Consider the following 57,671-nt stretch of genomic DNA (forward strand, 5'->3'; position numbering starts at 1 on the left):
ATTATATCTTTCATTTTCAAAACCTCCAAAATTTTTTATATGAATATTATTCCAAATTTACCAATTTTGTATACCAAAAAGACTATAGGTAAATTTGTTTTTACACAAATCTACTTACAGCCCCTTCCAGACTCCATAAAGAAGATTTTTATTAACCTTGAAGCACAAATTATTTTACATTACCGACTAGATAATCACTGGCCTATTCCTGTATTATTTAATAACACCTTTTACAAGCTACGTAACCTTTTGACTCTGCTTCTTCTCTACTCATAGGAATTGCACCTTCCATATTATGCGCAGTAGGCGAAGAATGATATTTATTGGACTTAGAGCTTCCTCCGTTTGCATATACAGTTTCAGAAGTTTGTTGATTTTCTGAATATTTACTTGATTCCTCTATTTTAGGTTTTGGAGCTTCAACTTTTTCTTTTGCTTTCTCAACATATATTCCAAGTGCCTTATCAATTTTTTCTATATCAGAACTTGTATCTATTTTCCTAAGTCTATCTTTAGTTAAATTATACATTTGATATATAGCTTCCTGTTTTTGTTTATATTCTGGATAACTCTTTAATTTACTATCTAAATATCTAGTTATATATAAATAATCCTCTAATTTTTCTTTATTATCTAATTTAGAATTTTTATATTCTTTTATCATATATTCTAAAGTTTCTTTCATAATTTTTTGGCTCGTATTATGATGCAAGTCATCAACAGCAACTATTTGCATAGATAAATCAATTTTATCACTTACATTTTCAAGTTTGCCAAGAAGTTTTTTTGAATTGCTTGCATGATTTAAAACATTTTGCAATGTGATTTCTTTCCAATTTAAATCATCTCTTACTTTCTCTCTCTTAGTTATTTTTTCTTGATTTTTTTTATATAAATTTTTCACTTCATCAACTGTGTTAAATCTTATGCCATTTTTAGAATTCTCTTTTTCCACCCTTTCCTTTTCAGCTTTTTCTTTCTTAGCCAATTCTAAATCTTCTTGTTTTTTCTTTTCTTCTAACTCTTTTTTCTTTTGATTTTCTAATTCATCTTTTAATTCTTGTTTTTCTTTTGTTTCTTTATCTTTTAACTCCTCTTCTTTTCTTTCTCTTTCTTGTTGCTCATTTAATTCAGTACTATAATTAGGGTCTGTTACCATCTTAAACATTTCTCCCCACCATACCCAATTGAATATTGAAAGTATAAATATCAAAACCAAACTTATAGCAATTTTTAATATTTTTAACAATTTATTGCTCTTTTTACTTATGCTTTTTACTAAAAATAGAATAGAAAATAATAATAATGTTAATGGCAATAATAAAATTCCTATAATAATAATTAGTATTTTTTGCCATCTTTTTAATACATTGAACTTCTCAAACATAAATTCCCCTCCAAAACCTTAAATTTACTATTTTTTATTAATATCATACAATACTATTAATCAAATAAAACTTATGTATGATAAATACTTATATTGATTTTTAATAATTCTTTAACTTTCATGGTATATCCCCCTCTTTATACATTTTAATTAAATTATATAGCAAACAAATAAGAAATGTTGTCGAAAACAAAAATTATATATTTTTATCTGAATATAAGCACATAAAATAATTATTACTGGTTTTCTACCTAAAATGCTATTTACTTATACTTTAACTGTTATAAAATATAATTAAGACATATTTTTGAGAGGAGAAATTTTCATGAAAGGTGGAATAAGAAAACGCGGAGAAAAATGGTATTACTACTTTGACTTAGGGACTATTAATGGTAAAAGAAAAAAGATAGAAAGAGTTGGTGGCAAAACTAAAAAAGAAGCTTAAAAAGCTTTAAGAGATGCCCTAAGTGAGTTTGAAAATGAAGGTCAATCGTTTAATGAAATGAGCTTCTCTGGCTTCTTAGACTTTTGGTACAAAGAATATGTTTTATTAAATTGTAAATATGGTACACAAAAAAACTATGAAAAAATTATAAAAAATCATTTAAAACCAGATTTAGGCAAATACAAACTAGTATATAAACTCTAACTTTGTATGTACAAAAGAAATGGGTGAGCATGTAACAACGAATAGTTTAAAATATTTAAGTAGAGTTGTTAATTATGAACTTGGTATAGATTTTAATTTTCATAGTTTAAGACATACACATGCTACGATGTTATTAGAAAATGGCGCTAATATAAAAGATATACAACATAGATTAGGACATGCTAAAATATCAACAACTATGGATACATATTCACATGTAACTAACAACATGAGAAACCAAACAGTAAATATTTTTGAAAGCATTGTAGAGTAAATTTGCCACCGAAAAATAATTACGGTGGCAAATCGGTGGCAAATCTACCTTTATAACATCATACAAACAGCTATAACCCTGTTATTCTCTAATAAGTTTAACTACAGTCTCGCAATGTGGCGTATTAGGGAACATATCCATACACTTAACCATCTTAATCTCATAACCATACCCCTTAAAATCAACCAAATCAACAACCAAAGACTTAGGATTACAAGAAATATAAACAATCTCCTTAGCACCAAATCCACAAATATCCCTAATAGCATCCTTGTGAATGCCTGGTCTAGGAGGGTCAACAATAATCAAATCAGGCTTGTCCTTCAAATCCTTAACAACCTTAGCCACATCTCCAGCAATAAACTCACAATTAGTAAGTCCATTTAACTTAGCATTCTCATTAGCAGCAACAACAGCTTCCTCAACTATCTCAATACCATACACCTTCTTAGCAGCACCAGCCATAACCTGCCCAATAGACCCAGTTCCACTATACAAGTCAAACACAACCTTATCATTGTAATCTCCAATAAAATCCCTAGCAATACTATAAAGAACCTCAGCTCCCTTAGTATTAGTCTGGAAAAATGAGAATGGAGAAATCTTAAACTTAAGCCCTAAAATTTCTTCTTGTATATAATCTCTTCCATATAAAACTCTTAGCTCGTCACATTGAACTGCATCTGCTAAGCCATCATTAATAGTATGAAGTACCCCTACTAACTCAGCTTTTAAATCAATCCCTAAAAGCATATCTTTAAATTCATTCATATCAAAATCTTCTTGAGAAGAAGTTACTATATTAACCATAATCTCGTTAGTATGAATTCCTTTTCTAACTACAAGATGTCTCAAATATCCTTTGTGATTCATTGTTCTATAATAAGGAAGCTTTTTTTCATTAAAAAACTCCACACTAGAAACTAATATTTTTGAGAAGTCTTCATCAACTAACATACAATCCTCAACAGTTTGTATATCTATGTGCTTTCCTTTTTTATGAAGCCCTAATGTTAAAGGTCCATTTTTTACTTCATCTCCAAATGTATATTCCATCTTATTTCTATAATATTTATTTTCTGGACTTCCTTCTATCCCTAAAAACTGAAATCCAAATAGGTCCTGATTTAAAAATAAGTCTATAACTTGTTTTTCTTTTATTTCTAATTGTTTTTCATATGGTACTGACAATAGTGTACATCCTCCACACTCTCTAAAGTGCTTACAAGGCATTTCAGTTTCAAGCGGTGAGTACTCTAATAATTCTATCATCTTAACTTCTGCTTTCTTACTTCTGACCTTTTTAACTCCTGCTCTCACCTTTTGACCACTTATTCCATCCTTCATATGGATAACTCTATCTCCAACTTGGCTTAAAGATGTACCACCAAATTCCATTTTATCTACTTCAAATTCTATAATATCTTTTTTCTTCACAGACATTCCTCCAATTTACTATAGTATCTTTATTATCTTTCTTCAATCAATTTTACTTCTTCATCTGTTAACTCTCTATACTCGCCTAACTCTAAACTTTCATCCAATTTTAAATTACCCATAGACAATCTTTTTAAGTATACTACTTTTTTGCCTACGCTTTCAAACATTCTTTTTACTTGGTGAAATTTACCTTCATGTATTGTAAGCTCTATCTCTGATTCATCATCACTCTTTAATATATTTAGATGAGATGGCATAGTTTTATATCCATCATCAAGCACTACACCTTCTGCAAAAGCTTCTACATCTTCTTCAGTAACTACTCCGCCAATTTTGGCATAATAAGTCTTAGGCACATGCTTCTTAGGAGATAAAACCCTATGAGAAAGTTTCCCATCATTAGTTAAAACTAACAATCCCTCTGTGTCCTTATCTAACCTTCCAACAGGAAATGGCTCAAAAGCTAAGTATGATGAATCAATTAAATCTAATACCGTTGGGTCGTATTTATCTGTAGTTGCTGATATATATCCATCTGGTTTATTCATCATCAAATATATATATTCTCTATATATAACTTCTTCTCCATTAAATAATATCTCATCATTTTCAGTGTCTACTTGAGTTCCTGGATTTAAAACTTCACTTCCATTTACTACTATAGACCCTTGCTTACAATATTTCTTTATTTCACTCCTACTTCCATAACCTAAATTTGAAAGAATTTTATCTATACGTTGCTTTTTAGCCATTAAAAATGCTCTCCATTCTCATAATATTTTTCTTTTTCAAATACTGTAAATGCTAAATCCATACTTTCTACATCTAAATTATTTCTTATACTATCAGTTATTATTCTCGCTACTGTATCTTGCACTTCTTGTCCTCTGTCAAACCAAGCTATCTCAACAAAAGGATATACATCTGCTATTTTACCATCTCTTATTGCAACTGACTTTATACATTCTATTTCAAAGTAGTCTCTTGGACATTTTACAGCTTCAACTAAATCATCTATCATTTTTTCACTTATTTTACATATATCATCCTCATTAATTCCTCTTATTTTTATCTGTGGCATAGTCTATCTGCTACTCAAAATATGGTCAAATATATCCATATCGAGATTTTTCCTTTTTCATTGAACCTCGCCTTGCCTAAACTACTACGATTTAATATAGTTCTCCAAAGGCTTAAATTCCGAAGTTAACCCTCCGTACATATATAAGTGATTTTAAGCTATCTTATATTTTTTAGCATTTTTAAGATTAATACTTGCATTTAAATCTCTATCAATAGATAATCCACATTCACATTTGTACACTCTATCTTTAAGTTTTAAACCTTTATTAACCTCACCACATTGGCTACAAGTCTTTGATGATGGATACCATCTGTCAACTACTCTAAGTTCTATATTATTTTGCTTACACTTAGCAGTTAGTTAGTTCTAAATTCAAAAAACTTTTGACTTGATATTGCCTTTGATAAATGCTTATTTTTCATCATTCCATTAACATTTAAATCTTCAATGGTTATATAGCTTGGCTTTTGCTCTATTACCTGAAATACTGTCTTATTAATATAATCAGTTCTTATATTAGCTAATCTTTGATGAATTTTTTGTACTTTGACTATCTGTTTTTGGATATTTTGACGAGTAGCTACTCCTTCTTTTATATTTTTATTTCTTACTTTTAAACTCTCATATTTTCTTGAAAGTTTTCTTTGTTATCTTCTTAATTTCTTTTCAACTTTTTTGACAGTCGAAGTCTTATTTATATTTTTAAATTTACTTCCATTTGAGCATATTGCAAAATCTTTAATTCCTAAGTCAATACCTATTCCTTCATTAGTACATTTAGATACTTGAATATCATCTTCCTCAACTAATATAGATACATAGTATCTATCAGATTTTTGACTTACTGTACCACTTTTAACTATTGAATTTATTGGTATATATCCAAATTCTTTTAGTCTTATCCAACCAAGAGTAGGTATTTTGACCCTATGCCTTTCAATAGTCCAATCAGTTTTGTTATTCCTTGGAAAATATGCTTTAACATCCTGATTTTTCTTTCTGATTTTTCTTTTTCTTGAACTTAGGAAAACCTTTAGTTTTTTTTAAGAAATCTTTAAAAGCTTTATCTCCATTCATAATAGCTTGTTTTGTAGCTTTAGAAGATACATCTTTAATCCATTTCATATCTTGATTATTGGGAATATATTCATTATTTAACCATTTAGAAAAATCCATACCGCTTATAAATTTACCTTTACTCTCATAAACTTCTTTATTGTGAGCAATATAGAAGTTATATATAAATCTACTAATACCAATCGTTTGATGTATTTTAGATTTTTGTTCAGTAGTAGGATTAATTTCTATTCTGTATGCTCTTTTCAACTTCTTCATCCTCTCTAATCTTTTTCTTGTATTTTCTTAATCCATATATGCGACAACTAAAAGTATGAAGTATTGATATTATATCTTGAATTAATTCTTCTTTTGGTGAAAGACTTTCATTATTTACAACTATAATATCTACATTGAATTTACCTAAAAAACATTGAATTTACCTAAAAATCTCTCAAACCATTCATATCCAAATCTAACGAATCTATCTTTATGAGTTACAATAATCGTATTTACCTCATTAGTCATACAACTATCAATTAGTTTATTCCATTTTTTACGATTATAATTTAGTCCACTTCCATAATCCTAGGTAACTTCATCTACTATTATTTCTTTAGCATTTGCATATTGTCTAAGAAACTCCACTTGATTTTTCAAATCATCTTTTTGATTAGAAATTGAAACTCTTGTATAAATAACAGTTTTTCTATTTACTTGTTCTTTATGTATTCCTTTATATTCTAAATATTGTTCATAAGTGTAATATCTTCTATCTGTTGGAGTTCTAAAAGCCTTTAATTTCCCTTCAACATCCTAACGTTGCAGAGTTCTGACTGAAATATTAATTAACTCTGCAAACTCTTTTGGTTTATAGTTATTGTTTTTCATATAATCACCTCTTGACTATAAATAACTATATTTGTCTATGTTTTTATTAACTAAAGATAAGCCCCTTTATTTTAAATTTTCAGTGAATTATCATCCACTTAATTACCTTCGATAACGTTTGAAGTGGTAGCTTCTTGGTCAAGATAACTATTGTTATCAGTATCTCCAAACTAATAAGGTACTTCCTCCCCTTATAATTAGCATTTATAGCTAAGTTTCCTAAATTGTTTATATTCTTTATTATTTTACTTAATCCTATTGTCTTCTATTTAACATTATACTTGTAATTTATAGTTATTACAATTTACTATATACTTTTTTTAATTTAACGTTATAATATAAGTGATGGGTAAATTTTAAAAGTTAATAGGAGGAGTTTAAAATGGCATTAATTACTACAAAAGAAATGTTTAAAAAAGCTTACGAAGGTGGATTTGCTATAGGTGCATTCAACATAAGTGACTTAGAACAATTACAAGGTGTTTTAAAAGCTGCTAAAGCTAAAAATTCTTATGTTATGATACAAGCTTCTATGTCAGCTGTTAAATATGCTGGACCTCATACATTAGTTGAAATGGTTAAGGCTGCTTCTGATGAAATAGGTGTAGACGTAGCTCTTCACTTAGACCATGGTCCAAATATGGATGCTATTAAAACTTGTATTGATGCTGGTTTCTCTTCAGTTATGATAGATGGTTCTCATTTTGACTTTGAAGAAAATGTTAGAATAACTAAAGAAGCTGTTGAATATGCACATTCTAAAGGTGTTGTTGTTGAAGCAGAACTTGGTGTTCTAGCTGGAACAGAAGATGATGTTACTTCTGATGTTCATAAATACACTCAACCAGCTGAGGCAGTTGAATTTGTTGAAAGAACAGGAGTTGATTCATTAGCAATAGCTATAGGAACTTCTCATGGTGCTTTCAAATTCAAAGGAGAGGCTAAATTAAGATTCGACATACTAGAAGAAATCCAAAGCAAATTGCCAGGTTTCCCAATAGTTCTTCATGGTGCATCTGCTGTTGACCAAAATGCAGTTGCTACATGTAATGAATTTGGTGGAAATATAGCTGGTGCTAAAGGCGTACCTGTAGACATGTTAAGAAAAGCATCTTCTATGGCTGTTTGTAAAATAAACATGGATACTGACTTAAGACTAGCTATGACTGCTGCTATCAGAAAATTCTTAGCTGAAAATCCAAAAGAATTCGACCCAAGAAAATACATTGGTGCTGGTAGAGATGCTATACAAGCTGTAGTTGAAAGCAAAATAGATGATGTTTTAGGTTCTGCTAACTCTATAAACTAATATAACTTTTAAATATTTATAAAAGAAAAGAGATGACTTATAGTAATTAAATTTACTTCTAAGCCATCTCTTTTAAGTTGTATATATCTTTTTATATAAACAAATATATATTATTTTTCTACTTTATCTTTAATGATAGTACCCTCTTTAACACCTTTATCTATTTCGTCTGGACTTAATTTATTAGAAGCCTTATCATATGTTTTTTCATTATCTGGAGTGATTTCATGCTCACCAGCGCCTTTTTTTGTATTTGCATCTTCATTATCTTCAGTAGTTATTTCATACTCATTAGTATTTATTTCATACTTATCAGTACCCTCTTTTTTATCTCCATTTTTATTATCTCCTTTCACAGTATCCTTAATTATAGTACCATCTTTAAGTCCTTTAGCTATTTCTTCTACACTCATTTTTACCTTATTAGAAGTATCTGCAAATGATTTATTTGTAAGCAAACCAAATCCACCTAAACCAATCAGTCCTGTTAATCCTAAAGCCATAAATTGTTTTTTCATAATTATTATCTCCTTTTTTGTTATTTTCTAAATAATACCATAATAATGTTTATTGAGTGTTTATGTGCTAATACAAAAAATGCCTTTAGCAATAAGGATACTTACTATAATTGGTATAATTATAAATGTATTATTCAATCTAGTAGATTCTTACTTTTTTAGAAAACTGGAACAAGTCAGATGAGTACAAAACCTATAGTATTTCTACCAAAAAACAAAAAAATATTACTGGAATCAAAAATTCCAGCAATATCTAATAATAAAAAATATATTTACATAAATCTATGTACATTTTTCTAATAAAGTATATTTCATCAATTCTAATTACTTTACTAAACTAATAACTACACATGAATATGTCCACTCTTTATTTTTCTATGAATAGTAGAAGGATATATACCTATAACTTCAGCAGCTTTTGTTATTGAACCATACTTATTTATAGCCTTACTTATCATTATTTGGTCTACTATTTTATATGCATCATTAAGATTCATAATTCCATTTACCACTATTGGTGATAAATCATCTGTTTCATTAGCAATCATATCTAAATTTATAAGCATGTTAAATTCATCTTCTCCAATTACGTTTTTAGCTGATAATACTACGAATCTTTCAATGATGTTTTTTAATTCTCTTATGTTTCCTGGCCAAGAATATTCTTCCAATAACTCAATAACTTTAGGTGAAACTTCTACTTCTCTATTATACTTTTCATTGTAAAGTTTTAAGAAATAATTTACTAATGGTACTATATCCTCTTTTCTTTCTCTAAGTGGTGGTATTTTTACTGGAATAACACTCAATCTATAGTACAAATCTTGTCTAAATTTAAGGTTATTTCTAAGATCTTCATGAGAAATATTAGTAGCACTTATATATCTAACATCTATTTTTATAGGTTTACTGCCACCTATTCTAGTAATAGTATTTTCTTGTATAACTCTAAGTAATTTTTTTTGCATCTGCATTGGTAACTCGCCTATCTCATCCAAGAAAATGGTTCCACCATTCGCCTCTTCAAAAAGTCCCTTTTTACCTTTTTTCTTAGCACCAGTAAAAGAACCTTCTTCATATCCAAAAAACTCTGACTCTAATAATTCATTTGGTATAGCTCCACAATTTATAGCTATAAAAGGTTTGTCCCTTCTTGAACTATACTTATATATTGTTCTTGCTATTATTTCTTTTCCTACACCTGATTCTCCATTTATAAATATAGAAGAATCTGATGCTGCTGCTCTCTTAACAACTTTTTTTATATTATCCATAATCTTACTTTGACTTATATACTCTGTGTCTTCTGATATATCATTATATTTTATCTGAGATTCAAGCTTAATAACCCTTGAAATATCTCTTCCTGTAAGTACTCCCCCTGTAAGCTTTCCCTTAGAATCCCATCTTGGAACGGCTGTATATGCAATAAGCTTCCCATCTGGGTAAACGATATTTCTATAAATCTTTTTCTTCACTTTAAGCATATTTAATATTATTGGTTCTTCTACTAATCCTTGTCTCACAAGGTCTGTTATATTTCTACCAAGTACCTCAGTTCTTTTAAAAGGTAATATCTCATCACTAACAGTGTTCATCTTTTCAATTACTCCATCTTTATTAAACACAACAACAACTTCATCTATATGCTCTATTATATCCTCAATTACTTTATCAGATATTAGAGATTTCTCAAATAAATAAACTATATTATTTTCATTATCATTATCTTTCATATTGTATATATGTGCAGTCATCCTCAACTCTCTGAAAGCTATTTTCTTTTTAATATCTGTCAGTATTTCTGTTTTGTCAAAATTTGAATCTAATTCATTTATGTTTTTAGGCTTTTTTATATCTAGAAAGCTAAAAATACTATCTATTAGATGATTACAATATATTATTTCACCTGATTCTTTACATAAAATAGCTGGATTTTCTACATGTTCTATAAGCCCTATTAAATTATTATCCATCAATATTCTCACCTTTCATTAAGTAATTTATTGAACTACATACAAAACTTATTGTTTGCTTACAATAAATACCATTCGCACATATAACCAACTCCTTATAATATTTGTCTTTTTAGATATTTTACTTCATTAAAAAGTAACTGAGATATAATTTTAATGATTATAGTTTGTTAAAAATTTCATTTTGCTTTTAATTGTATTTTATCACATATTTAGTAATTATTTGTCTATTTAACACAATTTAATTAAATTTAAGATTTATTTCAAAAAAATAAAGATAATCCTTACAGAATACAACTCACAGTTTGTAAGCAATATACATATAAGGATTATCTAAATTATCTTGTATTATAAAATTTTATTCAAACAGACTTTTTAATAACTGACAAACACACACTAGCAATAACTTATCAAATGGTTAATAATTATGTTACTAACTAATAAGACTTATTCAACCAGTAATATTTATATAATTTGTGTCTATTAAGCTTTTATAGCTTCTAATAAATCATCAACGCTATCTAATTTTTCTATAAGCATTGGCACTATTTCATGTAAGTCTCCAACTACTCCATAATCAGCAATTTCCAAAATTGGGGCTGCTGGGTTTTTGTTTATAGCAATTATGAAATCTGATGATTGCATACCTGCTAAATGTTGTATTGCTCCTGATATACCACAAGCTATGTATAGGTTTGGTTTAACAGTAGTTCCTGTTTGACCTACTTGGTGAGAATGGTCTATCCATCCCGCATCTACAGCCGCACGAGAAGAACCAACTACTCCACCTAATTTGTAAGCTAATTTCTTAAGCATTTCAAATCCTTCTGGTCCACCTAATCCTAGACCACCTGATACTATAACATTTGCATCTGTAAGAGATACTAAATCTTTTTTAGTTTTAACTGTTTCTAAAACAGTAGTTCTTATATCATCTTGAGTTATTTTGTAGTCTAATGCTATAACTTCACCAGTTCTTGTTTCGTCTTTTTCAGCTTTATCCATAACACCAGGTCTAACTGTAGACATCTGAGGTCTATGGTTTGGACAAATGATTGTAGCCATTATGTTCCCACCAAATGCTGGACGAGTTTGTTTTATTTTCTTATCTTCTGGGTCTATTTCTAGTTTAGTACAGTCAGCTGTTAATCCAGTTCCAACTCTTGAAGCTATTCTAGGTGCTAAGTCTCTACCTATATGAGTTGCTCCGAAAAGCATTATTTCTGGTTTTATTTCATCTATTGCATCTTTTATTACTTTTGTATATGCATCAGTTGTATATTTTTCTAAAAGGTCGTCATCTGCAACATAAACTTTGTCAGCTCCAAAAGTGATTAATTCTTTAGCTAATCCATCAACATCTTTCCCTAGTAATATTGCACAAAGCTCTGCATCTACTTCTTTAGCTAATTTTCTTCCTTCTCCTAATAATTCGATAACTACTGGAGCTATTTTTCCTTCTCTTTGTTCTGCAAATATCCATACGTTTTTATAAGAACTTAAATCTTTTATATCATTCATAGTTTGTACTCCTCCAACTTATATAATGTGCTTTTGTTTTAGACCGATTATTATTTTACTAGCTATTTCATCAGCTTTACCTTCTAAGATTTCTCCTTTTCCTCTTGGCTCAGGAGTAAACGATCTAAATACTTTAGTTGGTGATGCTTTTAAACCAACTTCTTCTTTATTTACATCTAAATCATCAATTGTCCAAACTTTTACATCATGTTTATATGCTTTTACTATTTTATCAACAGACATATATCTAGGTGTATTTAACTCTTTCACTGCTGTTAAAAGTACAGGTGTACTTACTTTTATTAATTCGTATCCATCTTCTAATTGTCTTTGAACTATTATGTCTTTTCCTTCTATTTTGAAGTCTTGTACATATGTAACTTGAGGAATGTCTAATTTCTCTGCAATTTGTGGTCCAACTTGTGCAGTATCTCCATCTATCGCTTGTCTTCCTGCAAATATTATGTCATAGTCGCCTATTTTAGATATTCCTGCTGCAATAGTATTTGATGTAGCCCAAGTATCAGCTCCTCCAAATGCTCTATCGCTTAATAATACTGCATCATCAACCCCCATGGCTAAACACTCTCTTAGCATAAAGTCTGCTTGAGGAGGTCCCATTGTTATAACTGTTACAGTTACATCATCATACTTATCTTTAATTTTTAAAGCTTCCTCCAATGCATTTGCATCATCTGGGTTTAATATACTTGGAACTCCATCTCTTATAAGAGTACCTGTTTCTTTATTTATTCTTACTTCGTTAGTATCTGGAACTTGTTTTACGCAAACTAATATTTTCAAAGTCTATACCTCCAATTTCATTAGATTATTTATTATTTTAATACGTTTGATGAAATTACCATTTTCTGAACTTCTGATGTTCCTTCGTATATTGATACGATTCTAGCATCTCTGTACATTCTTTCGATTTCATAATCTTTTATAAATCCATATCCACCGTGAAGTTGTAATGCTTTATAAGCAACTTCATTTGCAATTTCTGATGCATAGTATTTAGCCATAGCAGATTCTTGAGCAACTCTCATTCCTGCATCTCTCTTTTGTGCTGCATCATAAACTAATCCTCTAGCTGCACAAACTTTTGTTTCCATGTCAGCTATAGTAAATTGAGTATTTTGGAATTTAGCTATAGGCTTACCAAATTGAACTCTTTGTTTTGTATATTTAACAGCTTCATCTAAAGCACCTTGAGCTATTCCTAGAGCTAAGGCAGCAACACCTATTCTACCTACTTCTAGAGTACCCATTGCTATCTTAAATCCTTGACCTTCTTTTCCAAGTAAGTTTTCTTTTGGAACTTTAACGTTTTCAAATATTAAGTCAGAAGTTTCAGTTCCTCTTATACCCATCTTATCTTCATGAGCTCCTGTTGAGAAACCATCCCATTTACTTTCTACTATAAATGCTGATGTTCCTCTAAGTCCTTTACTTCTATCTGTAACTGCTATTACTATAGCCACATCGCAGAATGGTCCATTAGTTATGAAAGTTTTTCTACCATTTAATATATAGTGGTCTCCAACCAACTCTGCTGTTGTTTGTTGTCCAGCCGCATCAGAACCAGCTCCTGGCTCAGTTAAACCAAATGCTCCTATTAATTCACCTGTTGCTATACCTTTTAAGTATTTTTGTTTTTGTTCTTCAGTACCATTGTAAAGTATTGGTAATGAAGCAAGAGAAGAACCTGCTGTAACAAAAGTAGCTGTTGAAGCACATCTTCTAGCTATTTCTTCCATTATTATAGCGTAAGAAACATATCCTGCTCCTCCACCGCCGTACTCTTCTGGGATATTACTACTTATAAATTTTGCATCAGCTAATTTTTTGATTAATTCCTTAGGCATTACACCTGTTTTATCCATTTCTGCTGGTAAAGTATCTAATTCTTTACTAACAAAATCTCTTACTGCTTTTCTTAAAAGTTCTTGTTCTTTGTTATATAACATAGCTTCCTCCAATTTTCACATTTTATAGTAAATTTATTTTAATGAACTTACGCTAAACTCATCATCTCAGCAAAAGTCTGAATACGAGTTCTGGCTTGTTCATTATTCTGAGTTTGTTGGTCGATTTCAACATATAAAGTAGGTATTCCACTGTCTTCTATATCTTTTCTAACTAAAGGATAATCGTACTCTTCTGGGTCACAGAATTTCATCATACAGAAGATAACACCATCTATATCTTTCTTTTTAACTTCATCTACTATAAGTGACCCACGTTTTTTCTTAGGGTCATAAGCTAATGAACATCCTTCTATATTTGACCATTGTCTTGCTAATCTCTCTAACGCATCATCACCTGCTGGTACATCTGTTCTGAATTGTCTTGTTTCTTGAGCTAAATCGTCAGCTACAACTGATATATTGTTATCTTCTAAAATATCTAATATATCTTTAGAATCGGCTAATATACCTGTTAATAAAACTTTCTTTCCAGAACAAACCTCTTCTGGCATAGCATTTAATTTTGCTATTAAATCTTTTACCAACTTAGTGTGTTCTTCTTTTCTCATAAAGAATCCACTCTTAATTACTAAGCTTCTTATTGATGGTTTTATAGTATTAGAATGTTTATAAGCTGCTTCAACAAAATCTCTCATAGTTTTTCTATGTTCATTGTAAACTTCTATACTTTCATGAATTTTTGCTTCTTCTATTTCATAGCCACATATTTCTTCAAGTTCTCTTTTTACACCTTTATACTCACTAATTAAGTATTTTACACCAGCTTCAAGTTTTCTATTTTGTGGGTGTACTAATGATATATATTTTATATGAGGTACTGCTGATTTCCAGTTTTGTCCTAAACAAATTAGTGTATCACACATACCTGGTATAATAACTCCAGATAATTCATCATAAGCACCTTTTAATCCATATTCTAAACATGATTGCATTATTGAACATGCAAATGCAGGGAAATATTGTTTAGCTAAATCTAATTCTGTTTGTCCTCCCCATATACCAACTGGAAGCATTCCAGCTGCATGTATAATCTCTTCTGGGCAATAAACTGGAAAACAACCTATAGCTTTTTTACCAGTTTCACTTTTATATTTTTTTACAGCCTCATTTGGATTTTCAACTACTTCTTTCATTTTAGATAAAATAGCTTCCATTATATCTCACCTCTATTAAGTTTTTTTCTTTCTTCCATTACTTCAACTAAACCTTGAATCCTTGTTTCAAACTGAGCATTAGTAAAAGCTCTAGGGTCTGCTTGGTCACCATCAAATCCAGCATATGGTAATCCAGTTTCTTCAGCTGCTCTTCTTTGCATTTCATATTGTATTAAACTCATAAGTTTACAGCTTCTGTTCATATGATAGAATGCTCCATCACATTTACCCTCTACTAAAGAATCAACTCTATATTTTGTCATACGGTCTAAGTTTACATTATTAAACATAGTACTGTATGCTACTGCCATTCCATCTAAATCATTAACTTCATATTGTAATGCCCAAGCATGTGGATAAACACTACCTGTCATATTAACTCCAAATTTAGCTAATGTTTTCATTTTATATCCTATATATGGCCAACAAGGTATACCTTCCATCATTATTCTGTATTTTTCTTCTCCTCTGAAAGAAGATTTACCAGTTTTCATATTGTCCTCTAATTCTTCTATAAGTAACTTAAATGCTTCTGTAGTTTCTTTCTTACCTCTAGCACAAACTATTACAGCCATGTAAGTAAATAAGTCAAATCCATTCATTGGAGAAGGAGAAGAATCTGCTGGTAAACTCATAGAATATTTCCATAGTCTTCCGTTTTCAGCTGATATTTTCATTACTTCTTCAAACTTCTTAGGGTCAAATTTTTTCCCTGATATAACTTCTAATTGCTTTATAGCCTCCTCAAATTGAGCTTTAATATAATCAATTCTTGATTGAGTAACTTCATCTTCATTATTGAAAGTTGTATCAATCATTATTAGAGGTATATCTAATTCTCTTGAAATATTTTCATACCATTTTATAACTTGGTTGCATATATTGTTACAGCAAAGTAGGAAATCTGGAGCTGGCATATCTAAAGCTTCACAGCCACCATTTTCTAAAAGACCAAAGTTTGTTCTTGCATATGCACATAGGTCGATAGAATATCCTTTAGATTCAGCCATTTCACATAATTCTAAAGAACCTTTTTTAGCCGCTACCCCAGCTGCTTGGTTTTCTGGATATAATACATTTAAGTCAAATACTTCTGCTAATTCTTGAGGAAATACTGATGTTGACCAACCTACAGGTCTTCCTTCTTCTTTAGCTTTAAATGCATTTGCATATTGTTCAGCTAATAAATCATTAATTACTACTCTAGCTTCTTTTTTTTCAGACATTTTCATCCCTCTTTTTATATATTTTTCACTTCTTTTTGTGATGTTTTTGCTTCATCAAAAGCGTATAACGCTGCTCCTAAAGCACCCGTTAATTGAGGTATATCAGGTACAATAATTTCTGTGTTGATTTCTCTTGCCATAGCTCTTACGATACCACTATTTCTAGCAACTCCACCAACCATAACTACATTTCTTTGTACTCCTATTCTTTTTACTAGGCTAGAAACTCTCTTTGCTACTGAAGTATGGATACCTGCTACTATATCTTCAATTTTTGCATTTTCAGATAAATGTGATATAACCTCAGATTCTGCAAATACTGTACATGTACTGCTTATTGATACTTCATTTTTAGAATTCATAGATATACTTCCAAGTTCAGATACATCAACCTCTATTATCTTTGCCATTACATCTAAAAATCTTCCTGTACCTGCAGCACACTTGTCATTCATAAGAAAGTTCAGTAGTCTTCCATTATTATCCAACTTTAATACCTTTGCATCTTGACCACCTATGTCAATAATAGTTCTTGTCTCTGGAATTATGAAATTTACTCCCCTAGCATGACAGCTTAATTCACTTATTTGCTTATCAGCATCTGAATAATTCATTCTTCCATATCCTGTAACTACAACTTTTTCAATATCTTCTCTTGCAAGACCTGTCTTGCCATATAATTTTTCTAAAACTCTTGATGGTCCAGTAGTCCCAGTACCAGAAGATATTGTTTCATAAGCTACAATATCTTCTCCATCTTTCAAAATTACTCCCTTTGATGCAGTTGAACCTATATCTAATCCCATTGTGTACATCTTTAGCATTCTCCTTTTATAAAATCTAGAATTACTAATTAGTATCTTACAACTTTATCTTCTTTTAAGTTATTTATTCTTGATTCATTATAACCTAAAGATTTTAATACTTCTACAGTATGTTGACCTACTTTTGGTGCTGGTGTATAATCTTTAATTCCTTCATTTCTAAACATAACTGGAGTATTAACTAAGACACCTGTATTTCCACTATCATATGTTTTCTTAAATAAGAAGTCATTTGCCCAAGCCTGTTCGTCATCTAATAAATCTTCACAGCTTTGGATTTTTTCAAATGGTAAGTCTGCTTCTTCTAATAGAACTGACCACTCATCTAATGTTTTTTCTAACATAGCTTCTCCAACTATCTTAACTAAGTCTTCAATATGATTAACCATTGAGTCTATGTTATTGTATCTATCGTCTTCTAATATATATTCTCTATTTATAACCTTACAGAATTTGCCTAACCACTTGTTGTATTGTATTAAAGCTAATTGAATCCATCTTCCATCTTTACATTTATATGTAGTCATTAATGGGCTGTTTGGATTTTCTCTTGATAAAGGCATCTCATTTCCATATTGTGCTGTTGTTATCATTGTTCCCATTCCATATATAGCTGTATGGAAAAGACTTACTGTTACTCTTTCGCCTTTACCAGTTTTTTCTTTTTTATGTAATGCTGCTAAGCTTCCTGCTGCTAATGCTAAACCTGCATAGTGGTCACCAAATCCTGCTGCTGTATTTGCTGGAGATGTCCCTTTTTCCATAACAGATTGACTAACTCCTCCTCTTGCAAAGTATGCAGTATAGTCAAATCCTGGTTTATCTTTTAAAGGTCCTTTTTCTCCATACCCTAATATTTGAGAGAATATTAATCCTGGATATTTATCTTTTATTTGGTCATAAGCGATACCCATTTTTTCTAATGCCTGAACTCTAACATTAGTTACAAATATATCTGCTTCTGATATTAATTTATGTAATATTTCTATTCCTTCTTTTGACTTTATATTAATACTTACACCTTTCTTATTTCCATTCTCTAATTCAAACATAGGATTTTCATCATCTGATGCTGGAGATTTAAATGTTCCACCCATAACTCTTATTCCATCACCTTCTATAGGCTCAACCTTAATAACCTCTGCACCCCAATCACCTAACATTTTTGCACAACATGGTGCTGCAATGAAACTTGAAAGTTCTACTACTTTAACTCCTTCTAAAAGCATAACGTTTTCCTCCTTAATAGTATCAATTATAAAAATTCAATTAAATCACACATAAAATACTTTCTTTCTGATATTAACTATTTGATGTCAAAGTTCCTAATCTTGTTAAAATAACTTAAAAGTTATTAAAATTATTTTTAATTATTTTATTGTCTTATATCTATATTGTTAAGCATTTATCGTGCCAACTTTATATTCAATCAAAATATCGCTTGATTTGAATGTTTTTTAACAATGTATAATTGAATAATCATTTTCATACCGTGGCATCTTGCAACTCTCCATTGCATTTTGCTATTTTTTTCATGCTTTCAAAAGTTTTTTTTATATATTTTTTTATGAAAAAGCTTGACATTTCAAAAAAAGTTTTCATTGCTAAACTCAAAAACACATGTTATCATTGTAATTAATCAGCAAGTTAGTTAACTAATTTCAAACTTAGATAATTTTTTAATAATAATTAATCTAAAAAATAACAATTTCTTTGATAAATTTTTAGAGTAATTATTACGTTAAATAAAAAATAACTAAATATCAAAATAACACAGGGAAAATAATTTCAAAACTAAATTTTTAACCTTAAAAATTTTGTATAAAAAATATAACCTTATATGCTACATATTATTTCTAAATGAAAAATTACCATATAATTTAATAATTACAGGAGGGTATTGATATGAAAATACTAGTATTTGGAGCACGCGATTATGAAGAACCAGTAATAAAGAAATGGTCTGAAGAACATAAGGATGTTCAAGTGGATATTTATCCTGAAAATATGACTGAAGAAAATGTAGTTAAAGCTAAAGGATATGATGGTATATCTATACAACAAACTAATTATATAGATAACCCTTATATTTATGAAACTTTAAAAGATGCTGGGGTTAAAGTTATAGCTTCAAGAACTGCAGGGGTTGACATGATACATTTTGATTTAGTTAATGAAAACGGACTTATTGTTACAAACGTTCCTTCTTATTCACCTAATGCAATAGCTGAATTAGCTGTTACTCAAGCTATGAACCTTTTAAGAAAAACTCCTTTAGTAAAGAAAAAAGTCTGTGAAGGTGATTACCGTTGGATAGCTGAGCTTCTTGGAACAGAAGTTAGATCTATTACAGTTGGTGTTATAGGTACAGGAAAAATAGGTGCTACTTCTGCAAAATTATTCAAAGGTCTAGGAGCTAATGTAATTGCATTTGACCAATATCCAAATAGTGATTTAAACGATATATTAACTTATAAAGATTCTTTAGAAGACCTGCTAAAAGAAGCTGACCTTATAACATTACATACTCCTTTACTTGATGGAACAAAACATATGATAAATAAAGATACTCTAGCTATAATGAAGGATGGAGCTTACATAGTAAATACTGGACGTGGTGGTTTAATTAATACAGGTGACTTAATAGAAGCACTAGAGTCAGGAAAAATTAGAGCTGTTGCTCTTGATACATTTGAGACTGAAGGATTGTTCTTAAATAAAAAAATGAATCCAGGTGAATTAACTGACCCAGAAATAAATAAACTTCTTTCTATGGAACAAGTTATATTCACTCATCACCTTGGTTTCTTCACTAGTACAGCGATTGAAAATATAGTTTATTCTAGTTTAAGTAGTGCTGTAGAAGTTATAAAAACAGGAACAGCTACTAATAGAGTAAATTAGTATTTTATAAATATATTTTTTCATTAATTAGCTATTATCTAACAAAATAGCCTTTAATTTCCCAAATATAAGAGAGTCAGCTCAATATATATTGAGTAGACTCTCTTATATTATTTTTTATATTAAACTTGTACACCTCTTATTCATACCAAATTAAATTTATATTTATATTTATATTAACTTATTTTAACTACTCCTACTCTATATATTTTACCTATTTTTACTTTTCTAATTATATACATTTGAATGGGTACAATCTGTATTTTACAAAAAAAACACCTAACAAACTATGAAAATTGTATGATTAATATTAATATATTTATAAGAAAACATAACAATTATGTTAGCTCTGGATTTTTAGGGAGGGAGTATATTGGAAAAAATGAATAAAGTTACTTCTAAAAAAACTACCTATATTGTTACTTCAGCATTATTTGCATCCATAATATGTCTGACAATAGCGTATATACTACATATTCCAGTTGGTGGAAACAATGGATATGTTCATATAGGAGATGCTTTTATTTATCTAACTGCAACTATTTTGCCAACAAACTATGCTATAGCTGCTTCTGCAATCGGCGCTGGTCTAGCTGATTTATCTACAGGTGCAACTATCTGGGTAATACCAACTATAATCATAAAACCAACACTTGTATTATTTTTCACTTCTAAAAGTGACAAGATAATAAGTAAGAGAAATATAGTTGCTTCGGTTGTAGCAGGTATAGTAGGATTAGTTTTATACATGTTTGCTGAAGGTATAATTATTGAAAGTTTTACAAGTGCATTTGTAATGAGCTTACTTGGCTTATTACAGCCAATAGGAAGTTTTATTGTTTTTATAATCTTAGGTATGGCACTTGATAAACTTGATTTTAAAAAACGTTATTTTAATTAATAATTTAAATTTACGGGGGGGAAAATTATGAATATATTATATACAATTGAAAATAGTATCTATGTAAATATAACTAACACATGTCCATGTAGTTGCGTTTTTTGCATAAGAAATGAAAAAGATGAAGTTGCAAATAGCGGTAGTCTATGGTTGGAGCATGAACCAAGTGTAGATGAAGTAAAAGAAGCCTTCAATAAATACAACTTAGACGCCTATGATGAAATCGTATTTTGTGGATATGGCGAACCATTAATGAGAATAAATGAATTGATAGAGGTAGCAAAGTTTATAAAAGAAAAAAGTAGCATAAAGATAAGAATAAATACAAATGGTCTAAGTGATTTAATACATAACAAAAAAACAGCTATTCTATTAAAAGATGTTATAGATGCAGTATCAATAAGTCTTAATGCCCCAAATAAAGAGGCTTACAATAGAGTTACTCAACCAAAGTTTGGAGAAAAATCATTTGATTATATGTTAGATTTTGCAAGAGATTGCAAAAAATATATAAAAGAAGTGGCTTTTTCAGTAGTAGATGAAATATCTCCAGAAGAAATAGAAGAATCTAAACAACTGGCAAAAAAACTTGATATACCATTAAGAGTTAGATATAAGAACTAACAAGTAAAACTTCAAAAAATTAAGGGGCTGTCTTAAAATAGAGATTGTACCGAGACACCCCCTCATAATCACATAAACTTATTTTAACTATTTGCATATTTTAATTATAAATATTTACTTAAATTTTTAACAGGATACACTCATAAAATAAACACAATGCACAATAAAATAATATGTATCAGTTTCTTTATATACTTTACCTTCTTTCGATTTTCTACTATGTAGACAGTTAAGATAATATTCGCAATTCACTCTATTGATTAACTCGTGCGATATGGACAACCAAGAAAGCTATTTCCTCATTTGTTAACTTTTTTCCATATTTCTTTTCTAAAAAATCTCTAACTTTTAATGCAATTGACATCTCTTTTGGATTTGACCTTTTCATTTGATTAAATAATAAATCATCCCCACTACTTAACATACTATCTGAAAAAAATCTTTCCACAAAAAATTTTATATGTGTTATAAATCTCATATAATGCATACTCTTTTTATCTAAGGTTCTATTCAGAGAAAAAACAAAAATATTAATTATTTCTCCAATTACTTTGGCATATTTAATCGTATCATATGAATTTCCATCTGAAGCCATAGCATTTGCAAAATGGAAAGCAATATTGGCTGCTTCTTCTTCTGGTAATTGAATGCCCAATCTCTCTTCTAGCATATAAATTGCAATCATTCCAACCTTAAACTCATTTGGATAATAATTTTTTATTTCCCAAAATACTCTATTTGTAATTTTTATTCCTTTACGCAACCTTTCAATTGCAAAGTTAAAATGGTCTGCTAATATTAGGTATAAGTTTTTATTAAAAGATGAGTTCAATAACTTTTTTGCCTCTACTATTATTTCCTGTGTTATCTTTAAAATGTCGACAGGAATATCATCCATTAACTCTAAAAATTGTTTTGATTTTGTATTTTCAACAGGGACAAACATTTGATTATCATTGGAACCACAAATATATTCTCCTGTTTTTTTACCATATCCAATTCCTTTCCCTATCAAAATAAATTCATTATCATTTATATCATGAACTAAAACAACGCTTGAGTTCAAAACTTTCTTTATTATGTAGTTCATTTTATTTGCTCACCTTCTATTGGTCATTTAAAATCTATACTATTATTTTCAATTACTTTTTTATACCAATAAAAACTATCTTTCTTATATCTATTATATGTCCCCTTTCCATAATCATCAGCATCCACATAAATATATCCATAACGTTTTGACATTTGCTTCGTTGATTCACTTACCAAATCAATACAACCCCATGAAGTGTATCCCCAAAGTTCAACACCATCTTCGATAATCGCATCTAACATACATTTAAAGTGTTCTTTTAAATAATCAATTCTATATTGGTCATGAACTTTTTTATCTTCAGTTAAAATATCTTTAGCCCCTAATCCATTTTCAACTATAAATAAAGGCTTTCTGTATCTATCATATAATTCAATCAAAGATACACGTAGACCAATTGAATCAATTTGCCAACCCCATTCACTTGTTTTTAAATAAGGATTTTTTACAGCTAATAGTGTATTCCCTGGTGTAACATCTAATCCAATTGTATCAGATGCTTCACAAGAAGACATATAGTAAGAGAATGAAATAAAATCTACTGGATATTTTTTCATAATTTCGTCATCATGTTCTTCTTTTGCTATTTGAATATTATTATTTTTAAAATATGACAATAAATATACTGGATATTCACCAAAAACTTGCGTATCACTGTATGCATAAATACTTCTCATTTTTTGTTGAGCTGCCAAAACATCTTCTGGTCTACATGTGTATGGATAATATGTTAATTTCGTCAACATACACCCCACTTTTGAATTTGGAATAATCTCATGACAAATTTTTGTTGCAAGAGCACTAGCTACAAATTGATGATGCATAGCTTGAAAAATTACTTCCTCAAAGTTTTTATCCTCAAATCGGTCTCGGACCAAACCACCAGTAGTGTATGGATGACGAATCATAGAATCAACTTCATTAAAAGTAAGCCAATATTTCACTTTGTTTTTATATCTTTCACAAATAGTTTCTACATACCTAACAAACATGTTGATAACTTGTCGTGAATACCATCCATCATAGTTTAAAACGATATTTAACGGTGGTTCATAATGTGACATAGTAACAAGTGGTTCAATTCCATAACTTATTAACTCATCAAACACATCATCATAAAACTTTAAACCTTCTTCATTGGGTTCTTTATCATCTCCATTTGGAAAAATACGAGACCAAGCAATGCTCATTCGATATGTCTTAAATCCCATTTCTGCCATCAGAGCAATATCTTCTTTATAGTGGTGATAAAAATCACTACCATGACGTTTTGGATAATTCACTTCATCTTCAGGATGTGCCAATCCTTCTTCTATATCTTTTGTTGTGATTTCATTATTGGATTTATAATCTTTTACATCTGCATCAAAGTGTGCTTTTGCCACATCTGATACAGACCATCCTTTACCACCTAAATTCCAACCACCTTCAATTTGATTGGCAGCTGTAGCTCCTCCCCAAAGAAATCCTTCTGGAAACTTTCTCATATTTATATTCCTCCCTTTACATCAAACAAGATACTTCCTTTTTCTACATTGCCATAAGACTGGTTTAACACTTTATAAGCATACTCTGACCCATTATTATTTACAATCATAACAGTTGAATCTAAATTAGCATTTGAGATTTTGTCTAAATCAAACTGAATTAATAAATCTCCTTCTTTTACATTATCGCCTGTCTTAACAAATGTTTTAAATCCATCTCCATTCATACTTACAGTATTTATTCCAATATGAATTAAAATCTCAGCCCCATTTTTTGTTCTTAAACCAATTGCATGTTTTGTCTCAAATAGCATCACAACTTCTGAATCACAAGGTGCGTATAAATTTCCATTGGTCGGTATAATTGCAACTCCATCTCCCAAAGTCTTACTTGCAAATAGTTCATCATTAACTTTGCCTAAATCGATTACTTTTCCTTCTACGGGAGATACTAAGATATTTACTTCTTTTTCTTCTTCCATTAGTTCTTCTTCAACAACACCTTCAATTGATGGCTCTGCTCTATTTGTATTTTCCTTCCAAATAATCAGTGTAATAATAAACGAACCTAATATTGCAACAACAAAACCAATGATTGCAAAAATTAAATTGTTTCCATTGTTTGGGTCAATAAACATCGTCATACTGGCAAGTCCTGGTCCAACAAGTACAAATCCTCTTACTGCAAATAATCCTAAAAATGTACCAGAAATTGCACTTGACAATACAACACCTAATATTGCTCTTTTATGTTGTAAAGTAATACCATATAAAGCTGGCTCTGTAATTCCCATCAAGGCAGAGATTCCTGCAGATAATGCTGTTTGTTTTAATGTTTCGTTTTTTGTACGTAAAGCGACTGCAAAACAAGCACCACTTTCAGAAATATTGTGAGCTAATGAAGCTGTCATATACAATGCTTCATAACCCAACTTACCAATTGTATTAATTGCATAAGGTAATAATGCTTTGTGCATTCCTGTTGCAACCATAAATGGAAGAATAGCAGCTAGTAATCCTACAGCTAAGAATCCCATTTTGTTATATAAGAATAAAATAATGGTTGTAAAAATTGTACCAACGTTATATCCTAAAGGCCCTAAAATAGTTAAAGTAATTGGAACAGTAATTGCCAAAGACATCATCGGAACAAAGAAAGTTCGAATTGGTTTTGGCGAATACTTGTTAAAAATTTTCTCCATTATTGCCAAGAAAGATACACATAATATAGATGGGAAAACCTGTGCATTATATGCAATATTTGGAATTGTAAATCCAAATAGTTCAACACCTTCACTTAAAGCAGTCGTTGTTGCTGGAAGTAATAAGTATCCTACAGCAGCAATAGCTACTAAACGATTACATTTCAATACATTGGCAGTAGTTACAGCTACCATGATAGGTAGGAAATAGAATGTTGCATCTGAAATAGCAACTAACAATGTATATATAGTAGAATCTGATTTTAAAATATTAAACATTGCTAATAACATCAACAGTGATTTTAAAATACCAGCTCCTGCAATAGCAAAAACCAGTGGTTGAAAAATATTAATAATAAATTCTATAAGTCTTGTTCCTAAGTTTATTTTTTCTTCAGTTTTTATAGCACTATCATTTGTATCTAAAGGGCAAACTTTTAAAATTTCATCATAAACATCAACAACACTATTTCCAATGACAACTTGAAATTGTGCCCCATTAACTATACTCATAACACCTTGTACTCTTTTTAAAGCATCCTGATTCACTTTACTTCTATCAATCAACTTAAAGCGAAGTCTAGTTGAACAGTGTTCTAAAGCTAAAATATTTTTTGAACCACCGACTTGTTCAATAATGTCAATGGCAGTTTTTTTATAATCCATCTTGTAATCTCCTTTTCCATAATTTTTTATGAATGGCCATTCAAGATGCAAAAAAGGCAGAACCTATATAAACACCTTGAAAAATCAAAGCAATATATTCGATCCTGCCTGCATTACCAGTAACATGTCTTCTATTTATACTATTTTGTACTATTATATTAACATTTGTCTAAAAGAATTGTCAATACTTTTTTAAATTTTCTGATACTGACTAATAACGCCTTTATAATTCATTTTTTATATCAATTAAAGCAACAGTAGCCATCCACCAATTAGTATCAAGATTGAACCTGGTATTTTTTCTTTTATATTTTCTTTGAATATAAAATGAGCAAGTATTAAAGTTATTATCATAGATACTTGAGAAAATGGTTCTGCTATACTAAGTTCTAGATTATTTAAAGCAATTAATAATGCTAAATAAGAATATCCATTAATAGCACCACTTAAAATTGAAAGCCCCTTTTTATTACTAAAAATCTCACAAATTACTTTTTGTTTCTTTTTAAATGCTAAAAATATGAATAAATTTAAACCTACGAAGAAATACAGTATAGTTGAATATAATATAGGAGATACTTGTACAAAAAAAGCCTTGTCCAATACCCTTCCTACTGATTGTAAAAATATGTACAAAAACATTAATCTACATGGTAAATTATTGAAAATTACAGAAACATTCTTTAAAAAAGAGCTTACTTTTTTTAATATAAACACTCCACCAATCATAATTACAATTCCTGCAACTTTTGCTAAACTTAAACCTTCACCTAAAAATACAACTGATAAAAGCAGTAAAAACAATGAATTTAAACTGTTTATTGGAGTAACAAGTGAAACTTCACCAGTTGCTAAAGATGTCACATATGCTACTGAGCCAATTGAATAGACTAAACTACTTATATAACATGGTATTAAAAACGACCAATCGCTAACTCTATCCATTATGCTAAATGGAAGTAAACATACTCCTCCTATAAAGAAAAACAAGAATGATGAAGCTATATTTTTATAAATATCTCCTTCTTCATCACCTAATAATCTTACAACTACTCTTTCAAAAGCTAATAGCACTACTCTAATTAATAATGCAAAATAAGATAATATCATTTTTGACCTCACTTAAAAATTAATCCGACTTATTGTTATATTACAAGTTTTTAAAATATCTTGGATTTGAATTTCCACAATATCAGTTTGCCTCAAATCCATTATTTCCTCACAACACTTTATCACATTATTAGCTACTGGGTCTTTCTTCAAATCATTACAAAAGAAAAAAACTGCTTTTTTACTATTCATCTGTAAATCACACTCCTATAATTTAAATATAATATGCTCTCCAACCTAAAATCATCTAAATATCACTATATGCTTTCATTAAATTATTTATATATAATATACTACCATACTCATTTTAGCTATACCTTTGCCTGAGTTTCTATATATATGTGATACATCAGCTTTAAATCTTATAGAATTTCCACTAGATACAATGTAATCTTCTCCATTTATTTTAATGGTTACTTCGCCACTAAAAACAGTTATAAACTCTTGTGTTCCTGGAAGTTCAGCATTTGAATCTAAATTTCCACCTTCTTCTATTTCAATCATAAATATCTCAAATCTTCTTTTGGAGTCAAATGGAAATATTGGATAACTTATATACTTTCCATTATCCTCAATAAAATGGTCTATATCACTTTTTTGAATCAATTCTATGTCACTTTCCTGCCTCTCCATTAATGATGTAAATGAGATTTTTAGTCCATTAGTTATTTTCTTTAAAGTAGATATAGTAGGATTTACCTCACACTTTTCAATTTGAGATAGCATACTCTTACTTACACCACTAAGTTGTGCAATCTTGTCTAAACTGAGGTGCTTTTCTTTCCTTATCTTTTTTAAATTTTCAGCAATTATTTCATTTAAACTTTGCATAAATACCCCCTAATATATACTAATATAAGACAAGTTATTTTGATTATTAAATAGATTTACTAACTTAATACAATCTTTTTATCCATTATAATGTACATTATGTTTAATATATATTACTTTTTTAAGAATGTAAATAGTTTTCTGAAATTTTACGAAAATGAACAAATAAAAAACTAGTAACCCATATTTTTACAAGGCTACTAGCTTTTATTATAATAATATTTCATTTTAACTATAAAACTTAGATGCACCTATAAGCTGTCTCTTAGAAACAATCTTAGCTAGGTTTGCTAATGAAGAAATTTTTATATCTTTAAAAGAAACTAAAAATACAAACTTAAAATCTGTAAATTCTTGATTTATATTGTATATATCAAAATAACATCTCAAATTATCAAATAAGTAATTATCTTGTAAATCTGCTTCTATCTCATCAGTAGCATCTTTTAAATACGCTCTTACATCTTCAAATAAAACACTAAAATAAGACTCATCTATTTCTTCACCTAACTCTTCCAATATTTCTTCTATATCTAAATCATCCATATCAAAAGAATTTCCTGCCAACTGGCAATCAAATACCAATATATTTTCTTGATTTATAGTATTTGATATATCTTGTACATATTCGAAGTCTGGACGTAATTCTAAAATGTCTTTTATTTCACTGCTCTTTACATGGATTTTTCCTTTTCTATTTTCAATTTTTAAATCTATCATATGCTCCCCCTTTCAATCTACAAATCTTTTAAATACCTTGTTTTATAATCTTTTCAATATCTATCCAATTATTAACTCTAACTATATTTTTATGTTTAACATCTTTATTATAGTTAGTATCCAGAAGTATTACTTTAACACCATCATCAGCTAATTGCACTGAGTTTAGAGGATTATCTTCTATAAATATGTCACAACTCAGTTCTCTTGCCTTTTCAACTTTATAATCACTTCCTAATAAGTAAACATCTATATCTGAAAATCCTTGTCTCGATAGCCAATTTTTAGTTACATCAGTTAAACACTCATGTCTAGCCGTTACAAAAGATAAATTATGTCCTTTAGATAATGCACTAATTACCTCTGTCGCACCCTCTACAATCTTTGCTTCATCATATGAATGTATATACTTATTATTAAACTCCGCATATACATCTCTTATTCCCGAACCATATAATTCTTCCCAATTATGTGTTATACACTCTGCTTCAGTTATGTTTTTATTAAAAATATCATTTAGGTATGGAAGAAAATGATAAGGGCTTGTTATTGTTCCATCTATATCAATACATATATTCAATTTGTTCATTTTTACCTCCATGTAACATTTATTGATTTGATTAATCAAATATTATAGCACAGCTTTAATTATAAATCAAAACTCTAGATATGACTATACCTATATAATACCAAAAAGCTTGCATATTTAAGCAAGCTTTTCGTAAATTTTACATTTTTAACTAATATATAAGTTTTTCTAAGGTTGGTTCCACTCCAAATTGTGCTTTCAGTTCTTTATATTCTTTTAATGCTTTATCATTATTTGTTTTAGTTTTTATCGCTCTTATCATTAAATTTTTGGGTGTATCAAGTGGAGATATGTATTCTACCACAGAAGTATCATATCCATTGCCTTCTAATAACAATGTTCTTAGACCATCAGTTATTAAATCTGCAAATCTAGCTTTAAATACTCCATGTTTTAATATTGGCTCCATAGCTTCATATCTATATTGCCCTAATAACTCCTTATGACAACATGGCACTACTACTATAGCTTCAGATTTTGCCCTAATTCCTAGACCTATTGCCATATCTGTAGCCGTATCACAAGCATGTAGGCTTATTACAAGGTCAACATCTCTATTAGGCGTATAATTAGTCAAGTCCTCTTTTATAAATGACATATTCTTATAACCTAAGTTTTTAGCCATATTTCTTGATGCTTCTATAACTACATCTGAATAATCTATACCTATAAAATAACAGTTTTTCTTCAATACTTCTTTTATATAAAAGTTTAAGACAAAGCTTAGATAAGATTTTCCACAGGCACAGTCCAAGATAGTTATACAGTCTTTATCCTGTATTTCTTTTAAGATATTATCTATCAATTCAACAAAATGGTCTATCTGATTGTACTTTCTTATTTTATCATTTTTTATCTTACCATCTTTTGTAAGTACTCCAATTTCTTTTAAAAGTGCATTTGCCTGTCCTACTTTTACATAATAATCTCTGTTCTTTATTTGAGATGCTGTAAATTCATCTATTTTGGGTACTTCTTCTTTATTGTCTAGATATTTTACATTTACCTTCTTATTGTCTCCTTCAATTACAACAATAGTTCCTCTCTCAACATATTTAAACACTAATCCATCATAGTTTTCTGCCTCTTTAGAAATATTCTTAAGCAATTCATTAAATGTATATAAATCTGATTTTCCTTTAAAATTAAATTTATACTTATTATCTTCCTCTATTGCAATTCCTTTAAACTCTTTTCTTCCAGATTTAAAAATCACCTCTAACTCAATAAAAAAATCCCTATTATCGAGGTTCCTTTGAGTAATCCCCATAAAAAACATATTTAGTTTTCCTATACTCTGCTTATTCATCGTAATCTCCCTTTTAACTTATATCATTAAATCTTATTAATTGATATTATTTGTTTCTTCGTTGTTTATTTCTTCTTTTAAATCATTCAATCTATTTTTAAAACTTTCTATCTGCTTATCTGACAAATCAAGATACTCAGTTATCTTCCCTATATATTTAGGGCTTTTAGTATTTATTAATTTTAAAGCACTTTCCATAGATTTTTCTCTAAGTTCATATGCTTTCTTTACATCATCTCTAGCATTACTCAATGTTTCTGTATACTTCTCCTTAGAAAGTTCTGGAATCTGCATATTTTCATATTCTTTTACAACTTCTTTACACTTGTTTCTGGCATTTGTAACATCTTTTTTTATACTAGATAATTTAGTTATATTTTTTACTATATCCTTAGTGTAAGGTATGCATTCTCTCATTGGAACTAAAGCTACTCTTTCTATATTATAAATTTCTTTCTTAAAAATTCCTATACTTTCTATATCTATTTTTTTTATATCTTCACTATTTTTTTCTTTAATTGTATATCTATTATTTTCTTTTGTAGTATCTTCTTGTTTTTCTGATTTATTATTCACTGAAACATTACTATCAGAATCATTCTTTTCTTTTGCATCATTACTTTCTTCTTCATTACTTTCTTTACTCTGTGTATTTTTATCTTGTTTACCATTTAAATCTTTACTCTTTGATAACTCTTCATTCTTTTCCTTATCCTGTTTTAAATCAGTACTTTCTTTTTCATTAAAATTTGATACATACTTTTCATCATATATCTCATCAGAAATATAATTATGGTAATACATAGATTCTTTTATTTTATTAAGTCCACTCATATAAATATTACTTATCATTATTGTTGTAGCCAATACCACATAAATACTACTGTAGATACAAGACCTCTTAAAATTCTTGTAATTTCTGAATATCACTACTAAAGGAATAAGATATAAAAATATAAAAACTAATATCCACCTCATAAGTCGTGTCTCCTTTCTCAAAACCGAAATCCCTCAAATATTTATTTTTAATCATGTATCTTATAGTATTTACCAATTTATGTTTTTTAATCGTGAACTTTTATTAAATTAAATTCTGTATAGTCACAAGATGCTAATGTATATTCTACTCCATTTCGAATCCCCTTCAATCCCATTTTGAAAGATTCTTTACCATGCAAGTGACCATAAATCACCTTTTCAACATTATATTCTTCAAATAACTTTGTAAATAAAGATTCATCTAACTTGTCATTTGTAGGGGGATAATGAGTAATCACAATTATTTTTGAGTGACCACTTTTACGAGCAGATTCTAATGATAGTCTAATTCTATGTTCTTCTCTTTTATAAACTTTTTCATCAGTCTCATCAAATTTAACATTATTAGGACATATCCAACCCCTACCTCCACAAATTGCATAATCTTTATATTCATAAAAGTTAGTCTGAATAAAACGCATATTTTCATATAGCTTATTTAAACTTGTAACGGTTGTCCACCAGTAATCATGATTTCCTTTTATAAGTATTTTCTGACCTGGAAGTTTGCTTATTATATCTAAGTCTTTTTTAGCTTCTATTAAATTAATTCCCCAAGATGTATCTCCTAGCACTAAGACCATATCTTCTTCCTTAACAACTTCTTTCCAATTATCTATAATCTTCTTTTCATGACCATCCCAATTACTTCCAAAGATATTCATTGGCTTATTGACTGATGTTGAAAAATGTAAATCACCTATAGCATATAAACTCATAATATCATTCCTTTCTTGATTACACTAAATAGGCTGTCTCTTTTTAGAAATTATTTTCCATTAAGAGGCAGCCCCATTAATATTTAGCAAATTTTCTACAAGTAGTTACTGAACTACTTTATCATCTACCTTAGTATCCTTATATTGCTCTAGTAATATATCTATTTCTTGTTTTAATTCCAAAATTTCAGTTATATTTTTATCTGTTTCGGTTCTATCGAGTTTTCTTTGATACTGCATAGCTTTATGTGTATCACCCAAGTCATATAACTCTTGTATTCTATTTAGAGTATCTCTAATAGCTATAGACTTCATTTGGTACATAGCCTGAGCTTTCATTATGTCCTCTCTTATTTCACTCATTTCTTGGTCTAAAAGAAAGGCAGCATCAGATGCTCTTCTAAGTCTTTCAGCAAGAGTCTCAGGTATGTAATGGTCATATTTATATTTTAATGAATGTTCTATTGTAGCCCAGAAATTCATTGCAAGAGTTCTTATTTGTATTTCACATATAATTTCCTTTGAACCCGCAATGGAGTTTATAGGGTATTTTATTATAACATGATAACTTCTATAACCACTATCTTTGTAATTTGTAATATAATCTTTTTCTCCTATTATAGTCATATCATTTCTTACTTTTATCAAATCAACTATAGCATATATATCCTCAACAAACTGGCACATTATTCTTATACCAGCAATGTCATCAATTTCAGTTTCTATATCTTTTGCATTTATCCTTTTTAACTTAGATATTATAGAAGATATTTTTTTTGTTCTGCCTGTGACAAACTCTATGGGAGAATATTCACCTTTTGCTAAATATTCTTTTCTTATATTTTTAAATTTTATTTTCAATTCCTCTACTGCATGTTCATAAGGTGCTAGTATCTCATTCCATTTTTCGTATTCCATATTGCTCACCCTTTATTTGTTTTTTATGACCTTCTTTATTTTATCATAATTTATTTTGTTTTTGTATAGTAAAGCAATTCTCCATTTTCCAATATATACCCTATTTCTTCTAAATCAACTAAGTAACTTATAACAGATACTAACGAAGATTTAAAAAAATGATACTCTTTATAATTATTGCTTAAATTATTGTTATTTATAATATTTTTTAATAAAATTTCTAAAGATTTCGGTTCTGCAAGCAATGCTCTTATTTGATATAAATATTTTTCTAGAGCAATCAAATGTTTTTCGATTAATTTATAAGAATCTTCTTTTGATATAACTCGCTTGCCATGCCCTAAAACTAAGTACTCAAAATCTACATTTTTTAATTTTTCTAATGAATTTATTTGTTCCTGTATATCATACAGAAACAAGAAGTCGTATTTTGAGAGAATTTCATCTCCTATCAATAAATCGCCAACAAAAATCACCTTATCTTTCGTCAAAACGGCTATACTACCAGGTGTATGACCTTGAAACTCGATTATGTCAAACATTTCATTGTTTAATTCAATTTTTCCAGTTTCTACAGATTTATCTATCTTTATATCATCCAACATTTTATTTTTTAAGATGTTGTCCATAAATACATTGCTCTTTCCCCCAACAATATACTTTGAAAATAATTCTGGATTTTCTATATATAATTTATCGTATTTAGATGACATTATGCACACATCTTTATAATACTCTTTAAATTGATTACATGCTCCATAGTGGTCATCATGACTATGAGTATTTATAATGTATCTAACCTGTATATTATTTTCATCTAATACTTTATTTACTCTCCTAGGTCTTGAACCACATAACCCTGGGTCTATCATAAGTGCTGTGTTATCTTCAAATACATATATTCCTGTATTCGTGCCACCTTTTATAAAAAAGGTATTTCCTTTTACTTTTGTAAGATTCACCTTCTTCACCTCATTTTGACAATATTTATGATACAATTTATTACCTACTAATATAAAACTATACAAGAACAATCCTTTTTATTCTATCTATCGTTCTTTTTCTTATTTTGTGTTCTTTAGATATCCTTATTTTCACATTATATGCTAAATTTCTATAAAGTAATGACTCTATAAAATATTCAACTATACCTCTATCCCTAAAGTCTATATCTATATTTCCACTTGAATAAATCTTTGAGTCTAATATCATAAGCTTGTCAAAAAAACTTAATCTCTCAGATTTACTTAAATAATCTTTATTTGGAATAAATCTATCACAATAATCTATCCTGTAATTTACTACTTCATCATTTATTTCAAATCCATATTGCTTTTTCATTAACTCTCTATAGTTATTATTTTTCTCAATAACATTATCTAAATTTTTATTATAATCCTCTTTTTTCCAATGTCCAAACATCCTACAATTTAATGGTCTAACTTCATATATTAAACATCTATTATTATTATCTTTAAATGGACATGGGTTCTTTCTTGTGTACTCTTCAAAATAATAATCTAATATTTTACTTATACAGCTTTTTTTTAAATCAACTCTATCTTCAAGATAACAAAATATATTCAAAAACTCAATTAAATTTATACCAACTGATTCCATACAACAATTTCCACATCCAGAACAATCTCCTGCTGGCAAGGACTCATATACATCATTTAGTTTGTCAAAGAGCTTATTTTTAATGGAATAATCTATACAATTTAAAATATCTTTATTTTTTATACTAGTCATTATTATTACTCCTTGTTATAATTATTAAGTTAATACAAACAATTATTATAACATATTTTTTAAATTTAATCGCATATGGAGGTATTTTATGAATAGATATACAAAAATAATTAACATGATGGGAAGTTATTACACAAAAGACTTCGAAAAAGAAAAAAAGAATGTAATAAAAGTTAGAGAAGTCAAAGAAGATACAGTTAGAAAATTTTTCTTACAAGGAGACTGTGAAGTTCTTGTGGTATTTGAGGATACTGGAAAAGAAATACTTCTTGATGATTTTTCTCCTGAAGAAGACATCAAAAAATATTTAGGAGCAAAATTCATAAACAAAAAAAGATAGTTATCAAAAATAGTTCTAAAATTAAAATTTAATAAATGTACAGTTATAATTCTATATAATTATAGTTAAAAGCTATCTTTTATTGCTTTTTTAGACTTTAAGATAGCTTTTTTTCTATTTTTTGTAAAATAATTCCATAATTTACATTAATAATTCACAAAATGATATAATATAACAAATAGATAAATTTTTAAATTTCTAAATACATAATTAATATTTTGCGAGGTGATTTTATGCAAATTTATTTTAGAGTTAAGGCTGTTGGCAAACGCAAACCTATGCTAGAACTTACCCCTTTTGATGTATCTGACAACATCAATTGCCTAAAAGAAGCTATCTCTGAAATTGTATCTAAAAATGTTCTTGAATATAATGAGAAAATCCCAGAAAAATCAATAGTAAACTTCTTAACTAATGAAGAGATTGAATCTCAAGCTAATATTGGAAAAGTTGGATTTGGTTCTATTTATAATGAAAATAAACAATCTGTAGAAAAAGCAATAGAGGTCGCATTACAAGCTTTTAAAGATGGAATCTACAAAGTGCTTATAAATGAAGATGTTATTGAAGAGCTTGATTCCCCTATAAATCCGAAAAGTGGGGATATATTTACTTTTATAAGACTTACCTTGCTTGCTGGAAGAATGTTTTAAAATAAATAATTTGGAGGTAAATAAATGTTAGAACGTACTAGAGTAGAAAAAAATCCTAAAATAATTGAAAATTTTAAAAATAATTTTACTAAATCTTCTTCAAAAAAGTACTATGACTTAGCAAAATCTCTTTGGGACTGCATAGAAAATAGTTCATACTATTATAGAGAACCTGAAGACAAATTCTTAAATATGATAAAGAAATACTACAATTGCCACTACTACGAGATTAAAAATATGGACGAACTCCTTTCTGGACCTTTAAAAAATGCATTAGAATTAATATTTACTTCTGAACAAGTAGAAGAACTTTGTCAGTTAATTAAAAGAACAATGGATTATACATATTCAAGAGGATATTACCGCAAAGGTTACCGTTCAAATAGACTTGTAGATTATTTTAGAGGTATAATAAGATTTATTTCAAGCTATGTTGATTTGATTTATTATGATTTTTCAGTTATAGATTATCTTACTCTTCCAAATAAAGTCTTGTACTACGACTCTATAATGAGTGATAAAATAGCACTGGAAATAGATAAAGGAAATCAAGAAGTAATAAGTGCCTTGGAAGAAGTAATATTTGGAGAAAATCAAACTGCCCTACTTACAAGACAAATGATAATTGGTATTATGAAAAGTCATAGTGAGAAATGCTATGAAATGCTTTCTAAACTTCTTTTAGCAGCTAAACAACAAGAAGGGCTTAGACAGCAAATTGTAGAGAGTTTAGATGAGGGTACAATTCCTGCATCAATATACATGTTAAAAACTATTTTGGACAATAATTTAGAGAGATTTAGTTCTGTTATAAGAGCCTTGGATACGTGGACAGGACTTGGTTTTTCAGACCAAAAACCTGGAATAATACGTAAATGCTTAGAACTCTCATATAAATCATTGACTGATGAAAAGTTCCGTATAGAATCAATTAATAGCAATGATAATCTTGAAATTTATTTTGCCTTATGGGCTACTGCAACTTACAACATATATGACTCTTACTCTCTTATTGAAAATTTACTTTCTTATCAGGAAAAATATAAAAAGCTTGTAGCTCTTTACTTCCTATCACATACAGAAAGTACATATTTTAAACATTCTATAGCATCTAAAAATATTAAGGGTGATGATTTAGAGATTCTAGTATGGGTAATTAGAAACTTTTATGTGGAAAGTTCTGTTGGCTACTACTATAATTGGCAAAACAAAGAAACTGGTTTTGATTTGTCAAACACTCCTATTGACAAAAACTTTGATGCTAGAAAAGAACAATTTGAAAGTCTAAAACATACTTTAGAAATTTTAAATTCAAAGACAAAATCATTTTCGGGGAGTGTATTTCCATGGACTTGGATTGAAATTTCTTCTCACGAAATACTTAAGTGTATGATGACTCTAACAGCATACGATATGAATGCCCAATTTATAGATGTTCTTATGGAAAATTGTCATCTTATGAGTTCAGATTTAAGAGCTTCACTTATAATTAATTTCATAAATGAACCAAAAACAGATAAACAGCGTAATTTCTTATTTGAATGTTTAAGTGATAAGAGTGTTTCCAATAGAGAAACTGTATTGAGTCTACTTAGAAAACTTGAACTAACAGATGTAGAATTAGATAAGATAACCAATCTACTATCTTTAAAGACAAGCTCTATTAGACAAACAGTAATAAAAATTTTACTTGAACAAGATGATTCAAAATTGGAGAATATTGCTTCTTCACTGATAAAATCTTCAAATTCTCAAAAATGCCTTGGAGGTCTTGAAATTGTAAACTTATTAAAAGACAATGCTGATAAACAAGAACTGTATAAAAATCTTATTTTATTGATAGAAGATATTAATAAATCTAAAAAGAATACATCTCAAGTTCAAATACTAATTGATAATTTGTTAGGTAAAGCAAAAAATGATTATTGCAAAGAAAATGGTTTTGGAATATATAACCCTGAAAACAAGGTTCAAATTCCTGAACAATTTGACTTTAAAGATGATTCTTCTAGTTCATCAAAACTTAATAAAATTATTTCAAATATAAGTTTATCTACTAGTGAGGATTCTGTTTCTTTAGCAACAAAAAAAGAAGCAAAAAAAATTCTCGATACAGATATAAATAAAATAATAAAAGTTTATGAAAAATTTGATGAGCTTATTACTGAAAATGCAGATTATGAATATGAAGTTGAAAGATGGTCAGGTAATGTAGACAAAGTACTTTTAGGTTACTCTACTTATAATTTGACTCCTATTAAATATAAAGTTTCTAATGATACTCTAGATAATTATCCATTGGCAGAACTTTGGAGAGAAACTAGTAAAAAACTCAAATTAGACTACAAATTAATACTTAATATTTTATTTTATAGTATAAGTACATGCGGATATAATGAAACAGAAAAAGATTGGTTTTCATCTATCTATTCAAATGTCCTTGACTATAAAAAACAAAAGAAAATATATACAAAACTTGAAAAATTGAAATTTAATGCACTTACAAGAAAACTTTTAAGCGTTTTACTAAATGAGTTTGACCATAAAGAAGTATTTGACTATTGTTTGAAAATATACTATAAACTTAGAAACTTATTGACTATAGAACAATGTAAAAAGCAAAGAGTTGAATTTACTAAAAACTATTATAGGAAAAATGAATACTGCCCTGCTTTAGATGCTCCTATTTTAAATTATTGGCTTGATAAAGCACATTCATTTATTTACGATGATATTTCTTTTACTAAGTTTTTCTACACTACATTTTCAAGCTATCAATTATTAGAATATAAATTTCCTTTCTATACTAGCATAGGTGTATTTGCTCGTGCATATGAATTAGGATTAATGACTGACGAACAAGTGAATAGAGAAATGATAAGTGGATACAATGCACCAAATATAATAAGAACGCTAACAAATCCTAGATGGTCTGGTGACACATTAGAAAAATATCCTTGGCTTAAAGATAACTTAAAAATTGTTACAAACAGAATTATAGAAATTGAATCACGTAGAGGTGATATGCCAACAGAAGTGTCTCATCTCGCTAATAATATACAATACTTTGAAGGTATAAATTATTTTGTAAACATCTTAGTTGCTCTTGGTAAAGAAACTTTCCAGAGAGGATATTCATATGGTAGCAATTATTCAAAAAAAGATGTTTTAAGTTCTCTGCTTAAAAATTGCTATCCTACTAAAGAAGACAACTCAAAAGAGTTAAAAAAATTACTTAAAAATACTGACATTACTGAACTTAGATTAATAGAATCTGCTATGTACGCCCCTCAATGGGTCAATATAATTGAAAAATATCTAAACTGGAAGGGTCTAAAAAGTACAATTTGGTACTTCCATGCACATATAAATGAAGGTTTCTCTGCACAAAAAGAATCAGAGGTTGCTCTATTCTCCCCTATTTCACCAGGTAGTTTTATTGATGGGGCATTTGACATAGACTGGTTTTTAGATTCATATAAGACTATTGGAGAAGAAAAATTCAATATACTTTACAAATCAGCCAAGTATATAACTAGTGGTGGTAACTCTCATAGACGTGCACAACTCTATGCTGATGCTACACTTGGTAAGCTTGATAAAGACATATTAATGAAAGAAATTGAAACGAATAGAAATCAAGATAAATTGAGAAGTTTCTCTTTACTTCCTATGAAAAAAGGAGACCTTAAAGAAGCAACTTTCCGTTATGAATTTATCCAAAAATTTGCTAAAGAAAGTAAACAATTTGGAGCACAACGTCGTGAAAGTGAATCAAAGGCTTGTACAATAGCACTAGAAAATCTGGCTAGAAGTGCTGGATTTGGAGATGTAAATCGTATGATGTGGGCTCTTGAGACTGAAAAACTAAATGAAGTTGTTCATCTATTTAAACCAAAGGATATTGATGGTACTTCAATTTGGATAGATGTTGATGAAAATGGAAAAGCATCTACTAAAGTTCAAAAAGGCGATAAAGCTTTAAAGAGTATACCAAAAGCTATTGCTAAACATCCATATGTACTTGAACTTAAATCTGTTCAAAAAGATTTAAAGAGCCAGTATTCTCGTGCAAAACAGAGTTTAGAGCAAGCTATGAAAAATGAAATAGTATTTACAGTTAAAGAAATTTCCAATATCTATAAAAATCCAGTTATCTGCCCTTTGATTAAAAATTTAGTGTGGGTATGTGATGATAATATTGGATATGTTTATAATGATAAGTCTAAGTTCTTTATTTGCAATATAGAAGGTGATACTTATAAATTGACCGCAAAAAATAAATTAAAACTTGCACATCCAGTTCATTTGTTTGAGTCTGGTAAATGGAGTGAGTTCCAACATGACTTATTTAGTAAGCAAATTGTTCAGCCATTTAAGCAGGTGTTCCGTGAGTATTATAGAATAAATAGTGATGAATTATCTGAAAAAACTATATCTCGTAGATATGCTGGGCATCAAATCCAGCCGAAGAAAACTGTAGCACTTCTTAGAAATCAACTTTGGACTATCGATTATGAAGAAGGTTTACAAAAAGTGTTTTACAAAGAAAATATAGTGGCAAAAATGTTTGCACTTGCTGATTGGTTTTCACCAGCAGACATTGAGCCTCCTACTATTGAAACAGTAGAATTCTTTGATAGAAAAACTTATAAAGGCTTAGAATTGGATTCAATACCTCCAATTATATTCTCAGAAGTTATGCGTGATATAGACCTTGTTGTAAGTGTCGCTCATGCCGGTGGTGTTGACCCTGAAACGAGCCACTCTACTGTAGAAATGCGTATAGCAATTGCTAAAGAACTTTTATTATTATTAAAAGTTAACAATGTCAACTTTGAAGGCTCTCATGCTCTTATCGCAGGTAATTTAGGTGAGTATTCTGTACATATGGGTTCTGGTATTGTGCATAAAAAAGGAATGGGTGCTTTAAATATACTTCCTGTACATTCTCAAAGTAGAGGTAAGATATTCCTTCCATTCGCTGATGAAGACCCTAAAACTGCTGAGATTATGTCTAAGATATTATTACTTTCTGAAGATAATAAGATTAAAGACCCTAGTATTTTAAGTAATTTATAAATATAAAACTACATCTAAAATATATTGGACTTTCTAATTTTTTAAAGAAAGTCCAATATATCCTACATTATAATTTATATAGATTAAATCATAATTACAAATAATTTTTATATAAACTTCTCTTATACATTATCTTTACAGTACTTATTGTATTACATAAAAAGAATTTTTCTTCTCTTTTCACTAGAACCTTTTAACCCTATAAAATCTATATAGAAAATCTTTTTCTAGAGATTTGTTTAATATGGCATTTTCTTGAAAATTTATAAACCGTATCTCTAATGAAGATTTATTTATAGGTATAACCTTATGTATAAACCTTAGATTTACTATGTATTGTCTATGAGTCATAAAGAAATTAGGAGGTAGGCGTTTTTTTAAATCATCAAAGTTTTCATAAAACTTTATTATATCTTCATCTTTAGTGTATAGATTAATTGCTCTTGAATTTTTCTCAAACATAACTATATCATCAAAATTAATCATATGTGTCTGCTTCCTTATTTTATATACAAAAAGAGTATCTTCTATAAAATTATTATTAGCAATTTTATGGGAGTTGATATGGTCTATTGCTATATTAATTAAATCAAGTATTTTTTCTTTTTTAAATGGTTTAACTATAAAATCTATAGGATGCACTTTAAAGCTTTCAAGACTATAATCAGCAAAACCTGTCACAAATACTATATGTATATCCTTATCTATAGAAAGAATTTCTTTAGCAGAATCAATCCCATTTTTATATGGCATATCAACGTCAATAATTAATAAGTCTATTTTCTCGTTTTTTATAAATTCGATTGCCTCTATGCCATCCTTAACCTTTTTAACATAATCTACATATCCAGATTCTTTAACTATGTTTGCTATATCATCTCTTACAATTTTATCATCGTCGCAAATTAAAACTTTTATCATAGACTTCTCTACTCCTAACTAATAATATTTGGGGATTAAGATTACAAATTCAGTTAAAAAATCATCACTATTTACAAGTATACAATAATCATACTTATCTAATATATTTTTAACTACATATAACCCAAAACCTCTATCCTGTCCTTTTTTAGTACTATAACCATCCCAAAATATACTTTCAACATTAGGTATTTTAGGACCATTATTTTTTATGACTATAATATACTGAAATTCATCTTCATATGCATGTAATCGTATATATTTTTTTTCCTTTTTTATAGTAGACAAAGACTCTATTGCATTGTCTATTATATTTAATAGTACTGAACTCATATCATTAGGTTCAATCTCTAAATTATCCATAAAATCTTGAATATAGACATCAAAAGATATGTTCTTTTCAAGGCATTCCTCATATTTTAAGGAAACTATAGCATCTAAATAAGATATTTTCCCATATCTTGAATTTTTTGACTCAAAGCTATTTGACATACTCATTATATATACTTTGGCATCTTCAGCTAACCCAGTATTTAATAAAGAATATACTACTTGTAAATGTTTTAAATAATCATGTTTTTGACTCCTTAATTTTACGATTATATTGTCCTTATGATTTATTTTACTATCTAATTTTTGTAGCTTGTACTCTTGTTGATTGTTATTATTTATCAATTTTATAAATTTAAATCCTATATAACAACTTAAAATACTTAAAATAAAAAAAAGTATAATATTTAATACTCCTTCAAGTAAAAAGTTATATCCTAAACTTAATCGTATATATTGAATACCCTCCATAAATAATATCCATACAAAACACGACACAAAAAATGTCAATATTCCTCTTTTTAATATGTCTAATTCTTTATAAAACCTGTACTTATTCATTATAAGATTACTAAATATAAACAAAGTTAGTATTGCTATAGGAAATATAAAATCATTCTCCATAATTCTCCTCCCCATAAACACTTCATATGAGTATTATATCATTTTAAAAAAATTATGTAAAAAATAAAAATTTACATGTATATTGATTAAACTTGCAAAAACATACCTAAACTTATACAACTAGGTACTTAAAACTTGAAAATACTTATTTTGCTATGTATTTTAAATAAATATATAATTGACTTAATTAAGAAAGGAAGTGGTAAATATGAAAGATAATTTGAAAATAGTACTAAGATACATAAAAAGTTATAAAGCTAGATCTTTAGCAATTATTCTGAGTATAGTTCTTGCTACATCACTCATTGTTGGTATTGGTACCCTCTCAAGAAGTGCTCAGCAAGCAGAAGTAGATTTATTGAAAAGAGAACTTGGAACTGACCATGTATACTTTAAAGATATAAATAAAAATCAGTTAGAACTCATAAAGTCTAGCAAAGATATTAAAAATTTAGGTATAACATCTCACTATGGGCATACAGATATTAATGAAAAATTACCTATAAACATAGAATATGCAAATAAAAATTACTTAACTAGTCAGTCTACACTTATAAAAGGTCACCTTCCAAAAGCTAGCAATGAGGTGGTAGTAGAAAAATGGATTTTAAATAGTATGGGTTTAAAACCAGAGATAAATCAAGACATCACTTTAAAATTATATCAAAAAGAAAAGCCAGAGACGTTTAAGGTTGTAGGAATACTTGAAGATAGACTTAGTCCGAAAAAAAAAGGTTTATGTGAAATTTTTTTAAATCTCAATGAATCAGAATTGGACAAGTTTTCTTTTACTTATGTTGAATTTAATGAGCACAGTGATATAAATAAAAACATAGATAATATAGTAAAAGATGCTAAGTTGGATAAGAATAGTATGGGAAAAAACAAAATGCTTATAGAGTCTACTATGGAAAATGGTATTTTAGATAACTCAAGTAAATATACTGCAATTGCTATGAGCATATTTTCTGGTATTGTAATATATAGCATCTATGTTATATCAATATACCAAAGAATACAGGAATATAGTATCTTAAGAGCTATTGGAGCAACTAATTTTAAAATTTTCAAGCTTATGTTTTATGAACTTTTTATACTTGCTTTGATAGCAATACCTCTAGGTATATGTATAGGTATTGGTGGTGCACAAATATTTAATAGAACTGCAGGAAATATTCAATTTGAAGGAAATGTAAAGATTACCCCTTTTGTTATTCCAGATAAAATAATACTTTTATCAATTGGATGTATAATACTAACAATACTAATTATAAGTTTTTTTACATATTTAAAGATAAGAAGAATCTCTCCTATCGATGCTATAAGAAAAACTTTTGGAACTGATAAAAATATAAATAAAGTTAATTCTTTAATATCAAAATTAACTTTAAATATATCAGTGACAAAATATATCTCTGCTAAAAACATCCTTAGAAATACAAAGGGATTTATTATAATTATATTATCCATGAGTATAGGAGGTATAATGGTCATAAGGGAGAATTATAAATATTCTTTTTCAGATATACAAAACAAAAGTGGTCAAGAAAAAACATATATGAATGCAGATTTTATTCTATCAAATCTTACTTTCAAGCTAAATGAAGATTATAAGGCTAATTCTATCAAGGATATAAATGGTCTTAACGATGCTCAGATAGACAAAATTAAAAATATAGATGGAGTTGAGAAAGTCAAAACTGCTAGCCTCTTAAATACAAGAATAGAATTAGATAAAATAAATAAATTGGATTACTACGAAATTATGAATTCAACGCCTTATCATAAGGACTATCCTCTATTAACAAAAAATAAGACTACTGGTAAATATACACTAACACAAAAGTTAAGAGGTTATAATGATGAGATGATAAATTCATTAGAAAAATACTTAGTAAGTGGAAGTATAAACTTGGAAAAAATGAAAAAGGAAAACCTAGCTATAGTATATGTCCCACAAATTTCTAAAACAAATAAATACAACAAGAGTTATATTCCTGGTGTAGGAACACCAGTTGTAAATATAAAAGTAGGAGATACTATAAAAATCAAATATCCAAAAGGTGAAATAGATACAGAACTTTACTTTAGTCAAAAAGATAATTATGAATATCTAGAATATGAATTTAAAGTTGGAGCTATTGTAAGTTATCCTTTTGCAGATAACGAGTCGTACTCTTCGGATGATGGCATAGATGTAATAACGAGTAGCGAATATCTAAGAAAATTAACTGGCGCAGATAAATATAACGCAGTTTATATAGATGTTAATAAAAATGCAGACATTAAAAAAATAAATACACTTTTAGGTAAAATAGGAAGTGAAGCTCCTGGAACTACAACAGTAAATATGTCAGTGGAAAAAGAAACCTCTGATAATATGACAGCTAGAGCCCTGATTTATGCTTATGGAATAATAGCCGTTCTGTTCATAATTAGTGTATCTAACATAATAAATAACATAAGTTATAGCTTGACTTCAAGAACTAGTGAATTTGGAATGTTAAGAGCTATTGGTATCTCTGAGAGAGGATTTAAAAATATGATACTCTATGAGGGAATATTATATGGAACAATCTCAAGTGTAATTACCATTGTAGCAGGACTTATAATACAGTTTAGAATGTATTACACGCATGATTATGTATCATATGGATTGGGATTTTCAATAGATTACAAAGTATATATCCTAGTTACTTTAGCAAACATAATTGTAGGTATTCTAGCTACATACATTCCATCAAGGAAAATAAATAAAATTAGTATAGTTGAAGCTATAAACATCACAGAATAGGAGGAATGATTATGTCTATATTAGAAATTACTAACTTAGGTAAGATTTATGGAAAAAAGGAAACATCTGTGCATGCACTAAAGGATGCAAATTTAAAAGTAAATAAGGGTGAGTTCGTTGCGATAATTGGACCAAGTGGAAGTGGAAAAAGTACATTTCTACATTTAGTAGGTGGTCTTGAGAGACCAAGTAATGGTACTATAAAAGTTGCTGGTAAAGATATATGTTGTCTTTCAGATAAAGAACTAGCAAGATATAGAAGACAAAAAGTAGGATTTGTCTTTCAACAGTATAATCTAATTCCTGTATTAAATGTAAAGGAAAATATAGAATTACCATTAAAGTTAGACAATAAAAAAATAGATAAAGAATATATTGAAGACCTTATAAATTTATTGGGGCTTAATGAAAGGAAAAATCATCTTCCCAATCAATTATCTGGTGGTCAACAGCAAAGAGTTGCTATTGCACGTGCTTTATCTGCAAAGCCAAGTATAATACTAGCAGATGAGCCAACAGGAAATTTGGATAGTAAAACTACAGAAGAAGTCATGGATTTACTAAAAAGTTCTATAAAAAAATATAACCAAACTCTTATAATAATAACACATAATGAAAATATTGCTAGAAAAGCAGATAGAGTTATATCTATAATAGATGGAGAGCTTAAGTTAAACTGACACTCTAAACTACTTATAGAAAAGAGGATTTAAATGTTATTTGTTTTAGGTAATTTAAATTTAGACTTGGATTTTGACTACAGAATAATAAGAGAAGAAAACGAAGATGTAGATATATTTATAGATATTAATTATCGTAGCTTAGATATAAATACTGATGGCTCTAACTTATTTAATTCTAGAATCCAATTTCCATTTGTAAAAGCATTAATTTTGAGGTTAAATAGAAACAATCAACTTATGACAATCCATTTATTAAGAGACATAGATTTATTTTCTGCTTTTACCAACTTTGAAGTAGATTATACTGACTCTATAATAAATATAAAAAATCAAAATGAGAAAGTTATTCTAAATAAATCTATCAAAAAGTAGTAAGGGGGCCTTAATAGGCCCCAATTCTTTTTGTTTTCTAAACTTATTATATCATGATAAATAAATTAGTCAATAGAATTTTCTGAATATTTTTATAATTTTTTCATAAAGTTTTTTGCATATTATGCTTTAAAATTATATGTAATAAAAAAATTTTACGACTAATTTTAAAGTTATTTGATTAAATATACATATATAAGGTTTTTCTCTGACATAACAACATTAGTAAGTTCGATTGAAGGTACATCTACCCAACCTATAAAGTCCTTTTGGTGCACCTGCCTTAACTGATGCTTCATGTACAACTCTAGCAGAGTACAGTTTTTAGCTCTTGGATGAGGAGCCTACTGGTTCAGTAATCCTCGTAAAACCAAATGCTTCATCTTTTTCTATTACACCACAAGTTTTAGTATCTTTATAAGTATTATAGGTATATTTAGGCAATTTATTTTAAATAAAAGTAAATTTAGTTAAGTATGTGATTGGGTAAAAGTATAATATAATAATAATTTTTATATCAAATTCGTAGTATTTATGTAAGAAATAAAATTTTATATAATCTTTTTTCATTAAATTTTTTTCTTTTTACAACAAATACCCACCACCTTTTGATATAATGTTTTTATCAATTATTATTATATTCAAGTTTTGAAAGGAGTATTAAAATGAGTTTATTAGTTTTCGGACATAAAAATCCAGATACAGATTCAATATGTTCTGCAATTTCATTAGCACATTTAAAAAACAAACTAGGAATAAAAGCAACAGCTTATGCTTTAGGAGATATCAGAAAAGAAGCTAAATATGCCTTAGATTACTTTAAGGTAGATGCACCTGAAATTTTAGATAATGTTAGAATACAAGTTAGAGATTTAAATTATGATAAAGTAGTGCCTTTAACTCCTACTTCATCTATATTAGAAGCTTATAATCTTATGGATGAAAAAAATGTTAAAACGCTACCTGTAACTTATGATGATGGAACTTTTGCTGGTATCATTACTATGAAAGAAATAGCTAAAAACCTACTTCATCAACACTTTACAACTATACACACATCACTATCAAACATTTGTAAAAACCTTAATGGTACTATACTTGTGGATTGTGGTGAAGATGTAAAAGGTAGAGTAGTTACTTTATCATTTGGGATGGAGACTCTAATAGAGACTTTAAAAGAAGGAGACATAGCTATTGTTGGTGATAGATATGATAGTATTGAATACGCTATTGATACAAAAGTCAAACTTTTAATACTTACTAATCATACAGAGATTTCAAAAGATTTGTTAGCTCTTGCTAAAATAAATGGAGTGTCTGTTGTTTCTGTTGAAAGTGACAATTATAAAACTTCTAATGTAATAAATCAATGTAGTTTCTTAGACTCTATAGAAACCACAGAAAATCTAATTACATTCAAAGAAGATGACTACATGGATGAAATAAAAGAGATTATGCTAGAGACTAACTTCAGATCTTATCCTATATTAGATGATGATAACAAGTTTTTAGGTTTAATTTCAAAAGGTCATCTATTAAATCCTTCTAAAAAGAATGTCGTTTTAGTTGACCATAATGAATATGCCCAAAGTGCTGATGGAATTGAACAGGCAAATATAGTTGAAATAGTTGACCATCATAAACTTGGCGGTATTTCTACTGATGTTCCTATGTCTTTTAGAGTAATGCCTGTTGGATGTAATAGTACTATAATTTATCAAATGTACAAAGAAAATAATGTTGAAATACCTTATGAAATAGCTGGTCTTCTTTTATCTGCTATATTATCAGATACATTATTATTTAAATCTCCAACAACAACTGACATGGATAAGAAAGCTTGTGAAGAATTAAGTAAAATAGCAAAAATAGATATGGAAAAGTATGCTATGGATATGTTTAAATATGGTACTTCTTTAGATGAATATACTATAGAAGAAATAATAAATATGGATTTTAAAGAGTTTAATATGAGTGGACATAGAGTTGGTATTGGACAAGTATTTACTTTAGACATAGACTCTATATTCTCTAAAAAAGATGAATTTTTATCTTATATAAATTCAACTGATTATGATAAATTAGTTCTTGCAGTTACAGATATAATCAAGGAAGGTTCTTATTTAATTTATAAAGCAGAAGATAGATTAATTGCAAACGCATTTGGTGTTGAAGGTGTTCAAGGTACATTTGCACCAGGTGTTGTATCAAGAAAAAAACAATTAGTGCCTAATTTAACTACTGCAATCAAAAACTTTAAATAATATAAAATTTTTAAACAACAAAAAAAGGGTGTCTCAAAATGAACTTTTTAGTTCATGAGGCACTCTTTTTTGTATGAAATTAAATATATTTTCACCATTTATATTTTAAGTCATAACAGTATCAGCTATTCTAAATATCGTCAGAGTAGCTGCAGTTCCTGCTGATTGACCATTTCGTATTCCTACTGTTGTAGATGAAAAATTATTTATAGTGAAAGTAGTTCCAGCAAATAGAAAACCAGCAAAATAACCAGAAATTACTCCTCCACCTCCTGGCTCAGTAGTAAGACCTGCTAAGTCTCTCCCTCCTAAAATTGGAAATAGGATAGCGAAAGAATATTGATTTATACTTGATGAACCTGGTTGCAATGCTACTGAAACCGATATATAATATACACCATTTTCCTGTACTGTAAATGTACCATTTTCATCTACTGTTATACTTGAACTATTTCCTATTATTGCTTGCCAACCTGTTATAGCTTCTCCATTAGCTAGTATTTGTGCAGACGGTGCATTTACAAGGAAGTTAGCAACTGGCTGAGAGGAATTACCAGTTGCTCCGGTCGGACCTGTTGGGCCTATTTCTCCCGTTGCTCCTGTACTTCCTGTTGCTCCCGTTGGACCTATTTCTCCCGTTGCTCCTGTACTTCCTGTTGCCCCTGTTGGACCTATTTCTCCCGTTGCTCCTGTACTTCCTGTTGCCCCTGTTGGGCCTATCTCTCCCGTTGCTCCTGTACTTCCTGTTGCCCCTGTTGGGCCTATCTCTCCCGTTGCTCCTGTACTTCCTGTTGCCCCTGTTGGACCTATTTCTCCCGTTGCTCCTGTACTTCCTGTTGCTCCTCTTGGTCCTGTATTTCCAGTTGGTCCTGTTGGACCTGTAATTCTAATTGGAAGACACCCACATTTAGGAGAACAATTATCTATCTTCCTATCTTCAAATGTTATAAGTATATATGGTCTGCTACGACCTCTACTAGATGTAAATTCAAGAATTTGATAAGGATAATTTAAAGATAAAGCTAAACCATAATTAGGATACTTACCCATTGACCACGCTTTTACAATTCCTGTAATATTTAAACAAATATAGTCAGATGTATCACTTATACCAATTGGTAAATATCCCCCTATATTTTCCATACGCAATCTATCATTCCATGATATAGTTTGTGAATTATAATATTCGCTTATTCTTTTAACTTCAATATCTACTTTTTCGTCAAAAATGTAATTCTTATTTGAATTTATATGAATAAATAACTCTGCCTTTAATATATTTTTGTCTTTTAACATCTCTGGTATCCTTACTTTGAAAAAAGTAATAAGCTTTTCTTCTGCAAAAGTACTTGAATATTTAGTTCCTATTAAACAATATTCTAAAAAACTAAAGTTTTTATCTGGATATTTTTTTGATATAAAAGTATCATCACTTAAATAAAGTATAATATTTCTCATTTATAATTCCTCCATTTTGGGTCTATATTATACTATGTTAAAATACATACTTAGTTACAGCATAGTTAGAAATTTACTATCTTAAATATTTATATAATAATACTAATTTCTACAAAAAAAGAACATGCATTAGAAATTTCTAATAACATGTTCTCTTTCATTATTATATATTACACTTTAAATTATTCCTTGACTGGCTTAGCTGGTGTAAACTAAACCAGTCTCTCTAAAATATTAAGCACTTTTTTCTTCTTATGTTTTTTAGGATTTATTGTCTCTATTATTGTAAACCAAAGTTGTGAAATTGTAAATAGAAGATATTACCATAACAATATTTTTTCTAAACAAAAAGTACAAAAAACTTATTTTTCTTAAATAAAATAGATAAAATAATTTCAAAAAATACTGGAATAAGTGTTTTCCATATATATTCTGTATTTATTTAATATATTATTGTATAAAAACTTAGATAAAAATAATTTTAGTAAATTTTTTTTAATTACACTTTACTTTTCAATTAAAATTTCATAATAAAAGATAATAGTAGTTTTATGGAATAAGTAACTTAAAATATAATGCTATTTTTAGTTAATATATTTTGTAATTTAACATTTGATAATATGATATAATTTTTACTTATATAAAACAAATAAAAAAATGAGATGTATTCGTCTAAAGACGCAACTACATCTCACTTTATCTTCATTTAAAAAATATATTTTTACTTTTACTTATAGTTAACTTTTATATATGTTTTAGTTTTTTTCTACATCTGAATAATCTATTCCAAAAGTTTCTACAGTAACAGATTTCATAATTTGTGGACTTTGTGGCTTATCAGCTGTATCTGTTCTAACTGATGCTATTTCATCAACAACATCTATACCTTCTATTACTCTACCAAAACCTGCATATTGACCATCTAAATGTGGTGAGTTTTTATGCATTATGAAAAATTGAGAGCCAGCTGAATTAGGTGCCATAGTTCTAGCCATTGATATAACTCCTCTTTCATGTTTTAAATTATTAGTAAATCCATTACCACTAAATTCACCTTTTATAGAGTATCCTGGTCCACCCATTCCTGTACCATTTGGGCATCCTCCTTGTATCATAAATCCTGGTATTACTCTATGAAAGATTATTCCATTATAGTATCCTTCATTTACTAATGATACAAAATTTTTAACTGTATTTGGAGCTATAGTTGGATATAACTCAATTTTGATTTCTTTTCCATTTTCCATTTCTATAGTTACTATAGGATTTTTATTTTCCATAATTTATTACCTTCCTTTTCATTAGTTAAATTACACAATTATATTTATTATATTATACTCTAAATTAAAGTCTATCAAGTATATTTTTTCCTATTTCATATCCTTCTCGATAAATAGTTTTACAAAACTTATCATCAAAATTAAGAGTGTCTTTAGGTACAAACTTAGTATTAGGTCTAACCACTACAATTCTATCTTCATCATAGATTTTTTTGATATCATCTGGCAACTCATAATTATGTTTTGTGGATATTAAAATAATTTTATCCACATTATCCCCAATTAGTGGTTCAATTAACGCACTCCTAATTAGACCTCCATCTAATTTGAAACCATCATAAATTCCTTCTTGTACATCTTTCACAAATTGTTCTTTAAAACCAAGAGTAGCATTTGGATTTGCTGGTAGCAATCCACTATACGAAATGCTTATAATAGCTTCATTACGAGGCATTTTTGATACATCAACAATCTTTTCTGATACTACCTTATTATCAACTTCTACATAATTAACATAAAATTTCATTTCTTCTGTCTTGCTATCATCTAGTTCCCTTAAATTATCTATAGCAGGAGAATTATCCACAGTATTATTTACTATTTTTACATTTCCATTCTGGATATCTTTTATATTTGTCCACATTTTTTCTAATTTATCAACATTACCTGTGTATAAGTAATATCCATTTATAGCTCCTATTGATGTCCCTGAAATTGAATAAAATTTATTTATTCCTCCATCATATAATGCTTTTACTACTCCTGCTTGGTAGGCTCCTTTTGCGCCTCCACCCTCTAAGCATAATCCTAATTTCATAGTCTCATCTCCAAATTGTTTATCTTATATTTATATTTCAAAAAACTTACTAAATGTTTTATATATACTATAATGATCCTCAACATTGCCTAATTCTCTTATAGAGTGCATTGCTAAAATTGGACTTCCCACATCCACAGATGGTATATCTATATGAGTAGAAGATATTGGCCCTATAGTACTTCCACCTCTTTCATCTGACCTATTGACAAATTCTTGATACTCAACATTAGCTTCTCTACATATATTTTTATAAACAGCTATAGAATATCCATCACTTGTGTATGCCTGACTAGCATTTATCTTTATAACTGGTCCTTTTCCCATAACTGGTTTATTAGTTGGGTCATGTTTTTCTGGGGTGTTTGGATGTATAGCATGAGCCAAATCTGATGATATCATAAAAGATGAATAAATAGACTCAAAAAACTCTTCTCTATCTTTACCTATTGATAAACAGATTCTCTCTAATATATTTAATAGCATATTTGAATCTGCACCTTGTTTAGTAGAACTACCAACTTCTTCGTTATCAAATACAGCCATTACATTTACACCATGTTGACCCTTAGTATCAACAAGAGCATTCAAACTAGCATGTACCATTGCAAGATTATCTTGTCTTCCAATAGATATAAATTCATTATTCGCCCCTATTAAGCTTCCTTTTTCAAATTCATATAAAAATAAATCAAAATCTATAATATCTTCCATATTTACATTCAAATTAGATGCTATTTGTTTTAAAAGAAAATTATCTTTTTCTAACGTATCATTTAATAGACCAACTAAAGGTAACATATCTTTTTGTTTGTTATATGAATGACCATCATTTATACTTCTATTTAAATGTATAGCTAGATTTGGTATTATACAAATTGGCTTTTTAAAGTCTATAAGTCTTTCGTTTGGTTTTAATATATTATCACCTTTTAAAACTACTCTACCAGCTATTCCAAGAGGTCTATCTAACCATGTATTCAATATTGCCCCTCCATAGCACTCTGTATTCAACTTCAAATAAGATTTTTCGGCTTCCATTTCTGCATTTGGCTTAATACTAAATGTAGGAGAATCTGAATGAGAACCTATTATCCTAAATCCATCTCTTTCTATATCTTCTGAATTTACTACAAAGCCTACTATAGCTGATAAATTTTTAGTAACATAATATTTTCCACCAACTTTTAGATTCCATTTCTGATTCAAAACTAATTCTTCAAATCCATTTTTATCTAAGATTTCCTTAGCACTCTCGACTGCATGAAAAGACGATGGGCTATCATATATGAAGTCTATTAAGTTTGTAGCAAAGTTTATACTATCCATTTCTCATTTACCTCCATTATAAAATATTTAGTGTTGTATATTCTTTATTTATTTTTTTAATTCCTTGCTTGTCAAAAGCTATAGTAATATCTGTACCAATTATGGATACTACTGTCCCAACCCCAAATTTAGGATGATGTACTTTAGAGCCAAGTTTTATATCATCTGGATTCGTTTCTTTATTAGAATCTTTTATCGTTGCATTAACTTTATCTGCAACTTTAGATTTACTTATAGTATTCATATATTTTTTAGTATATTTATCTAACATATTATAGCTTGCTTTGGAATAACTTAACTCTTTTTTTACTTTGTACAATCTTTCTATACATTCTTCTGGCAACTCTTCCATAAATCTTGAAGCTATTGCAACATTTGTTTTACCATATAATGTTCTCTTCTCTGTTAATGACATATATAGTTCTTCTTTAGCTCTAGTTATACCAACATAACAAAGTCTTCTTTCTTCTTCTATCTGTGAATCACTCAGAGACTTTATAGCCCTTGATATAGGGAATAACCCTTCTTCCATGCCTATTAAGAACACTACAGGGAATTCCAGTCCTTTAGACGTATGAATTGTCATAAGAGAAACCCTGTCATTGTCTTCTTCATCATTTGATTCAGATGTAAGTGCTATACTAGTTAAGAATGTCTCTAAGTCTTTATTTTCATAATTCTCATCATTACTACTTTCAAACTCTAAAGCTATAGATATAAATTCTCTTAAGTTGTCAATTCTATCTTGGGCTTCTTCACCTTTACCAGTTAAATCTTTTTCATTTTTATTTCTTATCTCTACTAGCTCGTCCATATATCCTGTAGTGTCCAAGACTTTTTCTATAAGTTTACTAACAGGATAAACTTCTTTTATAGTTCTAAGAGTGCTTATAATATCAACAAATCCACTTATACTCGCTCTTGCTTTAGTAGATATATCTGAATTTGTTTCTATATCAATTAATACTGAATATATACTTTCTTGTTTTAAATTAGCTCTGTCTTCAATTTTTTCTATAGTTCTAAGCCCTATTCCCCTTCTAGGAACATTTATAATCCTTTTTATAGATATATCATCCTGTGGGTTTTGAATAACTCTTAAATACGCCAACAAATCCTTTATTTCTTTTCTTTCATAGAATTTTGTACCACCATATATATTGTACGGGATTTGACTCCTATTTAAAGCATCTTCTACAGGTCTAGCTTGTGCATTTGCTCTATAAAGTACTGCGAAATCCTTATAAGGTCTATTCTCTTTTCTAGCTATTTGTGCAATTGAGTCAGCAATGAAATCAGCCTCTTCTATTTCGCTACTAGTTAATTGTATTTTTATAAGCTCTCCTTCTTTTTTTTCACTCCAAAGTTTTTTTCTTTTTCTTTCTATATTATTAGATATGACTTTATTAGCTGCATCTAATATTACTTGTGTAGACCTATAATTTTGCTCTAACTTTACAACATGTACATTGTCATAATCCTTCTCAAATTCAAGTATATTTCTTATATCGGCCCCTCTCCATCCATAAATACTTTGGTCATCATCTCCAACAACACAAATATTTTGATGTTCTCTTGCTAGTAATTTTATCAATTCATATTGAGCCTTACTTGTATCTTGGTACTCATCTACCATTATGTATCTAAATCTACTTCTGTAATATGCTAATACTTCATCATTAGCCTTGAAAAGTTCTACAGTTTTAAGAATTAAATCATCAAAGTCAAGTGCACTATTTCTTTTTAAACGGTCTTGATATAAAGCATAAATATCCGCAATCTTAACCATTCTATTATCTGCCATGTTGATATCTTTAAACTGTTTTGGAGTATAAAGCTTGTCTTTTGCTCCTGAAATAGCACTTATAACTGCTTTTGGTTCAAATACCTTATCACTTAAATTTAATTCTTTAAGACAATCTTTAACCAATGTAACTTGATCTGCAGAATCATAAATTACAAAACTTCTGTTGTAACCAATCTTATTTATATCTTTTCTGAGTATACGAACACAACAAGAATGGAATGTACTTATCCACATGTCCTTAGTTTCAGGACCTATGTTTTGTTCAACTCTCTCTCTCATTTCATTTGCAGCTTTGTTTGTAAATGTTATAGCTAATATATTTGGTGCTTGTACACCTTTATCTTCTATAAGGTATGCTATTCTTGTTGTTAATACCTTAGTTTTACCTGAACCAGCACCAGCCAATATAAGTACTGGACCTTCAGTCTTTTCTACTGCTTCTCTTTGAGCAGGATTTAATGTATCTAAATTCATATTTCTCCTCCTGTTAACAGCCATAAATATATTTTAATCTAAAATATGAATTACTTCAAATTATAATTATGTATTATATTAATAGATTATTTCCAATATATTACAATTAAATAACACTTTTCCATACAATTTATTTTATTATTCAAAAAAAATAACCTTATGATTTGGGGAATCATAAGGCACCTTTAAGGGGTCTAGGTTAAGGGTTATTATATATAAATTTATTTTTTTAAAATAGGTTTAGGGCTTAATTATTTGTTTGTATTAAGTTCTCTTTCTTTCCAATACTTATACAAATCTTCTTCTTTCTTAAATAAAGGTAAATTCATATTTTTATGTACTTTTACCAACCATGGGGATTCTAAGCCAGCTTGTATTATATTATTTTCATTTATAAATACATTTTCTGCCTTTCCTTCATCAATCAAAATCCCCTTATCCAATACATATATGTAATCACATATTTCATACATTAAGTTCATATCATGACTGGATATTACTATTTTTATATTATCTTTATTTAATCCCTTTATTATGTCTACAATAGACCTAGTACTTACTGGGTCTAAGCCAGCTGTAGGCTCATCAAGCAATATAATTTCATTTTCCATTGCTATAACTGATGCTATCGCTACCCTTTTTTTCTGACCATAACTAAGAAAATGTACTGGTCTGTCTATAAAATCTATTCCATTAACAGCTACTAGAGCTTTGTTTATTCTCTCTTTAATTGTTTTTTCATCCATACCAATGTTTCTCATTGCAAATGCTATATCATCATATACTTTTGAATAAAAAATTTGTTTTTCTGGGTCTTGAAAGACAATACCCACATTTTTTCTAAGATTATACAAACTTTTCTTATCATATTTTAATTTTTCTTCTTTAAAAAGAATTTCTCCAGATGTAGGTTTTAATATACCCATTAAATTCATAAATAATGTTGATTTTCCTGAACCATTTGAACCTATTATACCTATAACATTTCCTTTTGAGAAATCCATATTAATGTTTAATAATGCATTGGCATTCTTTTCATATTGATAAGTTAAATTATTTATTTTAAACATCATTATCCCCTACTATGTGAAATTTACCATCATACAATTTTATGTCTAATGATATACACATATCATCATACCTTGTCATAAGTCTTTTGTACAGCATACTTCCAAGAATTCCTAAGGATTTATATGAAGTTTTTAAATTTATGTACCCAAATCTTAGCTCTTGTGACTTATATATTTCTGAAAATTCTTCTAGAAATATAAATATAAACC

General features: G+C 28.7%; 51 protein-coding genes and 3 pseudogenes (1 of these 54 running past the window's edge). 14 read left to right on the top strand and 40 right to left on the bottom strand.

Going from position 1 to position 57,671, the window contains the following annotated elements:
• Window positions 1-217: 217 nt before the first annotated feature.
• Window positions 218-1,387 carry a hypothetical protein gene (locus tag IR152_RS15265; RefSeq protein WP_227452786.1) on the bottom strand — a complete coding sequence of 390 codons (1,170 nt, stop codon included), beginning with the start codon at window positions 1,385-1,387 and terminating at the stop codon, window positions 218-220.
• Between the two features lie 325 nt (window positions 1,388-1,712).
• On the opposite strand from IR152_RS15265, the gene IR152_RS20515 reads away from it, so the two are divergent.
• Genes IR152_RS20515 through IR152_RS20525 form a run of 3 tightly spaced genes read left to right on the top strand, consistent with a single transcriptional unit; the run spans window position 1,713 to window position 2,310 of the window.
• Complete coding sequence (locus IR152_RS20515) at window positions 1,713-1,832, top strand: Arm DNA-binding domain-containing protein (protein ID WP_413927512.1); 120 nt, start codon at window positions 1,713-1,715, stop codon at window positions 1,830-1,832.
• A 57-nt stretch (window positions 1,833-1,889) separates the two neighbouring features.
• On the top strand, window positions 1,890-2,036 hold the full coding sequence (locus tag IR152_RS20520; RefSeq protein WP_413927513.1) for a hypothetical protein: 147 nt from the start codon (window positions 1,890-1,892) through the stop codon (window positions 2,034-2,036).
• A gap of 19 nt (window positions 2,037-2,055) precedes the next feature.
• Window positions 2,056-2,310: a tyrosine-type recombinase/integrase gene (locus IR152_RS20525; RefSeq protein ID WP_413927514.1), complete on the top strand. Its 255-nt coding sequence runs from the start codon at window positions 2,056-2,058 to the stop codon at window positions 2,308-2,310.
• Between the two features lie 81 nt (window positions 2,311-2,391).
• On the opposite strand, the gene rlmD is transcribed toward IR152_RS20525, so the two are convergent.
• The 7 genes and pseudogenes from rlmD to IR152_RS15295 form a co-directional block, all read right to left on the bottom strand.
• The gene (gene rlmD, locus IR152_RS15275) at window positions 2,392-3,753 is read right to left on the bottom strand and encodes a 23S rRNA (uracil(1939)-C(5))-methyltransferase RlmD (protein ID WP_227452787.1); all 1,362 of its coding nucleotides are present in this window, start codon (window positions 3,751-3,753) and stop codon (window positions 2,392-2,394) included.
• A gap of 26 nt (window positions 3,754-3,779) precedes the next feature.
• Entirely contained in the window at window positions 3,780-4,502 is a 723-nt protein-coding gene (locus IR152_RS15280; RefSeq protein ID WP_227452788.1) for a pseudouridine synthase, read from the bottom strand.
• Window positions 4,502-4,831, bottom strand: coding sequence for a DUF1904 domain-containing protein (locus tag IR152_RS15285; RefSeq protein WP_227452789.1), 330 nt, complete (start codon window positions 4,829-4,831; stop codon window positions 4,502-4,504). Before IR152_RS15285 ends, IR152_RS15280 begins: the two co-directional genes overlap by 1 nt.
• Before the next feature lie 153 nt (window positions 4,832-4,984).
• A pseudogene (locus IR152_RS20530) lies at window positions 4,985-5,182 on the bottom strand (zinc ribbon domain-containing protein); the annotation flags it as partial.
• A gap of 8 nt (window positions 5,183-5,190) precedes the next feature.
• Window positions 5,191-5,430 (bottom strand): transposase, encoded by a 240-nt coding sequence (locus tag IR152_RS20535; protein WP_413927516.1) that lies wholly within the window; start codon window positions 5,428-5,430, stop codon window positions 5,191-5,193.
• Between the two features lie 382 nt (window positions 5,431-5,812).
• Window positions 5,813-6,169, bottom strand: coding sequence for a helix-turn-helix domain-containing protein (locus IR152_RS20540; protein WP_413927515.1), 357 nt, complete (start codon window positions 6,167-6,169; stop codon window positions 5,813-5,815).
• Window positions 6,132-6,781, bottom strand: a pseudogene (locus IR152_RS15295) (IS607 family transposase). The gene IR152_RS20540 and the pseudogene IR152_RS15295 overlap by 38 nt, the downstream one beginning before the upstream one ends.
• 382 nt (window positions 6,782-7,163) lie before the next feature.
• Here IR152_RS15295 and fba point away from each other — a divergent pair.
• Window positions 7,164-8,090, top strand: a complete 927-nt coding sequence (gene fba, locus IR152_RS15300) for a class II fructose-1,6-bisphosphate aldolase (protein ID WP_003417352.1) — start codon at window positions 7,164-7,166, stop codon at window positions 8,088-8,090.
• A 110-nt stretch (window positions 8,091-8,200) separates the two neighbouring features.
• Here the strand turns inward: fba and IR152_RS15305 are convergent, their stop codons facing one another.
• The 9 genes from IR152_RS15305 to hadA all read right to left on the bottom strand — a co-directional run bounded on the left by IR152_RS15305 (window position 8,201) and on the right by hadA (window position 18,529).
• Window positions 8,201-8,608, bottom strand: coding sequence for a hypothetical protein (locus IR152_RS15305; protein WP_227452790.1), 408 nt, complete (start codon window positions 8,606-8,608; stop codon window positions 8,201-8,203).
• A 344-nt stretch (window positions 8,609-8,952) separates the two neighbouring features.
• A complete protein-coding gene (locus tag IR152_RS15310) occupies window positions 8,953-10,584 on the bottom strand; it encodes a sigma-54 interaction domain-containing protein (protein WP_227452791.1) in 1,632 nt (543 codons plus the stop codon).
• Between the two features lie 483 nt (window positions 10,585-11,067).
• Entirely contained in the window at window positions 11,068-12,105 is a 1,038-nt protein-coding gene (locus IR152_RS15315) for an electron transfer flavoprotein subunit alpha/FixB family protein (RefSeq protein WP_227452792.1), read from the bottom strand.
• An 18-nt stretch (window positions 12,106-12,123) separates the two neighbouring features.
• Window positions 12,124-12,909, bottom strand: coding sequence for an electron transfer flavoprotein subunit beta (gene etfB, locus IR152_RS15320; RefSeq protein WP_227452793.1), 786 nt, complete (start codon window positions 12,907-12,909; stop codon window positions 12,124-12,126).
• 32 nt (window positions 12,910-12,941) lie between these two features.
• On the bottom strand, window positions 12,942-14,075 hold the full coding sequence (gene acdB / locus IR152_RS15325; protein ID WP_021374414.1) for a putative isocaproyl-CoA dehydrogenase AcdB: 1,134 nt from the start codon (window positions 14,073-14,075) through the stop codon (window positions 12,942-12,944).
• 47 nt (window positions 14,076-14,122) lie between these two features.
• The gene (hadC, locus tag IR152_RS15330) at window positions 14,123-15,250 is read right to left on the bottom strand and encodes a (R)-2-hydroxyisocaproyl-CoA dehydratase subunit beta (protein WP_227452794.1); all 1,128 of its coding nucleotides are present in this window, start codon (window positions 15,248-15,250) and stop codon (window positions 14,123-14,125) included.
• Window positions 15,250-16,476 carry a (R)-2-hydroxyisocaproyl-CoA dehydratase subunit HadB gene (gene hadB / locus IR152_RS15335; RefSeq protein WP_227452795.1) on the bottom strand — a complete coding sequence of 409 codons (1,227 nt, stop codon included), beginning with the start codon at window positions 16,474-16,476 and terminating at the stop codon, window positions 15,250-15,252. Before hadB ends, hadC begins: the two co-directional genes overlap by 1 nt.
• Before the next feature lie 14 nt (window positions 16,477-16,490).
• Complete coding sequence (gene hadI / locus IR152_RS15340) at window positions 16,491-17,291, bottom strand: 2-hydroxyisocaproyl-CoA dehydratase activator HadI (protein ID WP_227452796.1); 801 nt, start codon at window positions 17,289-17,291, stop codon at window positions 16,491-16,493.
• A gap of 38 nt (window positions 17,292-17,329) precedes the next feature.
• Complete coding sequence (hadA, locus tag IR152_RS15345) at window positions 17,330-18,529, bottom strand: isocaprenoyl-CoA:2-hydroxyisocaproate CoA-transferase HadA (RefSeq protein ID WP_227452797.1); 1,200 nt, start codon at window positions 18,527-18,529, stop codon at window positions 17,330-17,332.
• A gap of 676 nt (window positions 18,530-19,205) precedes the next feature.
• Between hadA and IR152_RS15350 the strand changes: the two genes are divergently transcribed.
• The 3 genes from IR152_RS15350 (at window position 19,206) to IR152_RS15360 (ending at window position 21,729) form a co-directional block, all read left to right on the top strand.
• Window positions 19,206-20,204, top strand: coding sequence for a D-2-hydroxyacid dehydrogenase (locus IR152_RS15350; protein ID WP_227452798.1), 999 nt, complete (start codon window positions 19,206-19,208; stop codon window positions 20,202-20,204).
• A 373-nt stretch (window positions 20,205-20,577) separates the two neighbouring features.
• A complete protein-coding gene (locus tag IR152_RS15355; protein ID WP_227452799.1) occupies window positions 20,578-21,105 on the top strand; it encodes a TIGR04002 family protein in 528 nt (175 codons plus the stop codon).
• Window positions 21,106-21,132: 27 nt separating this feature from the next.
• A complete protein-coding gene (locus tag IR152_RS15360; RefSeq protein WP_227452800.1) occupies window positions 21,133-21,729 on the top strand; it encodes a TIGR04100 family radical SAM protein in 597 nt (198 codons plus the stop codon).
• Between the two features lie 253 nt (window positions 21,730-21,982).
• On the opposite strand, the gene IR152_RS15365 is transcribed toward IR152_RS15360, so the two are convergent.
• The 13 genes from IR152_RS15365 to IR152_RS15425 all read right to left on the bottom strand — a co-directional run bounded on the left by IR152_RS15365 (window position 21,983) and on the right by IR152_RS15425 (window position 35,163).
• Window positions 21,983-22,819, bottom strand: a complete 837-nt coding sequence (locus IR152_RS15365) for a PRD domain-containing protein (protein WP_227452801.1) — start codon at window positions 22,817-22,819, stop codon at window positions 21,983-21,985.
• 23 nt (window positions 22,820-22,842) lie between these two features.
• Entirely contained in the window at window positions 22,843-24,309 is a 1,467-nt protein-coding gene (locus tag IR152_RS15370) for a glycoside hydrolase family 1 protein (protein WP_227452802.1), read from the bottom strand.
• Window positions 24,310-24,311: 2 nt separating this feature from the next.
• Entirely contained in the window at window positions 24,312-26,177 is a 1,866-nt protein-coding gene (locus IR152_RS15375; RefSeq protein WP_227452803.1) for a beta-glucoside-specific PTS transporter subunit IIABC, read from the bottom strand.
• 246 nt (window positions 26,178-26,423) lie between these two features.
• Complete coding sequence (locus tag IR152_RS15380) at window positions 26,424-27,287, bottom strand: EamA family transporter (RefSeq protein WP_227452804.1); 864 nt, start codon at window positions 27,285-27,287, stop codon at window positions 26,424-26,426.
• A gap of 279 nt (window positions 27,288-27,566) precedes the next feature.
• Window positions 27,567-28,118 carry a helix-turn-helix domain-containing protein gene (locus IR152_RS15385; protein ID WP_003434848.1) on the bottom strand — a complete coding sequence of 184 codons (552 nt, stop codon included), beginning with the start codon at window positions 28,116-28,118 and terminating at the stop codon, window positions 27,567-27,569.
• 228 nt (window positions 28,119-28,346) lie between these two features.
• Window positions 28,347-28,838, bottom strand: coding sequence for a hypothetical protein (locus tag IR152_RS15390; RefSeq protein ID WP_227452805.1), 492 nt, complete (start codon window positions 28,836-28,838; stop codon window positions 28,347-28,349).
• A gap of 28 nt (window positions 28,839-28,866) precedes the next feature.
• A complete protein-coding gene (locus IR152_RS15395; RefSeq protein ID WP_227452806.1) occupies window positions 28,867-29,427 on the bottom strand; it encodes a 5' nucleotidase, NT5C type in 561 nt (186 codons plus the stop codon).
• Between the two features lie 151 nt (window positions 29,428-29,578).
• Window positions 29,579-30,736, bottom strand: coding sequence for a class I SAM-dependent methyltransferase (locus IR152_RS15400; protein WP_227452807.1), 1,158 nt, complete (start codon window positions 30,734-30,736; stop codon window positions 29,579-29,581).
• Window positions 30,737-30,772: 36 nt separating this feature from the next.
• Complete coding sequence (locus IR152_RS15405) at window positions 30,773-31,714, bottom strand: hypothetical protein (protein ID WP_227452808.1); 942 nt, start codon at window positions 31,712-31,714, stop codon at window positions 30,773-30,775.
• A gap of 86 nt (window positions 31,715-31,800) precedes the next feature.
• Complete coding sequence (locus tag IR152_RS15410) at window positions 31,801-32,493, bottom strand: metallophosphoesterase (RefSeq protein WP_227452809.1); 693 nt, start codon at window positions 32,491-32,493, stop codon at window positions 31,801-31,803.
• 105 nt (window positions 32,494-32,598) lie between these two features.
• Entirely contained in the window at window positions 32,599-33,411 is an 813-nt protein-coding gene (locus IR152_RS15415) for a GTP pyrophosphokinase family protein (RefSeq protein ID WP_003417310.1), read from the bottom strand.
• A 50-nt stretch (window positions 33,412-33,461) separates the two neighbouring features.
• A complete protein-coding gene (locus tag IR152_RS15420) occupies window positions 33,462-34,373 on the bottom strand; it encodes an MBL fold metallo-hydrolase (protein WP_227452810.1) in 912 nt (303 codons plus the stop codon).
• A 58-nt stretch (window positions 34,374-34,431) separates the two neighbouring features.
• The gene (locus tag IR152_RS15425; RefSeq protein ID WP_227452811.1) at window positions 34,432-35,163 is read right to left on the bottom strand and encodes a YkgJ family cysteine cluster protein; all 732 of its coding nucleotides are present in this window, start codon (window positions 35,161-35,163) and stop codon (window positions 34,432-34,434) included.
• 88 nt (window positions 35,164-35,251) lie between these two features.
• Here IR152_RS15425 and IR152_RS15430 point away from each other — a divergent pair, with 88 nt between their 5' ends.
• The 3 genes from IR152_RS15430 to IR152_RS15440 all read left to right on the top strand — a co-directional run bounded on the left by IR152_RS15430 (window position 35,252) and on the right by IR152_RS15440 (window position 41,238).
• Window positions 35,252-35,503 (top strand): hypothetical protein, encoded by a 252-nt coding sequence (locus IR152_RS15430; RefSeq protein WP_227452812.1) that lies wholly within the window; start codon window positions 35,252-35,254, stop codon window positions 35,501-35,503.
• Between the two features lie 233 nt (window positions 35,504-35,736).
• Entirely contained in the window at window positions 35,737-36,156 is a 420-nt protein-coding gene (locus tag IR152_RS15435; protein WP_227452813.1) for a hypothetical protein, read from the top strand.
• Window positions 36,157-36,180: 24 nt separating this feature from the next.
• Window positions 36,181-41,238 carry a DUF4132 domain-containing protein gene (locus tag IR152_RS15440; protein WP_227452814.1) on the top strand — a complete coding sequence of 1,686 codons (5,058 nt, stop codon included), beginning with the start codon at window positions 36,181-36,183 and terminating at the stop codon, window positions 41,236-41,238.
• 183 nt (window positions 41,239-41,421) lie between these two features.
• Here the strand turns inward: IR152_RS15440 and IR152_RS15445 are convergent, their stop codons facing one another.
• Window positions 41,422-42,159 carry a LytR/AlgR family response regulator transcription factor gene (locus IR152_RS15445; protein ID WP_227452815.1) on the bottom strand — a complete coding sequence of 246 codons (738 nt, stop codon included), beginning with the start codon at window positions 42,157-42,159 and terminating at the stop codon, window positions 41,422-41,424.
• 18 nt (window positions 42,160-42,177) lie between these two features.
• The gene (locus IR152_RS15450) at window positions 42,178-43,113 is read right to left on the bottom strand and encodes a sensor histidine kinase (RefSeq protein WP_227452816.1); all 936 of its coding nucleotides are present in this window, start codon (window positions 43,111-43,113) and stop codon (window positions 42,178-42,180) included.
• A 208-nt stretch (window positions 43,114-43,321) separates the two neighbouring features.
• Between IR152_RS15450 and IR152_RS15455 the strand changes: the two genes are divergently transcribed.
• The 3 genes from IR152_RS15455 to IR152_RS15465 are packed head-to-tail and all read left to right on the top strand — an operon-like array spanning window position 43,322 to window position 46,962.
• The gene (locus IR152_RS15455; RefSeq protein WP_227452817.1) at window positions 43,322-45,907 is read left to right on the top strand and encodes an ABC transporter permease; all 2,586 of its coding nucleotides are present in this window, start codon (window positions 43,322-43,324) and stop codon (window positions 45,905-45,907) included.
• An 11-nt stretch (window positions 45,908-45,918) separates the two neighbouring features.
• On the top strand, window positions 45,919-46,587 hold the full coding sequence (locus IR152_RS15460) for an ABC transporter ATP-binding protein (RefSeq protein WP_227452818.1): 669 nt from the start codon (window positions 45,919-45,921) through the stop codon (window positions 46,585-46,587).
• Between the two features lie 33 nt (window positions 46,588-46,620).
• Window positions 46,621-46,962: a hypothetical protein gene (locus tag IR152_RS15465; protein ID WP_227452819.1), complete on the top strand. Its 342-nt coding sequence runs from the start codon at window positions 46,621-46,623 to the stop codon at window positions 46,960-46,962.
• Window positions 46,963-47,156: 194 nt separating this feature from the next.
• Here the strand turns inward: IR152_RS15465 and IR152_RS20545 are convergent.
• Window positions 47,157-47,406, bottom strand: a pseudogene (locus IR152_RS20545) (hypothetical protein); the annotation flags it as partial.
• A gap of 221 nt (window positions 47,407-47,627) precedes the next feature.
• On the opposite strand from IR152_RS20545, the gene IR152_RS15470 reads away from it, so the two are divergent.
• On the top strand, window positions 47,628-49,226 hold the full coding sequence (locus tag IR152_RS15470) for a putative manganese-dependent inorganic diphosphatase (protein ID WP_227452820.1): 1,599 nt from the start codon (window positions 47,628-47,630) through the stop codon (window positions 49,224-49,226).
• Between the two features lie 105 nt (window positions 49,227-49,331).
• Here IR152_RS15470 and IR152_RS15475 read toward each other — a convergent pair whose 3' ends face one another.
• The 7 genes from IR152_RS15475 to cbiQ form a co-directional block, all read right to left on the bottom strand.
• A complete protein-coding gene (locus tag IR152_RS15475) occupies window positions 49,332-50,684 on the bottom strand; it encodes a DNRLRE domain-containing protein (RefSeq protein ID WP_227452821.1) in 1,353 nt (450 codons plus the stop codon).
• A 755-nt stretch (window positions 50,685-51,439) separates the two neighbouring features.
• Window positions 51,440-51,964 (bottom strand): peptidylprolyl isomerase, encoded by a 525-nt coding sequence (locus IR152_RS15480; RefSeq protein WP_227452822.1) that lies wholly within the window; start codon window positions 51,962-51,964, stop codon window positions 51,440-51,442.
• Window positions 51,965-52,028: 64 nt separating this feature from the next.
• Complete coding sequence (locus IR152_RS15485) at window positions 52,029-52,781, bottom strand: patatin-like phospholipase family protein (RefSeq protein ID WP_227452823.1); 753 nt, start codon at window positions 52,779-52,781, stop codon at window positions 52,029-52,031.
• Between the two features lie 30 nt (window positions 52,782-52,811).
• Window positions 52,812-54,110: a M18 family aminopeptidase gene (locus IR152_RS15490; protein WP_227452824.1), complete on the bottom strand. Its 1,299-nt coding sequence runs from the start codon at window positions 54,108-54,110 to the stop codon at window positions 52,812-52,814.
• Between the two features lie 16 nt (window positions 54,111-54,126).
• A complete protein-coding gene (locus IR152_RS15495) occupies window positions 54,127-56,391 on the bottom strand; it encodes a DUF3553 domain-containing protein (RefSeq protein WP_227452825.1) in 2,265 nt (754 codons plus the stop codon).
• 251 nt (window positions 56,392-56,642) lie between these two features.
• Complete coding sequence (locus IR152_RS15500) at window positions 56,643-57,461, bottom strand: energy-coupling factor ABC transporter ATP-binding protein (RefSeq protein WP_227452826.1); 819 nt, start codon at window positions 57,459-57,461, stop codon at window positions 56,643-56,645.
• Window positions 57,454-57,671, bottom strand: partial view of a cobalt ECF transporter T component CbiQ gene (cbiQ, locus tag IR152_RS15505; protein ID WP_227452827.1) — the final stretch only. The gene runs 481 nt beyond the window's last position; 218 of the gene's 699 nt are visible here — the last part of the coding sequence; the start codon falls outside the window, past its right edge — the gene reads right to left on this strand; its stop codon occupies window positions 57,454-57,456. Before cbiQ ends, IR152_RS15500 begins: the two co-directional genes overlap by 8 nt.

Origin of the sequence: Clostridioides sp. ES-S-0108-01 (genome assembly GCF_020662285.1) — a bacterium.
GTDB lineage: Bacteria > Bacillota > Clostridia > Peptostreptococcales > Peptostreptococcaceae > Clostridioides.

What these genes read in the sequence shown, in the direction of transcription:
- IR152_RS15265 (WP_227452786.1), bottom strand. Translation starts at nt 1,387, where the DNA reads ATGTTTGAGAAGTTCAATGTATTAAAAAGATGGCAAAAAATACTAATT.
- IR152_RS20515 (WP_413927512.1), top strand. Translation starts at nt 1,713, where the DNA reads ATGAAAGGTGGAATAAGAAAACGCGGAGAAAAATGGTATTACTACTTT.
- IR152_RS20520 (WP_413927513.1), top strand. Translation starts at nt 1,890, where the DNA reads ATGAGCTTCTCTGGCTTCTTAGACTTTTGGTACAAAGAATATGTTTTA.
- IR152_RS20525 (WP_413927514.1), top strand. Translation starts at nt 2,056, where the DNA reads ATGGGTGAGCATGTAACAACGAATAGTTTAAAATATTTAAGTAGAGTT.
- rlmD (WP_227452787.1), bottom strand. Translation starts at nt 3,753, where the DNA reads ATGTCTGTGAAGAAAAAAGATATTATAGAATTTGAAGTAGATAAAATG.
- IR152_RS15280 (WP_227452788.1), bottom strand. Translation starts at nt 4,502, where the DNA reads ATGGCTAAAAAGCAACGTATAGATAAAATTCTTTCAAATTTAGGTTAT.
- IR152_RS15285 (WP_227452789.1), bottom strand. Translation starts at nt 4,831, where the DNA reads ATGCCACAGATAAAAATAAGAGGAATTAATGAGGATGATATATGTAAA.
- IR152_RS20540 (WP_413927515.1), bottom strand. Translation starts at nt 6,169, where the DNA reads ATGAAGAAGTTGAAAAGAGCATACAGAATAGAAATTAATCCTACTACT.
- fba (WP_003417352.1), top strand. Translation starts at nt 7,164, where the DNA reads ATGGCATTAATTACTACAAAAGAAATGTTTAAAAAAGCTTACGAAGGT.
- IR152_RS15305 (WP_227452790.1), bottom strand. Translation starts at nt 8,608, where the DNA reads ATGAAAAAACAATTTATGGCTTTAGGATTAACAGGACTGATTGGTTTA.
- IR152_RS15310 (WP_227452791.1), bottom strand. Translation starts at nt 10,584, where the DNA reads ATGGATAATAATTTAATAGGGCTTATAGAACATGTAGAAAATCCAGCT.
- IR152_RS15315 (WP_227452792.1), bottom strand. Translation starts at nt 12,105, where the DNA reads ATGAATGATATAAAAGATTTAAGTTCTTATAAAAACGTATGGATATTT.
- acdB (WP_021374414.1), bottom strand. Translation starts at nt 14,075, where the DNA reads ATGTTATATAACAAAGAACAAGAACTTTTAAGAAAAGCAGTAAGAGAT.
- hadC (WP_227452794.1), bottom strand. Translation starts at nt 15,250, where the DNA reads ATGGAAGCTATTTTATCTAAAATGAAAGAAGTAGTTGAAAATCCAAAT.
- hadB (WP_227452795.1), bottom strand. Translation starts at nt 16,476, where the DNA reads ATGTCTGAAAAAAAAGAAGCTAGAGTAGTAATTAATGATTTATTAGCT.
- hadI (WP_227452796.1), bottom strand. Translation starts at nt 17,291, where the DNA reads ATGTACACAATGGGATTAGATATAGGTTCAACTGCATCAAAGGGAGTA.
- hadA (WP_227452797.1), bottom strand. Translation starts at nt 18,529, where the DNA reads ATGCTTTTAGAAGGAGTTAAAGTAGTAGAACTTTCAAGTTTCATTGCA.
- IR152_RS15350 (WP_227452798.1), top strand. Translation starts at nt 19,206, where the DNA reads ATGAAAATACTAGTATTTGGAGCACGCGATTATGAAGAACCAGTAATA.
- IR152_RS15360 (WP_227452800.1), top strand. Translation starts at nt 21,133, where the DNA reads ATGAATATATTATATACAATTGAAAATAGTATCTATGTAAATATAACT.
- IR152_RS15365 (WP_227452801.1), bottom strand. Translation starts at nt 22,819, where the DNA reads ATGAACTACATAATAAAGAAAGTTTTGAACTCAAGCGTTGTTTTAGTT.
- IR152_RS15370 (WP_227452802.1), bottom strand. Translation starts at nt 24,309, where the DNA reads ATGAGAAAGTTTCCAGAAGGATTTCTTTGGGGAGGAGCTACAGCTGCC.
- IR152_RS15375 (WP_227452803.1), bottom strand. Translation starts at nt 26,177, where the DNA reads ATGGATTATAAAAAAACTGCCATTGACATTATTGAACAAGTCGGTGGT.
- IR152_RS15380 (WP_227452804.1), bottom strand. Translation starts at nt 27,287, where the DNA reads ATGATATTATCTTATTTTGCATTATTAATTAGAGTAGTGCTATTAGCT.
- IR152_RS15385 (WP_003434848.1), bottom strand. Translation starts at nt 28,118, where the DNA reads ATGCAAAGTTTAAATGAAATAATTGCTGAAAATTTAAAAAAGATAAGG.
- IR152_RS15390 (WP_227452805.1), bottom strand. Translation starts at nt 28,838, where the DNA reads ATGATAGATTTAAAAATTGAAAATAGAAAAGGAAAAATCCATGTAAAG.
- IR152_RS15395 (WP_227452806.1), bottom strand. Translation starts at nt 29,427, where the DNA reads ATGAACAAATTGAATATATGTATTGATATAGATGGAACAATAACAAGC.
- IR152_RS15400 (WP_227452807.1), bottom strand. Translation starts at nt 30,736, where the DNA reads ATGAATAAGCAGAGTATAGGAAAACTAAATATGTTTTTTATGGGGATT.
- IR152_RS15405 (WP_227452808.1), bottom strand. Translation starts at nt 31,714, where the DNA reads ATGAGGTGGATATTAGTTTTTATATTTTTATATCTTATTCCTTTAGTA.
- IR152_RS15410 (WP_227452809.1), bottom strand. Translation starts at nt 32,493, where the DNA reads ATGAGTTTATATGCTATAGGTGATTTACATTTTTCAACATCAGTCAAT.
- IR152_RS15415 (WP_003417310.1), bottom strand. Translation starts at nt 33,411, where the DNA reads ATGGAATACGAAAAATGGAATGAGATACTAGCACCTTATGAACATGCA.
- IR152_RS15425 (WP_227452811.1), bottom strand. Translation starts at nt 35,163, where the DNA reads ATGACTAGTATAAAAAATAAAGATATTTTAAATTGTATAGATTATTCC.
- IR152_RS15430 (WP_227452812.1), top strand. Translation starts at nt 35,252, where the DNA reads ATGAATAGATATACAAAAATAATTAACATGATGGGAAGTTATTACACA.
- IR152_RS15435 (WP_227452813.1), top strand. Translation starts at nt 35,737, where the DNA reads ATGCAAATTTATTTTAGAGTTAAGGCTGTTGGCAAACGCAAACCTATG.
- IR152_RS15440 (WP_227452814.1), top strand. Translation starts at nt 36,181, where the DNA reads ATGTTAGAACGTACTAGAGTAGAAAAAAATCCTAAAATAATTGAAAAT.
- IR152_RS15445 (WP_227452815.1), bottom strand. Translation starts at nt 42,159, where the DNA reads ATGATAAAAGTTTTAATTTGCGACGATGATAAAATTGTAAGAGATGAT.
- IR152_RS15450 (WP_227452816.1), bottom strand. Translation starts at nt 43,113, where the DNA reads ATGGAGAATGATTTTATATTTCCTATAGCAATACTAACTTTGTTTATA.
- IR152_RS15455 (WP_227452817.1), top strand. Translation starts at nt 43,322, where the DNA reads ATGAAAGATAATTTGAAAATAGTACTAAGATACATAAAAAGTTATAAA.
- IR152_RS15460 (WP_227452818.1), top strand. Translation starts at nt 45,919, where the DNA reads ATGTCTATATTAGAAATTACTAACTTAGGTAAGATTTATGGAAAAAAG.
- IR152_RS15465 (WP_227452819.1), top strand. Translation starts at nt 46,621, where the DNA reads ATGTTATTTGTTTTAGGTAATTTAAATTTAGACTTGGATTTTGACTAC.
- IR152_RS15470 (WP_227452820.1), top strand. Translation starts at nt 47,628, where the DNA reads ATGAGTTTATTAGTTTTCGGACATAAAAATCCAGATACAGATTCAATA.
- IR152_RS15475 (WP_227452821.1), bottom strand. Translation starts at nt 50,684, where the DNA reads ATGAGAAATATTATACTTTATTTAAGTGATGATACTTTTATATCAAAA.
- IR152_RS15480 (WP_227452822.1), bottom strand. Translation starts at nt 51,964, where the DNA reads ATGGAAAATAAAAATCCTATAGTAACTATAGAAATGGAAAATGGAAAA.
- IR152_RS15485 (WP_227452823.1), bottom strand. Translation starts at nt 52,781, where the DNA reads ATGAAATTAGGATTATGCTTAGAGGGTGGAGGCGCAAAAGGAGCCTAC.
- IR152_RS15490 (WP_227452824.1), bottom strand. Translation starts at nt 54,110, where the DNA reads ATGGATAGTATAAACTTTGCTACAAACTTAATAGACTTCATATATGAT.
- IR152_RS15495 (WP_227452825.1), bottom strand. Translation starts at nt 56,391, where the DNA reads ATGAATTTAGATACATTAAATCCTGCTCAAAGAGAAGCAGTAGAAAAG.
- IR152_RS15500 (WP_227452826.1), bottom strand. Translation starts at nt 57,461, where the DNA reads ATGTTTAAAATAAATAATTTAACTTATCAATATGAAAAGAATGCCAAT.